Origin of the sequence: Loktanella sp. R86503 (genome assembly GCF_042466455.1) — a bacterium.
Lineage (GTDB): Bacteria > Pseudomonadota > Alphaproteobacteria > Rhodobacterales > Rhodobacteraceae > Loktanella.
In genome coordinates, this window is the sequence record NZ_JAXHCI010000002.1 from 1,010,745 (window position 1) to 1,064,912 (window position 54,168).

Annotated in this window: 61 protein-coding genes and 1 tRNA gene (2 of these 62 running past the window's edge); 34 read left to right on the forward strand and 28 right to left on the reverse strand. The window is 60.6% G+C overall.

Features of this window, described 5'->3' with window-relative positions:
• Positions 1-1,588 carry the 5' portion of a bifunctional proline dehydrogenase/L-glutamate gamma-semialdehyde dehydrogenase PutA gene (gene putA, locus SJY10_RS05870; RefSeq protein ID WP_386680452.1) on the reverse strand. It extends 1,877 nt beyond the left edge of the window, so 1,588 of the gene's 3,465 nt are visible here — the first part of the coding sequence; its start codon is at positions 1,586-1,588; its stop codon lies beyond the left edge, outside the window.
• Between the two features lie 112 nt (positions 1,589-1,700).
• On the opposite strand from putA, the gene SJY10_RS05875 reads away from it, so the two are divergent.
• A complete protein-coding gene (locus SJY10_RS05875) occupies positions 1,701-2,177 on the forward strand; it encodes an Lrp/AsnC family transcriptional regulator (RefSeq protein WP_386680454.1) in 477 nt (158 codons plus the stop codon).
• Between the two features lie 40 nt (positions 2,178-2,217).
• A tRNA-Leu gene (locus tag SJY10_RS05880) sits at positions 2,218-2,301 on the forward strand.
• A 56-nt stretch (positions 2,302-2,357) separates the two neighbouring features.
• Here the strand turns inward: SJY10_RS05880 and SJY10_RS05885 are convergent.
• Both SJY10_RS05885 and metG read right to left on the reverse strand, forming a co-directional pair.
• Entirely contained in the window at positions 2,358-3,149 is a 792-nt protein-coding gene (locus SJY10_RS05885; protein WP_386680456.1) for a lytic transglycosylase domain-containing protein, read from the reverse strand.
• A 103-nt stretch (positions 3,150-3,252) separates the two neighbouring features.
• The gene (gene metG / locus SJY10_RS05890; RefSeq protein ID WP_386680458.1) at positions 3,253-4,965 is read right to left on the reverse strand and encodes a methionine--tRNA ligase; all 1,713 of its coding nucleotides are present in this window, start codon (positions 4,963-4,965) and stop codon (positions 3,253-3,255) included.
• 155 nt (positions 4,966-5,120) lie between these two features.
• Here metG and SJY10_RS05895 point away from each other — a divergent pair, with 155 nt between their 5' ends.
• Complete coding sequence (locus tag SJY10_RS05895; RefSeq protein WP_386680460.1) at positions 5,121-6,164, forward strand: aldo/keto reductase; 1,044 nt, start codon at positions 5,121-5,123, stop codon at positions 6,162-6,164.
• 117 nt (positions 6,165-6,281) lie between these two features.
• Positions 6,282-6,824 (forward strand): lipocalin family protein, encoded by a 543-nt coding sequence (locus SJY10_RS05900; RefSeq protein ID WP_386680462.1) that lies wholly within the window; start codon positions 6,282-6,284, stop codon positions 6,822-6,824.
• Between the two features lie 15 nt (positions 6,825-6,839).
• On the opposite strand, the gene SJY10_RS05905 is transcribed toward SJY10_RS05900, so the two are convergent.
• Positions 6,840-7,526 carry an NUDIX domain-containing protein gene (locus SJY10_RS05905; RefSeq protein WP_386680464.1) on the reverse strand — a complete coding sequence of 229 codons (687 nt, stop codon included), beginning with the start codon at positions 7,524-7,526 and terminating at the stop codon, positions 6,840-6,842.
• On the reverse strand, positions 7,510-7,923 hold the full coding sequence (locus SJY10_RS05910; RefSeq protein ID WP_386680466.1) for a DUF983 domain-containing protein: 414 nt from the start codon (positions 7,921-7,923) through the stop codon (positions 7,510-7,512). The genes SJY10_RS05905 and SJY10_RS05910 overlap by 17 nt, the downstream gene beginning before the upstream one ends.
• A gap of 191 nt (positions 7,924-8,114) precedes the next feature.
• Between SJY10_RS05910 and SJY10_RS05915 the strand changes: the two genes are divergently transcribed.
• From SJY10_RS05915 to SJY10_RS05930, 4 genes are all read left to right on the forward strand, one after another.
• Positions 8,115-8,636, forward strand: a complete 522-nt coding sequence (locus tag SJY10_RS05915) for an EF-hand domain-containing protein (protein ID WP_386680468.1) — start codon at positions 8,115-8,117, stop codon at positions 8,634-8,636.
• Between the two features lie 70 nt (positions 8,637-8,706).
• Positions 8,707-9,306: an RNA polymerase sigma factor gene (locus SJY10_RS05920; protein WP_386680470.1), complete on the forward strand. Its 600-nt coding sequence runs from the start codon at positions 8,707-8,709 to the stop codon at positions 9,304-9,306.
• Positions 9,293-9,658: a dihydroorotate dehydrogenase gene (locus SJY10_RS05925; RefSeq protein WP_386680472.1), complete on the forward strand. Its 366-nt coding sequence runs from the start codon at positions 9,293-9,295 to the stop codon at positions 9,656-9,658. The genes SJY10_RS05920 and SJY10_RS05925 overlap by 14 nt, the downstream gene beginning before the upstream one ends.
• Complete coding sequence (locus SJY10_RS05930; protein ID WP_386680474.1) at positions 9,651-10,118, forward strand: periplasmic heavy metal sensor; 468 nt, start codon at positions 9,651-9,653, stop codon at positions 10,116-10,118. Before SJY10_RS05925 ends, SJY10_RS05930 begins: the two co-directional genes overlap by 8 nt.
• Before the next feature lie 75 nt (positions 10,119-10,193).
• Here the strand turns inward: SJY10_RS05930 and SJY10_RS05935 are convergent, their stop codons facing one another.
• On the reverse strand, positions 10,194-11,645 hold the full coding sequence (locus SJY10_RS05935; RefSeq protein ID WP_386680476.1) for a diguanylate cyclase: 1,452 nt from the start codon (positions 11,643-11,645) through the stop codon (positions 10,194-10,196).
• A 90-nt stretch (positions 11,646-11,735) separates the two neighbouring features.
• Here SJY10_RS05935 and SJY10_RS05940 point away from each other — a divergent pair, with 90 nt between their 5' ends.
• The 7 genes from SJY10_RS05940 to SJY10_RS05970 all read left to right on the forward strand — a co-directional run bounded on the left by SJY10_RS05940 (position 11,736) and on the right by SJY10_RS05970 (position 16,552).
• On the forward strand, positions 11,736-12,014 hold the full coding sequence (locus tag SJY10_RS05940; RefSeq protein ID WP_386680478.1) for a DUF3572 domain-containing protein: 279 nt from the start codon (positions 11,736-11,738) through the stop codon (positions 12,012-12,014).
• Complete coding sequence (locus SJY10_RS05945) at positions 12,005-12,748, forward strand: HAD family hydrolase (RefSeq protein ID WP_386680480.1); 744 nt, start codon at positions 12,005-12,007, stop codon at positions 12,746-12,748. The genes SJY10_RS05940 and SJY10_RS05945 overlap by 10 nt, the downstream gene beginning before the upstream one ends.
• Before the next feature lie 75 nt (positions 12,749-12,823).
• Entirely contained in the window at positions 12,824-13,411 is a 588-nt protein-coding gene (locus SJY10_RS05950) for a fasciclin domain-containing protein (protein WP_386680482.1), read from the forward strand.
• Between the two features lie 352 nt (positions 13,412-13,763).
• Positions 13,764-14,267, forward strand: a complete 504-nt coding sequence (locus SJY10_RS05955; RefSeq protein ID WP_386684539.1) for a YbjN domain-containing protein — start codon at positions 13,764-13,766, stop codon at positions 14,265-14,267.
• A 185-nt stretch (positions 14,268-14,452) separates the two neighbouring features.
• Positions 14,453-15,268 (forward strand): pyrroline-5-carboxylate reductase, encoded by an 816-nt coding sequence (gene proC / locus SJY10_RS05960; protein WP_386680484.1) that lies wholly within the window; start codon positions 14,453-14,455, stop codon positions 15,266-15,268.
• On the forward strand, positions 15,261-15,599 hold the full coding sequence (locus tag SJY10_RS05965) for a tRNA-binding protein (RefSeq protein ID WP_386680486.1): 339 nt from the start codon (positions 15,261-15,263) through the stop codon (positions 15,597-15,599). The genes proC and SJY10_RS05965 overlap by 8 nt, the downstream gene beginning before the upstream one ends.
• Positions 15,596-16,552 carry a 2-hydroxyacid dehydrogenase gene (locus tag SJY10_RS05970; RefSeq protein ID WP_386680488.1) on the forward strand — a complete coding sequence of 319 codons (957 nt, stop codon included), beginning with the start codon at positions 15,596-15,598 and terminating at the stop codon, positions 16,550-16,552. The genes SJY10_RS05965 and SJY10_RS05970 overlap by 4 nt, the downstream gene beginning before the upstream one ends.
• Here the strand turns inward: SJY10_RS05970 and SJY10_RS05975 are convergent.
• Together SJY10_RS05975 and SJY10_RS05980 are read right to left on the reverse strand one after the other, a co-directional pair.
• Entirely contained in the window at positions 16,549-17,037 is a 489-nt protein-coding gene (locus SJY10_RS05975; protein ID WP_386680490.1) for a cytochrome b, read from the reverse strand. The two genes, SJY10_RS05970 and SJY10_RS05975, sit on opposite strands and share 4 nt — an antisense overlap.
• 39 nt (positions 17,038-17,076) lie before the next feature.
• A complete protein-coding gene (locus SJY10_RS05980) occupies positions 17,077-17,676 on the reverse strand; it encodes a thymidine kinase (protein ID WP_386680492.1) in 600 nt (199 codons plus the stop codon).
• Positions 17,677-17,811: 135 nt separating this feature from the next.
• Here SJY10_RS05980 and SJY10_RS05985 point away from each other — a divergent pair, with 135 nt between their 5' ends.
• Positions 17,812-18,267, forward strand: coding sequence for a phage regulatory CII family protein (locus SJY10_RS05985; RefSeq protein ID WP_386680494.1), 456 nt, complete (start codon positions 17,812-17,814; stop codon positions 18,265-18,267).
• 18 nt (positions 18,268-18,285) lie between these two features.
• Here the strand turns inward: SJY10_RS05985 and SJY10_RS05990 are convergent, their stop codons facing one another.
• A complete protein-coding gene (locus tag SJY10_RS05990; RefSeq protein WP_386680496.1) occupies positions 18,286-19,404 on the reverse strand; it encodes a beta-ketoacyl-ACP synthase III in 1,119 nt (372 codons plus the stop codon).
• A gap of 145 nt (positions 19,405-19,549) precedes the next feature.
• Here SJY10_RS05990 and SJY10_RS05995 point away from each other — a divergent pair, with 145 nt between their 5' ends.
• Positions 19,550-20,152 (forward strand): DUF805 domain-containing protein, encoded by a 603-nt coding sequence (locus tag SJY10_RS05995; protein WP_386680498.1) that lies wholly within the window; start codon positions 19,550-19,552, stop codon positions 20,150-20,152.
• Between the two features lie 3 nt (positions 20,153-20,155).
• Here the strand turns inward: SJY10_RS05995 and carB are convergent, their stop codons facing one another.
• On the reverse strand, positions 20,156-23,488 hold the full coding sequence (gene carB, locus SJY10_RS06000; RefSeq protein WP_386680500.1) for a carbamoyl-phosphate synthase large subunit: 3,333 nt from the start codon (positions 23,486-23,488) through the stop codon (positions 20,156-20,158).
• 217 nt (positions 23,489-23,705) lie between these two features.
• Here carB and aspS point away from each other — a divergent pair, with 217 nt between their 5' ends.
• Complete coding sequence (gene aspS, locus SJY10_RS06005) at positions 23,706-25,484, forward strand: aspartate--tRNA ligase (protein WP_386680502.1); 1,779 nt, start codon at positions 23,706-23,708, stop codon at positions 25,482-25,484.
• Positions 25,485-25,582: 98 nt separating this feature from the next.
• Here aspS and SJY10_RS06010 read toward each other — a convergent pair whose 3' ends face one another.
• Entirely contained in the window at positions 25,583-26,203 is a 621-nt protein-coding gene (locus SJY10_RS06010; RefSeq protein WP_386680504.1) for a L,D-transpeptidase family protein, read from the reverse strand.
• 311 nt (positions 26,204-26,514) lie between these two features.
• On the opposite strand from SJY10_RS06010, the gene SJY10_RS06015 reads away from it, so the two are divergent.
• A complete protein-coding gene (locus SJY10_RS06015; RefSeq protein ID WP_386680506.1) occupies positions 26,515-27,888 on the forward strand; it encodes a DUF1800 family protein in 1,374 nt (457 codons plus the stop codon).
• A gap of 2 nt (positions 27,889-27,890) precedes the next feature.
• Positions 27,891-29,078: a DUF1501 domain-containing protein gene (locus tag SJY10_RS06020; RefSeq protein ID WP_386680508.1), complete on the forward strand. Its 1,188-nt coding sequence runs from the start codon at positions 27,891-27,893 to the stop codon at positions 29,076-29,078.
• Between the two features lie 58 nt (positions 29,079-29,136).
• Here SJY10_RS06020 and SJY10_RS06025 read toward each other — a convergent pair whose 3' ends face one another.
• A complete protein-coding gene (locus tag SJY10_RS06025) occupies positions 29,137-29,853 on the reverse strand; it encodes a response regulator (RefSeq protein ID WP_386680510.1) in 717 nt (238 codons plus the stop codon).
• A gap of 150 nt (positions 29,854-30,003) precedes the next feature.
• Here SJY10_RS06025 and mce point away from each other — a divergent pair, with 150 nt between their 5' ends.
• Positions 30,004-30,408: a methylmalonyl-CoA epimerase gene (gene mce, locus SJY10_RS06030; protein WP_386680511.1), complete on the forward strand. Its 405-nt coding sequence runs from the start codon at positions 30,004-30,006 to the stop codon at positions 30,406-30,408.
• Between the two features lie 90 nt (positions 30,409-30,498).
• Positions 30,499-30,792: a DUF1467 family protein gene (locus SJY10_RS06035; RefSeq protein WP_386680513.1), complete on the forward strand. Its 294-nt coding sequence runs from the start codon at positions 30,499-30,501 to the stop codon at positions 30,790-30,792.
• Here SJY10_RS06035 and SJY10_RS06040 read toward each other — a convergent pair.
• The 4 genes from SJY10_RS06040 to SJY10_RS06055 all read right to left on the reverse strand — a co-directional run bounded on the left by SJY10_RS06040 (position 30,749) and on the right by SJY10_RS06055 (position 32,779).
• The gene (locus SJY10_RS06040) at positions 30,749-31,468 is read right to left on the reverse strand and encodes an EI24 domain-containing protein (RefSeq protein WP_386680515.1); all 720 of its coding nucleotides are present in this window, start codon (positions 31,466-31,468) and stop codon (positions 30,749-30,751) included. The two genes, SJY10_RS06035 and SJY10_RS06040, sit on opposite strands and share 44 nt — an antisense overlap.
• The gene (locus tag SJY10_RS06045) at positions 31,465-32,043 is read right to left on the reverse strand and encodes a nitroreductase (RefSeq protein ID WP_386680517.1); all 579 of its coding nucleotides are present in this window, start codon (positions 32,041-32,043) and stop codon (positions 31,465-31,467) included. Before SJY10_RS06045 ends, SJY10_RS06040 begins: the two co-directional genes overlap by 4 nt.
• A 63-nt stretch (positions 32,044-32,106) precedes the next feature.
• A complete protein-coding gene (locus SJY10_RS06050) occupies positions 32,107-32,520 on the reverse strand; it encodes a GFA family protein (protein WP_386680519.1) in 414 nt (137 codons plus the stop codon).
• A gap of 19 nt (positions 32,521-32,539) precedes the next feature.
• Entirely contained in the window at positions 32,540-32,779 is a 240-nt protein-coding gene (locus tag SJY10_RS06055; protein ID WP_386680522.1) for a hypothetical protein, read from the reverse strand.
• A gap of 138 nt (positions 32,780-32,917) precedes the next feature.
• Here SJY10_RS06055 and SJY10_RS06060 point away from each other — a divergent pair, with 138 nt between their 5' ends.
• A complete protein-coding gene (locus SJY10_RS06060) occupies positions 32,918-33,670 on the forward strand; it encodes a M48 family metalloprotease (RefSeq protein ID WP_386680525.1) in 753 nt (250 codons plus the stop codon).
• Here SJY10_RS06060 and SJY10_RS06065 read toward each other — a convergent pair.
• Entirely contained in the window at positions 33,667-34,320 is a 654-nt protein-coding gene (locus SJY10_RS06065; protein WP_386680527.1) for a hemolysin III family protein, read from the reverse strand. The genes SJY10_RS06060 and SJY10_RS06065 overlap by 4 nt on opposite strands.
• A gap of 141 nt (positions 34,321-34,461) precedes the next feature.
• Here SJY10_RS06065 and SJY10_RS06070 point away from each other — a divergent pair, with 141 nt between their 5' ends.
• Both SJY10_RS06070 and SJY10_RS06075 read left to right on the forward strand, forming a co-directional pair.
• Positions 34,462-34,992 (forward strand): tetratricopeptide repeat protein, encoded by a 531-nt coding sequence (locus tag SJY10_RS06070; RefSeq protein WP_386680529.1) that lies wholly within the window; start codon positions 34,462-34,464, stop codon positions 34,990-34,992.
• A 48-nt stretch (positions 34,993-35,040) separates the two neighbouring features.
• The gene (locus SJY10_RS06075) at positions 35,041-35,388 is read left to right on the forward strand and encodes a YigZ family protein (RefSeq protein WP_386680532.1); all 348 of its coding nucleotides are present in this window, start codon (positions 35,041-35,043) and stop codon (positions 35,386-35,388) included.
• A 79-nt stretch (positions 35,389-35,467) separates the two neighbouring features.
• Here the strand turns inward: SJY10_RS06075 and SJY10_RS06080 are convergent, their stop codons facing one another.
• Positions 35,468-36,313 carry a DUF3800 domain-containing protein gene (locus tag SJY10_RS06080; RefSeq protein WP_386680535.1) on the reverse strand — a complete coding sequence of 282 codons (846 nt, stop codon included), beginning with the start codon at positions 36,311-36,313 and terminating at the stop codon, positions 35,468-35,470.
• Between the two features lie 9 nt (positions 36,314-36,322).
• A complete protein-coding gene (gene rimO, locus SJY10_RS06085; protein WP_386680538.1) occupies positions 36,323-37,717 on the reverse strand; it encodes a 30S ribosomal protein S12 methylthiotransferase RimO in 1,395 nt (464 codons plus the stop codon).
• Positions 37,718-37,846: 129 nt separating this feature from the next.
• Here rimO and SJY10_RS06090 point away from each other — a divergent pair, with 129 nt between their 5' ends.
• Positions 37,847-38,947: an endonuclease/exonuclease/phosphatase family protein gene (locus tag SJY10_RS06090; protein WP_386680541.1), complete on the forward strand. Its 1,101-nt coding sequence runs from the start codon at positions 37,847-37,849 to the stop codon at positions 38,945-38,947.
• An 8-nt stretch (positions 38,948-38,955) separates the two neighbouring features.
• Here the strand turns inward: SJY10_RS06090 and SJY10_RS06095 are convergent, their stop codons facing one another.
• Positions 38,956-39,729, reverse strand: coding sequence for an SDR family NAD(P)-dependent oxidoreductase (locus tag SJY10_RS06095; RefSeq protein ID WP_386680544.1), 774 nt, complete (start codon positions 39,727-39,729; stop codon positions 38,956-38,958).
• Between the two features lie 76 nt (positions 39,730-39,805).
• Positions 39,806-40,432, reverse strand: a complete 627-nt coding sequence (locus SJY10_RS06100) for a GcrA family cell cycle regulator (protein ID WP_386680547.1) — start codon at positions 40,430-40,432, stop codon at positions 39,806-39,808.
• A 122-nt stretch (positions 40,433-40,554) separates the two neighbouring features.
• On the opposite strand from SJY10_RS06100, the gene SJY10_RS06105 reads away from it, so the two are divergent.
• From SJY10_RS06105 to argF, 3 genes are all read left to right on the forward strand, one after another.
• Complete coding sequence (locus SJY10_RS06105; protein WP_386680549.1) at positions 40,555-41,382, forward strand: ABC transporter permease; 828 nt, start codon at positions 40,555-40,557, stop codon at positions 41,380-41,382.
• Positions 41,383-41,569: 187 nt separating this feature from the next.
• On the forward strand, positions 41,570-42,739 hold the full coding sequence (locus SJY10_RS06110) for an aspartate aminotransferase family protein (RefSeq protein WP_386680552.1): 1,170 nt from the start codon (positions 41,570-41,572) through the stop codon (positions 42,737-42,739).
• A gap of 78 nt (positions 42,740-42,817) precedes the next feature.
• Positions 42,818-43,720 carry an ornithine carbamoyltransferase gene (argF, locus tag SJY10_RS06115; protein ID WP_386680555.1) on the forward strand — a complete coding sequence of 301 codons (903 nt, stop codon included), beginning with the start codon at positions 42,818-42,820 and terminating at the stop codon, positions 43,718-43,720.
• 175 nt (positions 43,721-43,895) lie between these two features.
• On the opposite strand, the gene SJY10_RS06120 is transcribed toward argF, so the two are convergent.
• Positions 43,896-44,114 carry a hypothetical protein gene (locus SJY10_RS06120; protein ID WP_386684730.1) on the reverse strand — a complete coding sequence of 73 codons (219 nt, stop codon included), beginning with the start codon at positions 44,112-44,114 and terminating at the stop codon, positions 43,896-43,898.
• Here SJY10_RS06120 and SJY10_RS06125 point away from each other — a divergent pair.
• Positions 44,008-44,325 carry an isochorismatase family protein gene (locus SJY10_RS06125; RefSeq protein WP_386680558.1) on the forward strand — a complete coding sequence of 106 codons (318 nt, stop codon included), beginning with the start codon at positions 44,008-44,010 and terminating at the stop codon, positions 44,323-44,325. The genes SJY10_RS06120 and SJY10_RS06125 overlap by 107 nt on opposite strands.
• 12 nt (positions 44,326-44,337) lie before the next feature.
• Here the strand turns inward: SJY10_RS06125 and SJY10_RS06130 are convergent, their stop codons facing one another.
• From SJY10_RS06130 to SJY10_RS06155, 6 genes are all read right to left on the reverse strand, one after another.
• The gene (locus tag SJY10_RS06130; protein WP_386680561.1) at positions 44,338-44,781 is read right to left on the reverse strand and encodes an NUDIX hydrolase; all 444 of its coding nucleotides are present in this window, start codon (positions 44,779-44,781) and stop codon (positions 44,338-44,340) included.
• Positions 44,782-44,898: 117 nt separating this feature from the next.
• Complete coding sequence (gene hrpB, locus SJY10_RS06135) at positions 44,899-47,307, reverse strand: ATP-dependent helicase HrpB (RefSeq protein ID WP_386680564.1); 2,409 nt, start codon at positions 47,305-47,307, stop codon at positions 44,899-44,901.
• A gap of 155 nt (positions 47,308-47,462) precedes the next feature.
• Positions 47,463-47,759 carry a 50S ribosomal protein L28 gene (gene rpmB, locus SJY10_RS06140; protein WP_386680567.1) on the reverse strand — a complete coding sequence of 99 codons (297 nt, stop codon included), beginning with the start codon at positions 47,757-47,759 and terminating at the stop codon, positions 47,463-47,465.
• A gap of 127 nt (positions 47,760-47,886) precedes the next feature.
• Positions 47,887-48,723 (reverse strand): alpha/beta hydrolase, encoded by an 837-nt coding sequence (locus tag SJY10_RS06145; RefSeq protein ID WP_386680570.1) that lies wholly within the window; start codon positions 48,721-48,723, stop codon positions 47,887-47,889.
• Positions 48,720-49,703 (reverse strand): methylmalonyl Co-A mutase-associated GTPase MeaB, encoded by a 984-nt coding sequence (gene meaB, locus SJY10_RS06150; RefSeq protein ID WP_386680573.1) that lies wholly within the window; start codon positions 49,701-49,703, stop codon positions 48,720-48,722. Before meaB ends, SJY10_RS06145 begins: the two co-directional genes overlap by 4 nt.
• Positions 49,704-49,842: 139 nt before the next feature.
• Positions 49,843-50,145 (reverse strand): arginine transporter, encoded by a 303-nt coding sequence (locus tag SJY10_RS06155; protein ID WP_386680576.1) that lies wholly within the window; start codon positions 50,143-50,145, stop codon positions 49,843-49,845.
• Positions 50,146-50,397: 252 nt separating this feature from the next.
• Between SJY10_RS06155 and lepA the strand changes: the two genes are divergently transcribed.
• The 4 genes from lepA to SJY10_RS06175 all read left to right on the forward strand — a co-directional run.
• Entirely contained in the window at positions 50,398-52,197 is a 1,800-nt protein-coding gene (lepA, locus tag SJY10_RS06160; RefSeq protein WP_386680578.1) for a translation elongation factor 4, read from the forward strand.
• A 176-nt stretch (positions 52,198-52,373) separates the two neighbouring features.
• Entirely contained in the window at positions 52,374-53,243 is an 870-nt protein-coding gene (locus SJY10_RS06165) for a hypothetical protein (protein WP_386680580.1), read from the forward strand.
• Between the two features lie 320 nt (positions 53,244-53,563).
• Positions 53,564-54,073, forward strand: a complete 510-nt coding sequence (locus SJY10_RS06170) for an alkylphosphonate utilization protein (protein ID WP_386680583.1) — start codon at positions 53,564-53,566, stop codon at positions 54,071-54,073.
• 63 nt (positions 54,074-54,136) lie between these two features.
• Positions 54,137-54,168, forward strand: partial view of an NAD(P)-dependent oxidoreductase gene (locus tag SJY10_RS06175; protein WP_386680586.1) — the beginning only. Its footprint extends 835 nt past the window's final position; the window shows 32 of its 867 coding nt (coding positions 1-32); its start codon is at positions 54,137-54,139; its stop codon lies beyond the right edge, outside the window.

Here is a 54,168-nt window from a genome sequence, read left to right on the forward strand (position 1 = left end):
CGGCCAAGGTCGGTTCATGCGTCAGGTCGAACCCCATGGAGTTCACCCTTTCTGCGCCGAACAGTTCTGGCCCGCTTCTGATTGCATGACGCACGCCGATCTGATCGAACGGATCGGCGGCCACGGCCTCTGGCGTGACATCCTCGTCCACAATCTGGTTTACAAAACTGGAATTCGCGCCGTTTTCCAGCAGACGGCGCACAAGATAGGCCAGCAAGTCTTCGTGTGCGCCGACAGGTGCATAGATGCGGCAGCGGGTATGCTGATCGTTCAGCACGATGGTGTGCAGGGTTTCCCCCATGCCATGCAGACGCTGGAATTCATAATCAGAGGGGTTGCGATCCAGCTGCCCCGCAAGGTCCAGAATGGCCGCAACGGTATGCGCGTTATGCGTGGCAAATTGCGGATAGATGCGGTCTGTCATGCCCAGCAGCTTTTGCGCGTTCGCGATATAGCTGACGTCGGTATGGGCCTTTGCGGTGAAGACGGGAAAGCCGTCGATCCCCATGACCTGAGCCCGCTTAATTTCAGCGTCCCAATAGGCACCCTTGACCAGACGAACCATAATCTTGCGGTCCAGATCGGTGGCCAGCGCATGCAGGTAATCAATCACCATGCCCGCCCGTAAGCCGTAAGCCTGTACCACGACGCCAAAGCCGTCCCAGCCCGCCAAGGCCGGTTCGCGCAGCACGGCATCAATCACGTCCAGCGACAGGGACAGGCGGTCGGCTTCTTCTGCGTCGATGTTGAACCCCATGCCCGCCGCCTTGGCCAGGATCGCCAGCGCCGTCACGCGAGGCACCAGTTCGGCCATAACGCGGTCCGCCTGCGCGACTTCGTACCGCGGATGCAGGGCCGACAGCTTGACCGAAATACCGGGGTTTTCTGCGACGCTGTCGTGCACACAATGGGCGGCAATGGCGGAAATCGCGCGGGAATAGGCCAGCTGATAGGTGCGCGCGTCCTTGTCCGTGCGCGCGGCTTCACCCAGCATGTCGTAGGAATAGGTAAAGCCCTTGGCCTGCATCCCCTCGGCCCGTTTCATCGCCTTGTCGATTGTCTCGCCCAGTACGAACTGGCGGCCCATTTCGCGCATGGCGCGGCCAACAGCGGTGCGGATCACAGGTTCGCCCAAACGCTTGATCGCGCCTTTCAAATGCCGGGTGATACCGGGCTTTTCATCGTCCAGCACACGCCCTGTCAGCATCAAAGCCCAGGTCGAGGCATTGACGAGGGACGAGGCAGAGTGCCCCAGATGCTTGCCCCAATCGCTTGGCGCGATCTTATCCTCGATCAGGGCATCCATGGTGTCGGCATCAGGCACGCGCAGCAGCGCCTCTGCCAGACACATCAGGGCGATGCCTTCGTCCGTTGACAGGCCATATTCCGCAAGGAAAACCTCCATCAGGCCGGGCTCTGAACTAGCGCGGATGCGGCGCACCAGATCAGCCCCGGCCGCCGTGATGCGGGCGCGGTCAGCGGGCGACAGTCCCGCGCTGGCGGCCAGGTTCTGAACGACCGACATTTCCGGCGCATACATCTGCTGGTCGATGGCGGCACGCAGGGTTTCAAAAGGATCGTGAGGCATGACAGGCTCCTAAAGGTTGCGTCATTCTACCGCCTTGTTGAAAGTCAATCTGACCGCTAAACAGCGCATATCAGGCAAATACGTCTGCTTTTTACTGTGTTAGGTATCTGAAATGGCTGCAGCGCTCGACTCTTTCGATGCTAAAATACTTGACGTGTTGGCCGTCGATGGCCGTATCAGCGTCACCGCTTTGGCGGATCGAATCGGGCTTTCCAAGTCCCCTACGCAGGCCCGCCTACGCCGGCTGGAGGCGGACGGCATCATTCGCGGCTATCGTGCGCTGTTCGATCCAATCCGGTTGGGGCGCGATCACGTCGCCTTTGTCGAGGTGCGACTGACCGACACGCGTGAAATCGCGCTGCAAGCTTTTAACCGGGCCGTGCTGACCGTGCCGCAGATCGAACAGTGTCACATGATTGCAGGATCGTTCGATTATCTGCTGAAGGTGCGCACGAAGGGCATGACCGATTATCGGCAAGTGCTGGCCGATTTCATTTCAACGCTGCCGCATGTGGCGGGAACATCGACCTATGTGGCCATGCAAACCGTCAAGGAAGAGGGCACAGCCCCCGTCGCGCCCACAACCTGACCCTTGCCCCCGCCCGCGCACGGCGTTACGAAAACGCCGTGCCCCCGTGGTGGAATGGTAGACATCGGAGACTTAAAATCTCTTGGCTTAGGCCGTGCCGGTTCGAGTCCGGCCGGGGGCACCATGCAAAAGGGGCGCAGGTTTGATCCTGCGCCCCTTTTCACATTCAAAAGACTGCGATCAGCCGTCGATTTGGCCGGCCATCTGGGCGATTGCCTTTTGATAGACGCCCGCAGCGTTCCACTGCTGGATTACGGCAAAGTTTGGTTGGCCTTCTTGATAGCCCGCGCCGCGCTGCCAGCCTTTTTGCGCCAGAAAGTTCGCGGTGGACGCAAGGGCATCGGACTGGTTTGTCAGATCGACGACGCCATTGCCGTCTGCGTCCACGCCATAGCGGGACACGTTACCGGGCAGGAATTGCGTGTGGCCGACTTCGCCGTGCATCGCGCCGATGGTGCCCGACGACAGGCTGCCGCGGTCAACTAGTTGTAGTGCCGCCATCGCATGCGGGGTGAAAAAATCGCTGCGGCGGCAGTCATAGGCCAGGGTCGAAATTGCAGACAGGACATTGCTGTCGCCCATGAAGTTGCCAAAGCCGGTTTCCATGCCCCAGATCGTCACGACGATGGACGCGGGCACGCCATAACGGTCCTCTAGGCCGGAAAAGAAATTCGGATTGTTGGCGATCTTTTGGCGGCCCTGCGAAACGATCGTGTCTGCGCCGCGGATGCGCAGGAATTCATCAAGGCTGTATTTGAACGACTTCTGATTGCGGTCGGCGCTGATCGTGCGGGTCGCGTATTGGGTCGCTGCCAGCGCGGACAATCCACGATCACCGACGCCTTGGGCGGCGGCTTCGGTCGCGAATTGCTGCTTCCAAGTATCGAACCCGCCGGCGTCATTGCCGCAGGTGGCGGCTCCTGCGGTAGAGGCGGCGGTGATCAAGGCGGCGGCGATGGCAAAAGGGCGCATATCAGGCTTTCCAGCTGGGAATGATTTGGCCGCTACATAGCACGAATGCAGCGTTATCCAATATCACGCCCCTGATAGCGCCCTTTCGCGCGACAAATGGCGATCAGGTGCGCACCCCGGCAAAGCGTTCGGCCCAGTCGTCGCGCTCTGCTTCTGTGATCTTGCGGAACAGGTTTTCCGGCACGTCAAAGGCGTGACCGGCGGGCAGGGCGTGCAGGGCGGCGGCGATATCGGTCGGCCAATCCGCAGCGTCGGCGCGGACGGCCACCAGCATCGTTTTCGATGCATCAGGGATAAAGGGCGCGGACAGGATCGCATAAAGACGGATCAGGTTCAGGCCCATGCGGACTTGGGCTGCGGCCTGTGCGGGGTCGGTCTTGAACGTGGTCCAAGGCGCGGTCGCCTGCAGGTATTCGTTGCCCGCGACCCAGATCGCGCGCAGCTCTGCCGCCGCTTTGCGAACCTCGATTGCGTCCATATGCCCTTCATAGGCTTTCAGACGGTGGGTCAAATCATCGATCAGCGCCGCCTCTGCCGGGCCTTCGGTGCCGCCGTCAGGGACAGTGTCGCCGAACTTGGACCGGCAGAATTTGGTGATGCGGCTGACGAAGTTCCCCAGAACGTCGGCAAGGTCCTTGTTCACGTCCTGCGTGAAGGTGTCCCAAGTGAATTCAGCATCCGAGGATTCCGGCGCATGGGACAGCAGCCACCAGCGCCAGTAGTCGGCGGGCAAAATGTCTAGCGCCTGATCCATGAACACACCGCGCCCGCGCGATGTGCTGAACTGGCCGCCGTCATAGTTCAGATAGTTGAACGACTTGATGTAGTCGACCAGCTTCCAGTTGTCGTCCGCGCCCATGATGGTCGCCGGGAACGACAGGGTGTGAAAGGGCACGTTGTCCTTGCCCATGAACTGGGTATAGCGCACGTCGTCAGCGCCTTTGTCGGTGCGCCACCAGCTTTCCCAATCGCTGCCTTTGCCCGCATCGACCCATTCCTGCGCGCAGGCGATGTATTCGATCGGCGCGTCGAACCAGACGTAAAAGACCTTGCCTTCCATCCCCGGCCAATCCTTGTCGCCATCCTTGACGGGGATGCCCCAATCCAGATCGCGGGTGATCCCGCGATCCTGCAGGCCGTCGCCGTCGTTCAGCCACTTTTTCGCGATGGAGGTGGTCAGAATTGGCCAGTCACCCTTGCTGTCGATCCAGTCGGCCAGCTGACCCTTCAGCTTGGACTGTTCCAGATACAGGTGCTTGGTCGTGCGCACCTCTAGGTCGGTCGCGCCGGAAATGGTGGATCGGGGGTTAATCAGATCGGTCGGGTCCAGCTGTTTGGTGCAGTTGTCACACTGGTCGCCGCGCGCATCCTCGAACCCGCAGTTAGGGCAGGTGCCCTCAATATAGCGGTCGGGCAGAAAACGGCCGTCGGTGACGGAATAGACCTGCTCTTCAGTCACTTCGCGGATCAGGCCCTGATCGTGCAAGCGGCCGGCAAAGGCCTGCGTCAGCTTGTGGTTTTGCGGGCTGGAAGACCGGCCGAAGTGGTCAAACGACAGCCCGAAGCCGCTGGCGATCTTTGCCTGCACATCATGCATTTCCGCGCAATAATCCGCGACTGGCTTGCCTGCCTTGGCGGCGGCCAGTTCCGCCGGGGTGCCGTGTTCGTCTGTAGCACATAGAAACAGCACCTCGTGGCCGCGACCGCGCAGGTAGCGGGCAAACAGGTCGGCTGGCAGCTGGGACCCGACAAGGTTTCCCAAATGCTTGATGCCGTTGATGTAGGGAATGGCAGAAGTGATCAGGTGGCGGGCCATAGGGGGACTTTCTGTTGCTTGACCGTCCTTCTAGCGCCGGGGCCGCGGTATGGAAAGGGCAGGGTTGGGCGGACAGCAAAGCGTTTTATCAAAGGCGCTTTGCCTTTGGTGCGGCATCGGGCTAGGTCGAGCGCAACAGCGAAAGGACACGTTCGATGAAAACCCTGACCCTTGGCCGCACCGATATCACTGTCACCGACTGGTGCCTTGGTACGATGACCTTTGGCAACCAGACCCCGATGGATGACACCCACCGCCAGATCGATATGGCGCTGGATGCCGGTCTGAATTTCATGGACTGCGCCGAGATGTATCCCGTGAACCCCGTATCCAAGGAAACTGTGGGCCGGTCGGAAGAATACCTGGGCGCGTGGTTTGAAAAGTCGGGCCGCCGCAATGACTGGGTGCTGGCGACTAAGGTCGCTGGCCCGAACCCCGGCTGGGCCCGCGATGGCGCAGGCTATGATGGCGCGACGATCGAAGGCATCATCGATGCCTCGCTTGCGCGGCTGAAAACCGATGTGATCGACCTTTATCAGCTGCACTGGCCGGACCGGGGCACGTGGTCGTTCCGTCGTAACTGGGGTTATGATCCCTCGGGGCAGAACCGCGCGCAGACGCTGGACCACATGCATGACGTGCTGTCGGCGCTGGACCGCGCCGTCAAAGCCGGCAAGATCCGCGCTGTCGGCCTGTCGAATGAAACGGCATGGGGCACGACCAAATGGTGCGATCTGGCCGAACAGCACGGACTGCCGCGCATGGCAACACTTCAGAACGAATATTCGCTGCTGTGTCGTCACATCGACACCGACCTGTCGGAAACCATGGTGAACGAAGACGTGACGCTGTTGTCCTACTCTCCCCTTGCGGCGGGTCTGCTGACGGGCAAATATCAGAACGGCACCGTGCCAGAGGCAAGCCGCATGTCGTTGAACGGCGATCTGGGCGGGCGCAAGACAGATCAGGCCTTTGCCGCGACGCAGGCCTATCTGGATATTGCGGCCAAGCATGGGCTGGATCCCGTTCATATGGCGATGGCGTGGCAGTCGACGCGGCCTTTTGCGGTCAGCGCGATCTTTGGCGCGACCACAGCGGACCAGTTGGCCCATATCCTGTCCGGCCGCGATGTCATGCTGCCCGATGCCGTGCTTGACGATATTGCTGCGGCCTACAAGGCCCACCCAATTCCGTATTAACGGACAACAAACAGCCGTATCGCACGCGGCGCTTGCCCTTGATCTGTAAATCGCACACCGTTGCGGTTGCCGGATCAAGGGCGTTTTGCTTTGGTCAGCCTCAGGAAAGCAACCATCATGAAACGCCTTGCCCTATTGTTGTTGCTTGCCGCCTGCGCCAAGCCGCTGCCCGATGAACCCGTCGGCCAATTGTTCGAAGTTTACCGCGACCGCAACGTGCCCATCGGCTCTGCGTTAAATTTTAATGCGGACCGTTATGCGGGCACCTGGTACGAAGTCGCACGCTTTCCCGTCCCGTTCGAGGCAGGTTGCGCTGGGGTTACTGCTGAATACGCGGCCTTGCCCGATGGCGGGTTATCGGTGCTGAATACCTGCCGGGAACTTGATGGCATGGTGCGCAGCACGATCAAAGGCCGCGCCGATGTCACCGGGCCGGGGCGGCTGAAAGTCAGCTTTGACACCTTGCCCTTTGCTTCTGACTACTGGGTGCTCTGGATCGACGAAGGCTATCGGACCGCCGTTGTCGGCACGCCGAACGGGCGGGCGGGGTGGATCCTGAACCGCGACCCCAAGATTCCCGCCGACCGGTTGCAGGCCGCTCGGGACGTGCTGGCGTTCAACGGTTATGACCTGACGAAGCTGGTCAGGGTGCCGCAGTAACCAAAGGGCGGCGGTTCAGATCAGCCGCTTGCCCGCCAGCCGCGTCACCAGATGCGCCTCGTCATCGTTGCGAAAAAAGGGAACGGTCAGGGGCGCGTCTGGGTCAGCTAGATGGGCAACCAGTTCGGCTAGCACCACTTCGGTGATAAAGGGCAGATCAAAGGTCCGGGCCTGAGCTAGCGGCACCCATTGCAGCAAGGACAGCTCGTCCTCTGCCCGGGTGAAATCATCGGGATCGGTGATCAGATCATGTGCATCGGCCAGAAAGAAGCGTGCGTCAAAGCGGCGGGGCCGGCCTTGGGGCGTGACGGCGCGAAAGAAATAGCGCAAATTCGCCGCGTTAGGCAGATGACCTGTCGCCGCAAATCCGCGCCAGCCGCGGGGTGCATCCGGCCAGTCGCCGGGCGCGCCGATGATATGGCCGGTTTCTTCCCACAACTCTCTGATTGCGGCGGCCGCCAGCGCGGCGGGGGGAAGCCGGCTGTCGGCTTGTAGGGCGGCGCATTGATCTGCCGGCAGACCCTGCACCGGCACCGTGTGATCAACCAGATCCACCGCGCCGCCAGGAAACACAAACTTGCTGGGCATAAAGGCCGCGGCGGCCCCGCGTTGCCCCATCAGCACGGAAGGCTCATCCCCGCGGCGCACCACGATAATGGTGGCCGCGTCGCGCAGCGCCGATTTGTCAGTTTGAATTGCCAAAGCCATGCATCCGGTTGGCCCATTGAATCCCGACAACCAGACCCTTGAGGCGCGGCAGCAGGAACAGCGACAGCGCCACCGTGCCCACAGTAAAGATTGTCGCCAGCAGCAAAGGGTCCGGGCGGTATTCAACAAAGCTGTAGATCAGGATCGGGGCCAGCAAATGTCCGACAATCAGGATGGTCAGATAGGCCGGGCCATCATCGGCCCGGTGCCCCGACAGGTTTTCCTGACACACAGGGCAGCGGTCCACCACCTTAAGGAATCCGGTAAACATGTGACCTTCACCGCAGTTGGGGCAGCGCCGGCAAAAGCCGCGCCACATTGCGTTTTTCGTTTCACGCTCTGTTGCGGCATGGTTTGGCGCAGAACGGGTTGGATCGGTGTTGGACATCATGACTCCTTCGCTGTCTTGGTCGCACTGAACGGCAGAAAATGAAAGAGCCGCGGTGCCCTTTGTGTCCAATGGTCGCGGGGGCCGGGAAAAACTTTGCCAGCCCGGCGACGGAAGTTTCAACGCGCTGCGTATTACCTGCATCGACGGCCAGACAAGGTCGTCGCTAATTAGAAAATACAAGGACGATGCAAATGAAAACGACCATGATCATGACGGCCCTGTTGGCCAGCCTGGCACTTTCCGGTGTTGCAGGGGCGCAGACAGCCGATGCAAATGACACGCAAACGACTGCCCCCGCAGACCGCCCCGACCGGCCGGAACGCCCTGACTTTGCTACGCTGGATGCGGATGGCAACGGCGCACTGACGCTGGAAGAACTGCAGGCGCAGGGCGCGGCACGTTTCGCCGAAGCCGATACAAACGGTGATGGCGGCCTGTCCGCAGAAGAGCTGACAGCACAGGCCGATCAACGCCGGGCAGAGCGTACCGCCAAGATGATCGAAGAGCACGACGAAAACGGTGACGGCCTTCTGCAAGCCGAAGAAATGGGCCCGAAGGGCGACCGGATGGAAAAGATGTTCGAGCGCATGGATGCCAATGACGACGGCACCGTGGACGCGGACGAATTCGCCGCCGCCGGTGACCGCATGGGTCACGGTGACCGCAAGGGTCATGGCGAGCGTGGCGGCAAAGGCCCCAAGCAGCGCGGCTAAACTGAACGACAACGGCCGGGGTGGTGCATCGCCCCCGGCCGTTGCGACCCCTTCGTGAACGGCGTAAGTTATGCGGGATATGATCGACTTGCCATTAGACGCGGACCAAATCCCGGACTCAGCCTTGCTGGTGGCCTATGCTAATGGTGATCCTGCCGCGGCACGCGATCTGTCGGCGCGCCTGTTGCCCCGCGTTATGGGGCAGGCTGTGCGGATGTTGCAGGACCGGACCGAGGCCGAGGATGTCGCGCAAGAAGCAATGATGCGCCTGTGGAAGATTGCGCCGGACTGGCGTCAGGGCGAAGCGCAGGTCAGCACATGGCTGTACCGTGTGGTCGCCAACCTGTGCACAGACCGCTTGCGGCGGCGCAAACGCAGCGGCGTCGGTTTGGACCAGATCGCAGAACCCGCTGATACCGCACCAGGTGCGGCGGCAGTCATTCAGGACGAAACACGGCTAAAGGCCTTGTCCGATGCTTTGGCGCAATTGCCGGACCGGCAGGCACAAGCGGTGGCACTGCGGCATCTGGAGGGGCTGTCAAACCCTGAAATTGCCGTGATTATGGATATTTCGCCGCGGGCTGTCGAAAGCCTGACGGCACGCGGAAAAAGGGCGCTGTCAGCCGCTTTGGCAGATCAACGTGAAGCTTTGGGGTATGATGATGACTGAACGGGACATGAATAATCTGGACCAACTGCTGAATACTGCACGGCGCAGGGCGGTACCCGCAAGCGACGACTTGATGGCGCGGGTTCTGGCAGATGCGGTTGCCCTTCAGCCGGCCGCCGGTACAGTGCGGCCGCAACAAACGGCCTCGCGCACGGGCTGGCTGCGCGATCTGATTGGCGGTTGGCCTGCGCTAAGCGGTGTTCTGGCGGCAGGTCTGACCGGCCTGTGGGTCGGTGTGGCACCGCCTACCGGCGTTGAAAGTCTGGCTGCCACGATGATCGGCACCACGCAAACCGTGACATTCCTACCTGAAACCGATTTTTCCCTGTTCGAGGATCCTTCCGATGGCTGATCCGTTTCCACCTTCGCGCCGCACCCGTATCATGCGGATTGCTTTGGCGATTTCTTTGGCCGTCAATCTGGCGGTTGCCGGTCTTGCGCTTGGCTTTGCCTTGCGGGGCCATGATGGCAAGCCGCCGCGCGATTTCGATATGAGCCTTGGTCCGGTCGCCCGCGCCCTGTTGCCAGAAGACAGGCTTGCGATCCGCAATGCGTTAAAGACTAATCCGGACATGCCCCAGCGCAGGCCGCGGGCTGATGACATTGCCGATCTTGTCGCGGCCTTGTCTGCTGACCCTTACGATTCGCAATCTTTGCGCGCCACCTTGGCACAGCCAGTGGGACGGGCGGCGAAGGTTCAGGATATTGCAGCAACGGTACTGGCGGACCGGATCGATGCCATGTCGCCGGCGGACCGGCTGGCGCTGGCGGGCCGCCTGCAGCAAAGCGACGACAAGCGGTCTGAAAGGTAACGGTCACGATCGCCGCATGGGCGATCCGGACCGGTTTTCATTCTACGCCGGTGCAGAGGCATCAAATGGCGCACCCTAGTTCAAAGGTGCGCCATTTTGACGTTTAAGCGGCAAAGCCAGAGCCTCGCGGCAATGTCTCGCTGCGGTCTGACTGACGGAAATTGCATCGCGCCCATTTGCTTTTGCCACGTAAAGCGCGGCGTCGGCCCGCTTGAATAGATCACCTAGGCTGGTCAGTTCGTCCGGCTTTTGCGAATCGACCGCAACTCCGACGGAAATTGTGACATGCAGGTCATTGTTGCCATCGCCGATGGGAAAGGGCCGAATGTTCACAAGGCGGCGCAAACGCTGTGCGGCGGCTTTCACCTCCTCCAGGGTGGTGCGGGGCATGGCGATCAGGAACTCCTCTCCTCCAATGCGGGCAACGAGGTCTTCGGGGCGGAAGTTCTGAAGCAGACGATCGGCCAGACCGCAAAGAACCCGGTCGCCCGCCGTATGGCCAAAGCCGTCATTGATCCGTTTGAAATGGTCGATGTCGATCATCATCAACCCGTAGTGGCATCCCGATGCATGCGCTTTTTCCGCGATCTGGCGCAGGTGGGTTTCGGCGTACCGGCGATTGTAAAGTCCTGTCAGCGGATCCGTCATGGCGGCATGGAACCCATCGCGCAGCGTGTCCCGCAGGCGATCCTGATTGAACTTGTGCCGTAGCAGGGACCGGACACGCAGCATCAGTTCGTCCGGGGTGACATCACCAAGGATTAGATCGTCCGCCCCCAGATCAAGCAACATCGCGGCTGTTTCCGTATGTTGCCGTGGCAGGAGGATAAGCTGGGCGGAAAGGCGCGTCGATTCACGCGCACGCAAATCGGCGACAAGCCGGAAAAGCTGACCCGCTGACAAATGCGCGGTGCTGCCGTCGATGATAAAAAGGTCGGTCTTTCCCGCGCGGTCGTCGTCGATCAGGGCGCAGTCAGATGTGCTGACGCGGATCCGCTGGTTCATGCCGGTTTGCAACTGCATCGTTCGGGCTGCCGCGGCATTGGGACAATCAGACAACAGGGTGATGGCGGCCGGTGCAATTCTGGGGGCGCGCGTTTCTTCCAGACCGAAATTTCGATTGGTGCCGTCGCGCATTTGCAGTTCCCGTGACAGGTTGCGGCGGCGCATCAGGCTGCGCACCCGGGCCAGCAACAAGCTATCACTAATCGGACGCGGCAAAACATCGTCTGCCCCGGCATCAAGTGCGCCAAAGCGGGACATGGTGGAATTGGTCGCGCCGACTGAAATGATGGCGATATGTCCGGTGTCCGGATCGCTGCGCAGGGTGCGGCAAAAACTGTGGCCGTCTTCGGACGGATCAGTCAGATTGATCAGGATAAGGTCAGGCAAATCGGTTGCAATCCGTGCAGCCGCTTCCGCGCAGGTCGCAACAGCCTCTACATCATATTTCGCGGCAAGCATCTTGACCCGCAGGACAATTCGGTTGGTCGAGACTTTGTCGACGATCAATATTTTGCCGGACATCTTGCAATCCTTATCTGACGGTTTCACCATCGCCCCATCAATGTGACTCTGATTGATTAAAAAAGTGTTCACCCTCTCAAAGGATTACGGATGACCCCCGAATATGCAGAAGTCCTTGCGCTGCAAGCACTTGGCCATGTCGCGGCCGATGACGAACTGTCAGGAGCCTTCATGGGGGCAAGCGGATTATCGCCTGACGACATGCGCCGGGGCGCGACAGATCCTGCGTTTCTGGCTTCGGTATTGGACTTCCTGACGCAGCGTGATGATTGGGTCGTGGCGTTTTGCGAGGCGCGCGCGCTGCCTTATGATGCCCCCTTGCAGGCTCGCTATGCCCTGCCTGGTGCAGAGCAGATCCATTGGACCTAGGCGCGCCGGCGAAAAGCCAGATCAAGGGGCTTGTTTTCGACAAGGACGGAACCCTGTTCGATTTTAATGCGACCTGGGGCGCGGTGGTCCGCCAGCTTTTGGTGGCCGAAGCAGGCGGCGATCGTGATCTTGTCGACCGCCTTGCGCAGGCGCTGGGCTATGATCTGGCGCAGAACCGGTTTCACCCCGGCAGTGTTGTCATCGCAGAGCCGACATATGTCGTGGCAGAGGTGATTGCAGAGCTGACCCACCAGACCGACTTGCAAGCCCTGACGGACCGGATGAATGACTTATCCGCAGGCGTGCCGCAGGTGCACGCGGCGGATCTGCCTGCGCTGATGACGCAGTTGCGCGCGCAGGGGCATACGCTTGGCGTTGTCACGAATGACGCGGTAACCCCCGCTATCCGGCATTTGAAAGATGCGCTGATCAAGGACAAGATGGCCTTTGTCGCGGGCTATGACAGCGGTTTCGGGGCAAAGCCTGCACCCGGTCAATTGCTGGCCTTCTGCACGGCAACGGGGCTCGACCCCGCGCAGTGTGCGATGATCGGTGACAGCACCCATGACCTTGTGGCGGGGCAGGCGGCGGGCATGGTGTGCATTGGCGTGCTGACGGGGCCTGCGTGTCGTGAAGAGCTGACACCGCATGCGGACGCGGTGCTGGGCAGCATTGCCGAACTGCCGCGATGGCTGGATTCCCGGCGGATGGGAACAAAGTTTCCGGCGGTGTGAAACTATTGCGGTGGCGGGCTCGTTACTTTGACATCGCAGGCCACAACGGGCTGCACTGTTTAGAAAGAGCTACGCATGTCGATGAAATCCAAGATGATGACCGCCGCCGCCGTGTTCGCCCTGTCCTCGGGCGCTGCAATTGCAGAATCCCACATGAGCGCCGACGGCAACCCGATGGTCGGCGGTGCAGAGATGCTGCCAGACATGACGATCGTCGAAAACGCATCCAACGCCGAAAACCTGACAACGCTTGTTGCAGCCGTACAGGCCGCAGGTCTGGTTGATACGCTGTCCGGCGAAGGCCCCTTTACCGTTTTCGCGCCGACCAATGACGCATTTGCAAAGCTGGACCAGGATCAGGTCGCAGAATTGCTGAAGCCTGAAAACCAGGCTGCGCTGGCTGAAATCCTGTCCTGCCATGTTGTCGCGGCGGATGCGAATTCGACCGCCATCATGGGTATGATCGAAAACGACGGCGGTATGCATCCGGTGACGACCGTTGGCGGCTGTGTGCTGAACGTTGAAATGTCCGGCCAGGGCGATGACACCGTTATCACGCTGACAGACGAGCGCGGTCAGGTTGCGACCGTGACACAGGCCGATGTGTTCCAGTCGAACGGCGTCGTCCACGTCATCGACACCGTTGTGCTGCCCGCTGAATAAGCAGGATAGATCTGCGCTTTGCAGGTCTCGTGTATTGCCCCCCGTGCCGTTGGCGCGGGGGGCTTTCGTTTTGGCCGGCCATGCCTATGGGCGGAGCCTTGCCGGTCGGCGCGCACATTGCGGTGAAGCGCATCAAGACCAGTAGATTTGACGCTGAAATCGCGATAATCTGCAAATAACAGCGCGAAAAAGCGTGAAACAGGTAGTTATCCCCAAAAACCGTCTTTACAGGGCTTCGCCTTGGTCGCACCATATGTCGTAGGGGACAAACAAGAACCATACCGTCACTAGAGCAGTGACATAGTGCTGGGGACACGCGTTCACCTTGGCACATGAGAGTGAGGCAGAGACGATGGCGCTGACAGAGCATTATTTCGAGACCGAAGATCTGCACCCGATTGATCTGGTGGAGTCGCTGGCAGAACACCATGCATGGGAATTTGACCGGCTTGCGGATAACCAGATTGCGATGCAGGTCGAAGGGCAGTGGCGCACCTATGCGATCACCCTGTCGTGGTCCGACCGCGACGAGACGCTGCGCCTGATCTGCACGTTCGAAATGGAACCGCCAGCGCACCGCACGCAGGCGCTGTACGAGGCGTTGAACACGATCAATGACGACAGCTGGGCCGGCACTTTTAGTTGGTGGCCAGAGCAAAAGATGATGGTCTATCGCTATGGGCTGGTACTGGCGGGCGAGCAGGTCGCAAGCCCCGAGCAGATCGACACCATGATCCATACGGCAGTCAGCAGCTGCGAGCGCTATTACCCTGCCTTGCAGCTCGTTACCTGGGCCGAGCGCACACCTGCAGAGGCGATCCGTATCGCCATTGGCGAAGCTTTCGGTCGCGCCTGAAGCGCCGAAGAGCGGGGGCCAGCCCCCGCACCCCCGGGATATTTCTGACCAGAAGAAGGGGACCGCGCTTTGGCGTGGATCGCGGCCTTTTTGCAATTAAAGCAAAAGGCCGTGCCTGGTGCCTGCAAGTTGTTGTGCCCGCTTGTTCGGCTGCCTAGTCTGGCGAAAAGTCGAGGGAATTTGCAATGGACATGAAAGATGTGGCGCGCCGCGGGCTGGTGCTGCTGGGCTGCGGCAAGATGGGATCTGCCTTGCTTGATGGTTGGCTGAAAGGCGGATTGCCTGCCGCTTCGGTTTGGGTGCTTGATCCGGCACCAAGCGCATGGCTGCAAGGCACCGGGGTGCATATTAATGCGGGCCTGCCTGACGATCCAGCGGTCGCCTTGGTTGCGGTCAAGCCGCAAATGATGGGAGATGCACTGCCGTCGATGCAGGCGCTGGGCGGTGGTGGCACCTTGTTTGTATCCGTTGCCGCTGGCACCCCGCTGGCCCGGTTCGAGGCGGCCTTTGGTGCGGGCACACCTATCGTGCGTACGATGCCGAATACACCGGCTGCCATCGGGCGTGGCATTTCGGCCTTGATTGGCAATGCCGCGGCAAGTGCTGACCACATCGCCCTGGCCGAGGCGTTGATGGGCGCGGTGGGGCAGACCGTGCGCCTAGAGCATGAGGCGCAGATGGATGCGGTGACGGCCGTCAGCGGATCGGGGCCGGCCTATGTCTTTCATCTGATCGAGACGCTGGCCGCTGCAGGCGTGGCGCAGGGTCTTGCGCCGGATCTGGCTATGGCGCTGGCCAAGGCAACCGTTGGCGGGGCAGGGCAGCTGGCTGAAGACAGCGCCGATGATCCGGCCCAGTTGCGGCGCAATGTCACCAGCCCGAACGGCACGACGCAGGCCGCGCTGGAGGTATTGATGGATGCGCAAACCGGGTTGCCAAAGCTGATGGCAAAGGCGGTTGCGGCGGCGGCGGCGCGCAGCGAGGCGTTATCACATGGCTGATATTACCTATGACGACTTTGCCGCTGTTGATATCCGCGTCGGCCGTGTGACGCAGGCAGAGCCTTATCCGGAGGCGCGCAAGCCTGCGATCAAGCTATGGATCGACTTTGGTGAAACTATTGGCATTCGCAAGACCAGCGCGCAGCTGACCGTGCATTACACGCCAGAGCAACTGATGGGCCGCATGGTCTGCGCAGTCGTGAATTTCCCGCCGCGCCAGATTGGCAAGTTCATGTCCGAGGTGCTGGTGCTTGGCATGCCGGATGCGCAGGGGGCTGATGTTCTGGTCGCGCCGGATCAAGATGTGCCATTGGGGGGGCGCCTGCATTGAAAACACTTCTTTTGACACGGGTATTTCCTGCCGCGACGATTGCGGCCGCGCAGGCCCGGTTCGACGTGACCGTGCTGGACCGCACCGACGGTCTGAGCATCGCAGAGGCCGGCGCTGCGCTGCAAAACTACGATGCAATTCTGTGCACGCTTGGCGATTGTTTCAGTGACATGGCGTTTGCGGTGCCGGACAAGCGTTGCGGCATGATCGGCAGCTTTGGTGTCGGTTTCAATCACATAGATATCGCAGCGGCGCAGGCCGCCGACATTCAGGTGTCCAACACGCCGGACGTGGTGACCGATGCGACAGCGGATATTGCCTTGACGCTGATGCTGATGGCCAGCAGGCGGGCCGGAGAAGGCGAGCGGCTGGTGCGGGCCGGTGCATGGACCGGCTGGCATCCAACGCAAATGTTGGGGGCCCATGTAACGGGTAAACGGCTTGGCATCATCGGCATGGGCCGGATCGGACAGGCCGTCGCGCGGCGCGGTCACTATGGCTTTGACATGCCTGTGATTTATTTCAACCGCTCGCCTAAAGAGGTCGACGTGCCGTCGCGGCAGGTCGGCGACCTTCACAGCGTTATGAGTCAGGCAGATATCATCGTCGTCACAGTACCGGGGGGCGGCGGTAATGCGCATCTGATCGATGCCGAGGCATTGGCGCAGATGAATGACGGTGCTGTTTTCGTCAACGTGGCACGGGGCGATGTGGTGGATCAGAACGCCTTGATCGCAGAGTTGCAGTCTGGGCGCATCCGGGCCGGGCTGGATGTTTATGACAGCGAACCGGCTGTGCCGGCCAGCCTGCGCGCGCTGGACAATGCGGTGCTGCTGCCGCACCTCGGCACGGCCGCGCTGGAAGTGCGCGAGGCGATGGGCCAGATGGCGCTGGATAACATCATGGCCTGGGCTGACGGGCGGCCGCTGCCGCAGGCGCTTTGGACGGCTTAACGGGTCAGCATGCGACGAAGCACAGATGTGTCACCGGCAATGAAATGGTGATAGGCCGCGCCCGCCAGATGTAGGGCAATCAGGGCAATCAGCAGCTTGCTGGCACCCGCATGGACTGCGCCAAGCGGGGCCGAGGGTATGAACCATGCGGCCGCCCCGAAAAGTGGCATGCCGATCAAAAGCGCGTAGAACAGCAGATGCGTCATGCGGGCGATGGCCTGAATGGCACCGGGGGCCGCAGGGGGCGGCGGAATGCGGGTCGTCTGGCGCAGGCCGAGACGCCAGATCATCAAGATGCCGATGCTGGTCCCCAAGATCGCGTGAAAAATAGCGCCGCTGGTCCAGCCAAGGCTGACATCGATGCCTTCGAATTTGGCGTCAAAGGTCGCCTGCATCCCGCCCGCAAGGGCGATCTGGACGACAACGAGGGCTGCGATGACCCAGTGCAGCAGCATATGGGGCGCGGTGTATTTCGAGTCGGACATAACGCTGATGATTGCCGCCTGTTGGGTCACAGGCCAACGTCATAGCAGCAGGTCTGGTTCCACATCTTCCATTGCGGCCCGCCAGTGCCGGCGGCACAGCGACACATAGCGGTCGTTGCCGCCAACCTGCACCTGATCACCGGCGCGCACCACATTACCCGCTGCATCCTTACGCACCACCATCGTAGCCTTGCGGCCGCAGTGACAGATCGTGCGCACTTCGCGCATGTCATCCGCTAAAGCCAGAAGCGTGGCAGAGCCGGGGAACAACTCGCCCTGAAAGTCGACGCGCAGGCCAAAGCACATGATCGGCACATTCAGATCGTCCACCGCGCGGGCCAGCTGCCAGACCTGTGCGGGTTCGAGAAACTGCGCCTCGTCGATGAAAACGCAGGCGCAGGGGCCTTGCGCCAGACGGCGTTGCACCATGTCGAACAGGTTGTCGCCGGGGGCGAAGGTTTCCGCCGCCTGACCGATACCGATCCGGCTGGCGATGCGGCCCTGGCCGGCGCGGGTGTCCAGCTGGGCCGTCAGTAGGAACACCTGCATCCCGCGTTCGATATAGTTGTGACTGGCCTGAAGGAGCACGGTCGATTTGCCCGCGTTCATGGTCGAGTAGTTGAAATAAAGCTTTGCCATGGGTGCCCTGATACGCGGACGGCACATTCGGGCGCAAGACGATCTTGCCTGTCAAAAGGCCATGACATTGCGCAAACTTGGGCTTATGCACTTTCGCAACGCTGCGAAAATGCGGTGGACCTTAAGGGATTTCAGATGACGCGTTTCCAGACTTACCTCAAGCGGCACACCGAAGCCTTGGTCAAGGACGTCGGCATCACGGCGGCGTGCGAGTTGACAGGCAAGTCAAAGGCGACATTGGGGCGTTATTATTCAGAAGATGACGAGCATAGCGGCCGCTTCATGCCCGTCGATGCTGTTGCCGCGCTGGAAGCGGCGGCAAGCCATCCACATGTCACAGCAGCGCTGGCGGAACTGCGCGGTGCTACGTTTTCGTTGGGACAAGAAGACGGCAGCGGGTCCGGCAACGTAAATTCGGATGTCGTCCAGTTAAGTCAGCGGTTCGCACAGCTGATGGCCGAATATCATGAAAGCATTCAGGATGGCACGATCAGCGCAAACGAGGCGCGGCGCCTGCTGGCTGAAACCACCCAGCTGCAAAAGGTGCTGATGCGCATGAAGCTGCATCTGGAAGGCGACGTCACCTACTGACGCCGCCCAGGGCGCGGGTTACGCCTTTTGCACCACCACGGATCCGACAGAGTAGCCTGCGCCAAAAGAGCAGATAATACCTAGATCGCCGGACTTCAGGTCACCGGAGTGTTGCGCAAAGGCGATAATCGATCCGGCAGATGACGTGTTTGCGTAGTCTTGCAGGATGTTCGGCTGCTCGCCCGGTGCGGGATCGCGGCCAAGCACCTTTTTCCCAATATAATCGTTCATCGACTTGTTGGCCTGATGCAGCCAAAGCCGCTTTAGATCATCGGCGACGATCCCTTCATCCGCCATATGTTCGGCCATGTGCTGACTGACCAGTGGCAGCACCTCTTTGAACACTTTGCGTCCGTTTTGCATGAATTGCATGTCGCGGCGGTCATCCATCTGGTCGCGGGCCATGCGCATGAAGCCAGCGTTGTTGCGGATGTTGTTGCTGAATACTGTGGCACAGCGGGTGGACCGGACGATGAAATGATCGCCTTTCGCGTCGTCTTCGCGTTGCAGAACAGTCGCCGTGGCCACATCGCCAAAGATGAAATGACAGTCCCGGTCGCGCCATTCCAGATGGGCGCTGGTGATTTCCGGGTTCACGACAACAGCGGTGCGCACGCTGCCGGTGCGGATCATATCGGCGGCGGTCTGGATACCAAAGGTGGCAGATGAACAGGCGACATTCATGTCAAAGGCAAAGCCGCCCGCACCGATCAGTTGCTGGATTTCCACCGCAACGGCGGGGTAGGCGCGTTCGATGTTGGACGCGGCGCAGATGACCAGATCAACCTGTTCGGCGCTGATACCGGCCTGCGCCAGCGCGGTGTTGATCGCATCAACGCCAATTTCCGCCATCAGGCTCGGCTCTTCATCCGTGCGGGCGCGCAGGTGGGGATACATACGGTCCGGGTCCAGCACGCCTGTTTTGTCGATCACATGGCGCTGTTCGATCCCGGATGCAGCGACGATGAAATCGACAGATGAATGGGCCTTGGCCGGCAGATCGCCCGCCTCGATTTCTGCGGCATGGGCGGCGTTATACTTGTCGGCATAAGCGTTGAACGCCGCGACGAGTTCTGCGTTGGTGATAACCTCGGACGGGGTGAACACCCCGGTTCCGGTAATTGCTGCGCGATACATGAAAAGGCCCCCGTTTGATCCGGCAGATTGTGACGTGACGGCACACAGAAGTCCATCTTTGCCGTGCTTTGCGCCTTTACGTCACTTTACACCAATACGCGATCTAAGGCAGCCTGCGCGCATGATCGCATGAAGGAATTTGCCAATGGCACAATGGTATTACGCAAACGAAGGCACGGAAGCCGGGCCAATCGAGAAAGAAGAATTTGTTGCTTTAGTCAGGGACGGCACGGTCGGACCCGAAACACTGGTCTGGACGAACACACTGGAAAATTGGGAACCGGCACACCGCCACATCGACGGGGTCGGCGCGCCGCGTCCTGCGGTTCCGGTGCATCCGGCCCTTGCTGGCACCCATGCCGGACAAGCCGCGATGGGCGCGCGCGATTATCGCCGCCAATCTGGGCTTAGTGACGCGTTCAAGCAGTTCTTTAACCGCTATGTGCAGTTCAGTGGCCGCAGCAACCGGGGTGAGTTCTGGTTCTGGCAGCTGGACAACATTCTGGTGGCGATTGTGCTTGGTATCCTTGACGGAATCATCTTTGGGACGTCTAGCGCAGGTGTGCTTGGCGGCTTATGGGCGCTAGCGACCATTATCCCGTCCTTCGCGCTCAGCGCGCGCAGGCTGCATGATATCGATAAATCAGGCTGGTGGATCTTGCTGAGTCTGATCCCGCTTGTCGGGTGGATCATCCTGCTGGTCTGGTACTGCAGACAGCCGGATACCCACCCGAACCGGTTTGGCTAGGCCTTAACCCTGAAGCGAGCGGACATCGATTGCGCCGCTCGCGCGTTCCTGCATCGCCATCACAGCAGCCTGTGCGGCGGCTGCGGTGGTGAAATAGGGGATCTTGTCGTTCAAGGCGACAGCGCGGATTTCGCGGCTATCCTCAACGGCTTGCGATCCTTCTGTGGTGTTCAGTACCAGTGCGATATGTCCGTCCTTCAGACGGTCCACGATGGTCAGGCCACCTTCGTAGATCTTGTTCACGATCTCGCAGGGGATGTCGTTTTCCTTCAGCCAGCCAGCGGTGCCGCGCGTGGCGGCGATGGTCAGGCCCAGTTCGATCAATCCGCGTGACGCGGTTGCCATGGCGTCCGTCTTGTCGTCATCGCGGATCGACACAAACACGCAGCCTTCTTCGGGCAAGATTGTGCCTGCGCCCATCTGTGCCTTTAGAAAAGCGCGGGCAAAGTTGCGATCCCAGCCCATGACTTCACCGGTGGACCGCATTTCCGGTCCCAGGATCGTGTCGACGCCGGGAAAGCGCGCGAAGGGCAGAACGGCCTCTTTCACGCTGAACCAAGGCGTTTTGGGGTCAGCCAGCGTGAACGCATCGCCCAGCGGCAGCACGTCCATCGGGTTTTCCGAATGGGGGTAGGGCGGACGCAGCGGGAAGTTCGACAGCGGCTCGCCCGCCATCAGACGCGCAGCGATAGAGGCAATCGCCGAGTCCGTTGCTTTTGCGACGAAAGGCACGGTGCGGGATGCGCGGGGGTTCACCTCAATCAGGTAGACTTCCTCGTTCTTGACCGCGAATTGCACGTTCATCAGGCCGACGACATGCAGCGCCTTGGCCAGCTTTTCGGTCTGGTCGCGGATTTCGGCAATCATTGCATCCGACAGCGAATAGGGCGGCAGCGAACAGGCGCTGTCGCCAGAGTGCACGCCAGCTTCTTCGATGTGCTGCATGATACCGGCGACATGGGTGTTTTCGCCGTCGCACAGGCAGTCCACGTCCACCTCGACCGCGCCGGCCAGATAGCTGTCCAGCAACACCGGGCTTTTGCCCGACACGACCACGGCGTCAGAGATATAGCGTTCCAGCTGGGCCTGATCGCGCACGATTTCCATCGCGCGGCCGCCAAGAACGTAGGACGGGCGAATCACAAGCGGAAAGCCGATGTCAGCGGCAATATCAAACGCTTGCTGATCGGTGGACGCGATGCCGTTGACGGGCTGCTTCAGCCCCAGACGATTCACAAGATCCTGAAAACGCTCGCGGTCTTCTGCTAGATCGATGGCGTCCGGCGTGGTGCCCAGGATCGGGATGCCCGCATCGTTCAGCGCATTCGCCAGCTTAAGCGGGGTCTGCCCCCCGAACTGGACGATAACGCCGTGCAATGTGCCGTTGTCCTGTTCGACACGCAGAATTTCCATGACATGTTCAAAGGTCAGCGGTTCGAAATACAACCGATCCGATGTGTCATAGTCGGTCGACACGGTTTCGGGGTTGCAGTTGATCATGATGGTTTCATAGCCCTGATCGGACAGGGCATAGCAGGCGTGGCAGCAGCAGTAATCGAACTCGATGCCTTGGCCGATCCGGTTCGGACCGCCGCCCAAAATCACGACCTTTTTGCGGTCAGAGGGGCGCGCCTCGCATTCCACATCGCCCATGACCGGGGATTCGTAGGTGGAATACATGTAAGGTGTCTGCGCCTCGAACTCGGCACCGCAAGTGTCGATGCGCTTGAACACGGCTGTTACGCCCTGCTTGATCCGGGCGTTACGAACCTCGGCCTCTGTCATATCTGTCAGGGTCGCCAGACGCGCATCGGTAAAGCCCATCATCTTCAGCTTGCGCAGGCCGGTATCGCTTGTTGGCAGGCCACTTGCGCGGACCGCAGCTTCGGCGTCGATGATTTCGCGGATACGGGCCAGAAACCAGGGGTCGAACATGGTGACAGCGTGAATGTCGTCATCGGTCAGACCGTGGCGCATCGCCTGCGCGATGACGCGAATTCGGTCGGGGGTCTGCTTGGCCAGCGCCTTGGTGATCGCGGCGGCGTCCGGTGCGCCGGGGATCGCGATTTCGTCAAAGCCGGTCAGGCCGGTTTCCAGCGAGGCCAGCGCCTTTTGCATGGATTCGTGGATCGTGCGGCCAATCGCCATCGCCTCGCCCACGGATTTCATCGCCGTGGTCAGATGCGGCTCGGAGCCTGCGAATTTTTCAAAGGCAAAGCGCGGAATCTTTGTGACAACATAGTCGATGGTCGGCTCGAAGGACGCGGGGGTCACGCCGGTAATGTCGTTATCCAGCTCGTCCAGCGTGTAGCCGACAGCCAGTTTCGCCGCGATCTTGGCAATGGGAAAACCCGTGGCTTTGGATGCCAGCGCAGAGGAGCGGGATACGCGGGGGTTCATTTCAATTACGACCATGCGGCCATCGGCAGGGTTGATCGCCCACTGCACGTTGGACCCGCCGGTTTCCACACCAATTTCGCGCAGCACCGCGATGGAGTGGTTGCGCATGACCTGATATTCTTTGTCGGTCAGCGTCAGGGCGGGGGCGACGGTGATCGAATCGCCTGTGTGAACACCCATGGGATCGACGTTTTCAATGGCGCAAACGATGATCGCGTTATCCGCCTTGTCGCGCACGACTTCCATCTCGAACTCTTTCCAGCCGAGCAGGGATTCGTCGACAAGGATTTGCGCCATGGGGGAGGCTTCCATGCCGGTACGGCAGTAGTGTTCGTATTGTTCGCGGTTGTACGCCACGCCGCCGCCGGTGCCGCCAAGGGTAAAGGCGGGGCGGATGATGGCGGGCAGGCCCACGTATTCAATCGCTTCGATCGCCAGTTGCAGGCCAGCCTTGATGTCGAACTTGCCGTTTTCTTTCTTGGGAGCGGTGATGATCGTCGCTTTGGGGTTTTCGATGCCAAGCCGGTCCATCGCTTCGCGGAACAACCCGCGATCTTCGGCCATTTCAATGGCTTCGCGCTTGGCACCGATCATTTCGACGCCAAACTTTTCCAGCACGCCCATATCGGCCAGCGCCAGTGACGTGTTCAGACCGGTCTGGCCACCCATCGTTGGCAGCAGGGCATCGGGACGCTCTTTTTCGATGATTTTGGCGACGACTTCGGGGGTGATGGGTTCGATGTAGGTCGCATCGGCCAGACCCGGGTCGGTCATGATCGTGGCAGGGTTGGAGTTGACGAGAATGACCCGGTAGCCTTCCTCGCGCAGCGCCTTGCATGCCTGGGCACCGGAATAGTCAAACTCGCAGGCCTGTCCAATTACGATTGGCCCCGCACCGATAATCATGATCGACTTGATATCATCACGTTTTGGCATGGCAGGCCCCCAAGATTTTGCAAATTCTCCGCCTTATAGAAGCGCAGGGACGGGGTGCAAGGGGCGAGTGCGGCTTTGTTGCAAAAGTAAGAGCCTCCGGCGGGAGTTTACCCGGCCAGATGAATGGGCGCCGATAAACAAAGGGCGTGCTGCGCTTGACTTATTCAGGGCAAAGGGGTGTATCGGGGCGACCCGTTTTGGACCGAAGGAACCGCCCATGCATGCCTATCGCACACAGACCTGCGCTGATCTGACCGCCGCCGACGTTGGCAAAACGGTGCGTCTGTCCGGCTGGGTTCACCGCATCCGCGACCACGGCGGTATCCTTTTCATGGACCTGCGCGATACTTACGGCGTCACGCAGGTGTTGTGCGATCCTGATTCTGCAGCCTTTGCTGCGGTCGAAAAGGTGCGGGCCGAATACTGCATCCGTATCGACGGTGAAGTGAAGGCGCGCAGCCCCGAGTTGGTGAACCCCAAGTTGCCGACCGGCGAAGTCGAAGTATTCGTGCGCGACATCGAAGTTTTGGGGGCTGCGAAAGAGCTGCCGTTGCAGGTCTTTGGCGATCAGGAATACCCCGAGGAAACGCGGCTGAAGTATCGCTACCTTGATCTGCGCCGCGAGGCGATGCAGAAGAATATGACGCTGCGGTCCAATGTGGTGCGGTCCATGCGCCAGCGGATGTGGGACAAGGGGTTCCGCGAATTCCAGACGCCGATCATCACGGCGTCCAGCCCCGAAGGCGCGCGCGATTTTCTGGTGCCGTCGCGTCTGCATCCGGGCAAGTTCTATGCCTTGCCGCAGGCCCCGCAGCAGTTCAAGCAGCTGATCATGGTGTCGGGCTATGACAAGTATTTCCAGATCGCGCCGTGTTTCCGCGACGAAGACCCGCGCGCCGACCGTTCGCCCACCGATTTCTACCAGCTTGACCTAGAGATGAGCTTTGTCGAGCAGCAGGACGTGTTTGACACGATCCAGCCAGTCATCGGCGGCATTTTCGAAGAGTTCGGCGGCGGCCGTAAGGTTGACCAGACATGGGAGCAGATCAGCTATCGTGATGCGGCCCTGTGGTATGGCACCGACAAGCCGGACCTGCGCAACCCGATCAAGATGCAGGTTGTGTCAGAGCATTTCGCAGGCTCCGGCTTTGCGATCTTTTCCAAGTTGCTGGAACAGGACGGCACCCAAATCCGTGCAATTCCCGCGCCGACGGGCGGGTCACGCAAGTTCTGTGACCGCATGAACGCCTTTGCGCAGCAGCAGGGTCTGCCGGGCATGGGTTACATTTTCTGGCGCGATCAGGGCGAAGGCATGGAAGCCGCAGGTCCGTTGGCCAAAAACATCGGCCCAGAACGGACCGAGGCGATCCGCCAGCAGCTGGGTCTTGGCGTTGGCGATGCGGCGTTTTTCCTTGGCGGCAAGCCAGAGGCGTTTGAGGGCGTTGCAGGCCGTGCCCGCACCGTTATCGGTGAGGAGCTGGGCCTGGTGGACAAGGACCGCTTTGCCTTTGCCTGGATCGTCGATTTTCCGATCTATGCCCGCGACGAAGAAACCGGCAAGATCGACTTTGAACACAACCCGTTTTCGATGCCGCAAGGCGGCATGGAGGCGCTGTCCGGCGATCCGCTGGATGTGCTTGGTTTTCAATACGATCTGGCCTGCAACGGCTATGAGCTGGTGTCCGGCGCGATCCGGAACCACCGCCCAGAGATCATGTTCAAGGCGTTCGAAATTGCAGGCTACGGCGCGGACGAGGTTGAAAAGCGCTTTGGCGGCATGGTCAACGCCTTCCAATACGGTGCCCCACCTCATGGTGGTTGCGCCGCTGGTATCGACCGGATCGTGATGCTGCTGGCGGACGAGGCGAACATCCGCGAAGTCATCATGTTTCCGATGAACCAGCGCGCCGAAGACTTGATGATGGGCGCGCCGAGCGAGCCGATGAATGAACAGCTGCGCGAATTGCGCCTACGCGTTCTGCCGCCAGAGAGCTGAAAAGTGATTGTTAAGCCTTCGGGCTTAGCGATGCCGCATACATAAAAAGACCGCGCCGGATTACTCTGGCGCGGTCTTTTTCGTTATAAGCCAGTCCCTTAGGTTGCGCGCGGCAGGAGGCCCTTTTCGTATAGATACACCGTCGTTCCCATCGGCACGCGGTCATAAAGGTCAATTGCCTGATCATTCACCAGCCGGGCACAGCCGTTCGACACATCCGTGCGGATCGTGTCGGGCTTGTTCGTGCCGTGGATGCGCAGGAATGTGTCGCCTACCTCTGGCTGGAACAGATAGAGCGCGCGGGCACCAAGGGGATTGTCGGGACCGCCGGGCATACCATCGGCGTATTTGGCATAGCTGTCCGGGTCACGTTCGATCATGTCTTTGGTGGGTGTCCAGCTGGGCCATTCCTTTTTGGCCCCGATGGTAAAGGTGCCGGAAATATACAGCGCATCGCGGCCGACACCGACATAATAGCGCAGCGCCTCTCCATTCGGGAGGGTCCAGTAGAGGGAATAAACGTCAGGGACGACGTGGATTTCGCCCGGCGGCATCGGATTGTCCAACCGCACCAGCTTGGGTGAAAAATCGAACGGCGGCGGCACATCCTCGACCGGGGTATCGGGGTTTGCGACGTCTTGCGCTGACAGCAAGGTCGGAAGCGCAAAGCCGCCAGCCCCCAAAAGCGAGGTTGTTAGAAAACGGCGGCGGTCAATCATGGCATACTCCAGTCGGTCGTATCATTGCGTGTAAAATGGCGATCAGGGGGCGGTCTTGCAAGCAAAACAGCGTCACAACTGCGCGTCCGGTTGTTGCAAAAGCATCGGCAGCCCGGATCGCAAAGGATCCGTTTGGGGGCAGTCGTAAAATGTTGGCCCTGTCGTCATTTTACGTGGCGCAACGTGCAAAAGCGTTCCAAAGTTCCAAGGACTTATGTGCTGCAGTCTTCGAAAGTGTGATGCGGTGGGGGATGGGCCAAGGCGCACGGACCGTGATAGGCTAAGGCGTCGCAGCCAGGGCTTTGTTCATCATGTTCGATCCAATTATCGCCGCAACCCGGTTCGGTACTGGCCTGTCGCCTGTGATCGAACCACCTTGGGACGCTGAAAGCATGCTGGGCAAGCTGGGCGGGCCGGATCAGGCAGCCGCCTTGCTGCCGATTGCCGGCTTTGACGCAACGGTGCCAACGCTTGTTTTTATCGCCGAGGTGCAAAAGGCTGCCCGAGAAGCGCGGGGCACCGACCAAGAGGATGCGGCAAAAGAAGCAGTGCGTCAGAAAAACCGCGAAGTCGCCGATGTGATCCGTCACAATACGCTGTCCACGCTGGCGCGCTGCGTCATGGCGCAGGACGGTCTGCGCGAACGGCTGACTTTGTTTTGGGCTGACCATTTCACAGTGATCGCCCGCAGTTTGAACCATCGCCACTTGGTCACGCCCTATATCGCCGATGCCATTCGCCCCCATGTCGCCGGCCGCTTTGCCGATATGGTAAAGGCCGTGGTCATGCATCCGATGATGCTGCTTTATCTTGAACAGACCCGCTCGCTTGGGCCGACCTCTGTGCAGGGGATCAAAAGCGGGCGGGGTCTGAACGAAAACCTTGCGCGCGAACTGCTGGAACTGCACCTGATCGGGGTGGGGGGCGGATATGACCAGACCGACGTCACCCAGATGGCTGAATTGCTGACCGGGCTTAGCTTTCATCCGACGCAAGGGGTGACCTATAAGCCGCAACAGGCAGAGCCAGGGGCAGAGGTGGTGATGGGCCGCCGCTATAGCGCCGATTCGGAGCTTGCGACGATCACCAGCGCGCTGGAGGATCTTGCGATCCGGCCAGAGACGGCCACCCATATCTGTCGCAAGCTTGCTGTGCACTTCGTGTCTGATACGCCGGACCCGGATCTGGTGGCCAGCATGTCGCGGGCTTTTATGGACAGTGGCGGCGATCTGCTGGCTGTGACCGGGGCGATGTTGCAGCATCCTGCGGCATGGGTGCAGACGCGCGCAAAGGTGCGGCAGCCGTTTACCTATGTCGCGGCCGGACTGCGGGCGCTGGGGGTGCGGGCTGACCGGATCATGCCGCTGGATGCCAAACAGTTCCGGCGTCATGTGACCGACCCTTTGCGCCTGATGGGGCAGCCCGTCGAACAGCCCGTCGGTCCGGACGGCTGGCCAGAGGATCCCGCCGCTTGGATTACACCGCAGGGCCTTGCCGGACGGATCAGTTGGGCCGTGGCAAGCCCGGCAGATTTTGTCGACACGCTGCCCGATCCGCGCAGGTTCGTGCAAACGGCAGTCGGTTCGACCGCTCCGGCGGACTTGATTTTTGCAGCCGAAGCTGCCGAAAGTTTGGCTGACGGGGTGGCGCTTGTTCTTACCTCGCCAGCGTTTCAAAGGATTTAGGCATGGATCGTCGTGGTTTCCTGTTGAGGGGTGCGGCCTTGGGTTGCTCGCTGGCTGCCAGCCCGTTCATGACGCCCGTGGCGCTGGCGTCCGGCCCCTGGGACAATCGCCTTGTGATTATCGTGCTACGGGGCGCGATGGACGGGCTTGATGCGGTGCGCCCGCTGGGCGATCCTGACTATGCGGCGCTGCGGCCGACGTTAAATGACGGCAAGGCCTTGGCGCTGGGCGATTTCTGGGGGCTGCACCCGGCGCTGTCTGACCTAATGCCGATGTGGAAGGCCGGGCAGATGGGAGTGATGCACGCCGTATCGACCCCTTATCGCGACGGGCGCAGCCATTTTGACGGGCAAGACATTTTAGAGGCCGGAAGCCTGCAGATCGATGGCGGTGCAGGTGGCTGGCTGAACCGGATGATGTCCGTCGTGCCGGGGATGACGGCCGAAACCGCTTATGCCTTGGGTCAGGAAAATATGGCCATCCTGCAAGGACCGGCACCCCACCTGCGCTGGGCACCAGAGGCAAAGTTCGATCTGTCACCGCAGATGCGCCGCCTGCTGGAACTGACCTTGCACGATGACGCCATGTTTCGCGATGCTGCGTTGCAGGCGGTGTCGATTGCGGATTCGCTGGCGACAGAGGCTGCGATGACCGAAGCCGGCGATTCCGACATGATGGCAACACCGGCAAAACCGGGGTCAGAGCTGGATCTGGCCCAGTTTGCCGCTGCCCGGCTGCGGGAAGAGACGCGAATCGCCAGCTTTTCCGTTAACGGATGGGATACGCATCAGACGCAGGCCAATTCCTTGCCAAAGGCGTTGAAGCGGTTGTCGCAAACGATTCTGACCCTGCGTAACGGGCTTGGTCCGGAATGGGACAAGACTGCGGTATTGTGCATGACGGAATTTGGCCGCACCGCGCGTGAAAACGGCACCCGTGGCACCGACCATGGTACGGGCGGCGCGATGATCTATGCCGGCGGTGCGCTGCGCGGCGGGCAGGTAGTGGGCCGCTGGCCGGGCCTGGCCGAGGCGGACCTGTTTGAACGCCGCGACCTGATGCCAACCGGGGATGTCCGCGCCGCTGCAGGTTGGGTCATGCAGGGACTATTCGGTCTGACCGCAACGCAGGTTCAGCAGATTGTTTTCCCAGGGCTTGACCTTGGCGATGCGCCGGGATTTTTGCTGTAAAGCGGCAGGGGCAGGGACGACCGTTGATGCCTTTGGCAGGGTCTGCCGCATGTGGGGGCTAAAAGCCGGATGCTGCGGATAGTCGGGTCTGCACCATATCGTTCAGGTCCTGTAACCCGTGCCGCGCATTGGCATCTGCCTGGCGTTCCGCAATCAGGCGGCGCACAACGTCCAGCATGTCGCGATCATGGGCGCTGTTAGCAACGCCTGACAGAAATTGTGTCACATAATCCAGTGTTTGCGGGCTCTCATCGTGCTGCAGAACATCGGCCACATGCGACAGGTCATCACGGTAGGCCACCATATCCGGTTCCACCTGATCAGCGTTCACCAAGCGGGGGCCCGGTGGTTGGCGATCTGGCGGCAGGTGGATCAGGATTGCGGCCTGAAATTGCGCCAGGCTGGCGATGGGTTTGGCGATAAAGCCGTCTGCCCCGGCGGCGATGACATTCGCCTCGCTCACGTGATTGCCAGAGGTTGCAAGAATCACATCGATTCGCGGCTGCGCATGTGACAGCTGTTCGATCAGTGCCAGACCTGATCCGTCAGGCAGGCCCAGATCCACGATCACCACAGTCGGGCGGTAGACCGACAGGTGTTTGCGGGCGCTGGCCAATGTGTCCGCCCGGCGAATACGCGCGCCAGAGCGCAGGCAGAGCATCCGCATGGCTTCGCAGGCGAAACGGCTGTCTTCGACAACCAATACAGTCAGGCCCAGTAAAGGCCGTTGCGCCGTTGGTGCGCGCGTGGTCATAAAGTCGTCAATGTTGTCCATCGGTCGGCGGCCCCCGTGCGTGTTTCAATTGCCCCTAGAACACCACCGCAACGTAAAGACCGGGTTAATACGCCTGCGACCAAGTGCCTTTATTGGCATTTGCATGGGCGCGCGTCATAAGTTGTCAAACTCAGGGGGAGGGGAAACATCATGATCGGACGCTTGAACCACGTCGCCATCGCTGTGCCGGATCTGGAAGCGGCGGCCGCACAGTATCGCGGCGCGCTTGGGGCAGATGTTGGCCCGGCGCTGGACCAGCCGGACCACGGGGTCACCGTGATCTTTATCACGCTGCCCAATACCAAGATCGAATTGTTGTATCCGCTGGGGGACGCATCCCCCATTGCGAAGTTTCTGGAAAAGAACCCCGCAGGCGGTATTCACCACATCTGCTATGAGGTGGACGATCTGCTGGCCGCCCGCGATCGCCTGACCGCCAGCGGTGCAAGGGTGCTTGGGGACGGTACGCCCAAGTTCGGCGCCCACGGCAAGCCGGTGCTGTTCCTGCACCCCAAGGATTTCAACGGCACGCTGGTCGAGCTGGAGGAAGTCTGAGGTTTCGGCTTTTCAAGAAAAGCCGATGCCTCCGGCGGGGATATTTGAAACCAGAAGAAGGCAGGCACGTCCTGCGAAAGGGTTAAGACTATGGGTATCACGTCAGCCATTGTGATGTTTGCCGTGATCTGGTGGATGATCTTTTTTATCGTCCTGCCTCTGCGCATGGTAACGCAGGGAGAGGATGGCGCGGTGGTGCCGGGCACGCATAAGTCGGCGCCTGCGAACCCTCAGCTAAAGCGCAAGGCCAAGGTGACGACGGTTTGGGCCGTGGGGGTCTGGATCGTCTTTGCCACGATTATCCTGTCGGGCGTGATTAGCGTACGCGATCTGGATTGGTTCAACCGGATGCCGTCCGCGCAGCAACCTTTGGCCGGGAATTAAGCCGGTGATACAGGTGCGTGAAGGTCGCCGCGCCCAGGATCGGCACGAAGAGGTTCAGTAACGGCACCGACAGGGGCAGCGCCATCAGGACGCCTGCGAGCCAGATCGTGGTGCCATGTCTGCGGCGCAGCGCCTTGGCCCCAGCGCGGCCTTCACGGCGCATGGCGGCGACCTGAAAGTATTCGCGGCCCAGTAAAAAACCGTTCATTGCGTAAAAGATCAGCGGCGCGAAGGGCGGAAACATTGCATAGGCGATAAAGGCAGCCAGGTTTGCAATCAGCATCAGCCCAAGAAAGCTGAAGGTATCGCGCAGCGCATCCGCGAGGGATGTACGCGGGGCAGGCGGCAGGGCGGGGTAATGTTTTGCTTCGACCGCGTCGGCCACATCGTCCAGAAAGAAGGACGTTATCGCCGAAGCCACGGGGATCATGAGGAACACCGACAGCACCAGCATCAGGCCAAGCGACCCCCAGCCTAGCAGATCGCCGATCCACGTGACTTCGCCAATCCAAGGCAGGGTCAGGGGGCCAGAGGCGGCGGCGTCAATCAGCAGCAGCACCCCCGCATAGATCGCCACCAACAGCGCGATCGTCAGGCCAATCCCGAGCCATAGCACGCGGCGAAAACGCGGGTCAGGCATCTGGCCCAGCGCCTTGGCAAAGTCTGTCAGAATCACAAGACAGACCAATCGGTGATCGCGTCGATGTCAGGGCGTGGCCGGTCCGACGGGATCGCGTCGCAGCTGCCGATATGCACGATGCCGGCAATAGTTTCATGGTCCGCCAGGTTAAAATGATCGCGGATAAAGTCGCGGTTATGGCTGAACCACCCTGACAACCATGTTGCGCCAAAGCCGCTTGCCAGCGCTGCGTTCACGAGGCCAAGGCAGACGCCGCCGACGGCAAAGACCTGTTCCGACTGGGGCACCTTGTCTGAGTCTTTGGGCGAGCAGACCACAACGACCGCTAGTTGCGCCCCGCTGTAGGTCATGACCGGCTTGTCGATCTTGTCCTGCGGGATGCCAATGCGCTTTCCTTCGGCGGGCAGGGCATCGGCGACTGCCTGCAGCGCATCGCGGCCCAGAACAATGAAACGCCACGGTTCCAGCTTGCCGTGATCGGGGCTGCGCGATGCGGCAGTCAGGATCGTCTGTAGCTGATCCCGGTTGGGCACCGGTGCCTTCAGCGCCTGCGCCGGATAGGACCGGCGGGTCAGCATGAAGTCGAGAGCAGCTTGGTTGGTCTGAGACATTTCGGCGTCCTTTGTGCAGGGGTTGACCAGCAGATAGGCGTGCGCGCCCCGCAGGGCAACGCGTCAGCGCAGGTTCTGCGGTAGCCCGTCGCCGATTTCATAATAATCGCCTTTGTCCGCAACGAAAATATGTAGGGCGAGCTGGGTCTGGGTCGGTTGATCAAAAGCCCCCATCGCCACGGCAGTCTTGTCGCCCTGCATCGGGTCCCAAAACAGGAACGCCCCGCAGGTGCCGCAAAAGCCGCGCCGTACCTTTTCCGATGACGCATACCAGTGCGGCGCACCGGTCAGGTGGAGCGCGCTGCGATCTACGTCGACAGAGGCCCAGTAGTGCCCAGATTGCTTGCGGCATTGTGTGCAGTGGCACGCATTGGGCGCAGGCAGCGGGCCTGCCACGGTAAAGCGCACCGCGCCGCAGTTGCAGCCACCAGAGTGGGTCATCTCGGATCCCGCCATGTCATCCAGGTGATAATGCATTTGTTCACGTTCACCCGCCTTACGCCTTGGCTGGCCCCAGCTGATAGGCCCCCTCTGGCAGATCCAGCGCAGCCCCAAGGTCGCGTAATTGCGCCAGCGACAGTGTAATCGTGTGCACTGCATTCAGTCGCGGATCGAACTGACTGACAGTGACGCAATCGTCAAAGGCGTTAATTGTCACGTCTTGCTGGCGGTGTGCGGCTGCATCGTCGATCAAGGTGACGACTGTCGCGTCGAATTCGTGTTCAATTGTAAACATAACGTCAGCCTAGCGCGGCAAATCCGCCGCGAAAAGGGCTGCTCTCTCGGAATCGTGCGCGGTTATGAGGGTGCGGGGCTGGCGCGGGCGGGCTGGGCTGTTAGATAGGGGTGCAACCATTCGCAATCAGGGCCGCCCATGTATCGCCTGACCTTCGGTATCATCGTTGCGGCCAGTCTTGCGGGATGCGCCGTATCGCCCGATGCGCGCCTGCCGCAGGTAGCCCCCGCCGCCGCGCCGCAGATGCCGGACACCATGCCCGCCGCCGTCGCCGCGGCAGAGCCTGATGCGAGGTCCTCTGTTCGCAGTCTGATTGCGGCTGTCGATGCGATAGAGCCGGTGGCAGAGGCCATGTGCCGTGACCGCTCTCCTGCTTTGAATTGCGATTTCGAATTCGCGATCGACATGAATCCGAATGCGCAGCCCAATGCGTTTCAGACGCTTGATGCATCGGGGCGCCCGCTGATTGCCATGACCGTTGCCTTGCTGGCCGAGACGCGCAATGCGGATGAAATCGCCTTTATCCTGTCGCACGAAGCTGCCCACCATATCGAAGGCCACCTTGACCGTCAGCGCCGCAATGCCACCATTGGTGCGGCGATCATGGGCCAGCTTGTCGGCCTGTCCGATGATCCTGACGTGGGGCGCCGGGCGGCAGAGTTCGGCGCGGCCATCGGCGCGCGCACCTATTCCAAGGATTTCGAGCTGGAGGCCGACACGCTTGGCACCATCATTGCCGCCCAAGCGGGCTATAACCCATTGCGCGGTGCAGAATTCTTTTTCCGTATTCCCGATCCGGGCAACACGTTCCTTGGCACACACCCTGCCAACGCCGACCGGGTGCGCGTGGTGACGCGCACTGCCGCGCAGCTGGGGTATACGAATTCCTAGGACAGTGCCGCGACGCTGAACCAGATCCCACTAAAGAAACACACGGCCGCCGCCAGAACAAATCCGTGCCAGATTGCGGTGGAAAACTTCAGCCCGTCCCACGTATAAAACACGACGCCGACCGTATACAGCAGCCCGCCGCTGGCCAGCAGGGCCAGCGCCGGCACGGGAAAGGTGCGGATCATCGCCGGGATCAGCAAGACGGCCAGCCAGCCCATCACCAGATAAAGCGCCGGGCCGAACCGCCCCGGTTCTTGCCAGAAAAACAGCTTGCGGGTTATGCCCCAGGCCGCCAGCGCCCAGACCAGCCCCAGAATGGCATAAGCAAAGGGCGTGGCGATCATTGCCGCCAGCGGCGTAAAGGTGCCCGCAATTTTCAGATAAATCGCCGCGTGATCGATCCGGCGCAGGGTGGGGCGCAGCGCCTCCCACGGGGTCAGGTGATAGAACGCCGATGCGGTAAAGGTGGCGATCATGGCCGCGCCATAGATTGCCAGCGCCGGAATATCACCCGCGCCGCGCATGACGGCCCAGACCAGCAGGGCCGCTGCACCCAGCAGGGCAAAGGCGACACCTAGCGTATGCATGGTGCCATCGGCGATCCGTTCGGACCGGGCGTAGACGGGATAGGCGGTTTTCGATCTGCTCATGCATGCACCATACCCGACCGGTGCCGCCGCGCATCCGTGACCTGCGGTCACATCGGCGTGAAACTTTTTTCGCGCCCGGCCCGTGGTTCACACTACATTCGCAGTTCACCCTGAACGACAGACCTTGATCGGAGACTTCTCATGCGCCTTGCCGTCCTTGCCCTGACCCTTGCCCCCACCTTTGCTTTTGCCGCCGGATCGGCCGACACCGTCCCGCCAAAGCCCACCGCCACGACGCAGCAATGCAGCGAAGGGCTGGTCTATGATTTGGCCACCAAGACCTGCATGACGCCAGAGCAGTCCACCAACGACGACAGCGCCCGCATGAACGACGTGCGCGAACTGGCCTATGACGGTCGCTATGCAGACGCGCTGGACGTGCTGGACACGATGCAGGACCAGTCCGGTGATATGGTCGCCACCTACCGCGGCTTCGCCACACGCAAATCGGGCGATATGGCAGGTGGTATGGCGTTTTATGAAACCGCCCTTGCGGTGAACCCCGACAACCTGTTGGCGCGGTCCTATATGGGGCAGGCGCTGGTGGAACAGGGGCAGGTCGATCTGGCCCTTGCGCAGCTGACGGAAATCCGCATGCGCGGCGGACGTGGCACCTGGGCAGAGGCTTCGCTGGCCAGCGCCGTCGCCACCGGCGTCACCTACAGCCACTAAGGCCGGACGCGACTTGCGGCAGGCCCCGGTCTGCCGCATCAAGGGGACATGAAGATTATCCCCAACGCCCTAACCGACCGCGGGTCGAAATACGCCGTCTCCGGAGGGCCAGTGGCGTCCGTGGAAGAGGCGAAAGCCTTTGTCAAAACCTTGTGCCGCAATAAGAAATTCGCCAAAGCCACCCATAACACTTGGGCGGTTTTGCTACCCGATGGCCCCGTCAAAAACGACGACGGAGAGGCCGGTGCCGGCCTCGTCATCCTGCGCATGCTGGAACGCGAAGGGCTGCAAGGCCACATCATCGTCGTCACGCGCTGGTTCGGCGGCGTTCATCTGGGTGGCGACCGGTTCCGCAGGGTGCAGGACGCTGTGCGGATTTATTTGGAGGATGTTTAGCGGCTAATGGGGGGCTCTGGTGGACTGAAAATGCATCAGATGAGTTGCCTTATCTTAAGCTAATTAGCCCTGCCTCGAGTTAGCTAAGAAATCGGTAACCGTATTCTTGGAATATTTTTTTCTGCTCGTCAGAGAGCCGTGCCGTTTCAATAGGTGTGGGTTGCAAAACAACGCCGTAGTCAGCGATTTTGCCTTCGGATTTCGCAATTACTGATAATAGGTTTTTTGCAGGTTCTACGTCGTAATTCGGACCGCTGGTGTCAACAGCGCGATAAAACGCACTTGCGACGACATCAGCAAACTGAAGTCCGGTGTTCATGTAATGGGGTAGATACTCGACAAGGTCGAACCGAAGGATTTGGTGTCGTATCTGCCTTTTTTTTAGGTACGTGGTATTGCCGATGGATTGCGCCTTAAGCTTTTCCCAATAAGCCTTCGTCTGACCATACGAGTGGCCGCCCCGTTGACTGAATATCACCTTTAGGTTTGTTGTTTTGCCAAACTTTTGATTGCTGTTGGTGAAGCAGTAGTCGGTGACTCTCTCCATGAGTAGTCGAACGCAGAAATTGTAGAACCATTGTGTACTACCAGCTTTTGCTGCCCGATCATTTTTGTGGTTCTTCATGTTTTTCTTATTCGAAACTACAACGAAGGCGCGGCATTCTAGCTTCGATAGCAAATCGCAAGCGCGTTTAGCTTTCGTAGCGCTAAGCTTTTTGAAGTGCATGACCGGACTTTGCGTAGAATTGATATCTTTTCGGATGGCATCCATCCAAGTATCAAGGCTTCCCTCATCCTGTCTGCGAATTAAGAAGCCGCTTATTACCAGCCATTCGCTAGAGCCGTTTGGGTCTGAAGGCCTGACAGAGCCGAGTCCATCGTCTCCTGCTTCATCAATGAAAAGGACGTATTCATAATCAGACAAAGAGAAATTTTACCTTGGAACTATTGCACCCCATAAATCGTACTCACTTGCTTCTTCAACTTCAACACGAACAATATCGCCAACGGACAACCCTTCGGTGCCCTCGTCGATGAATAGGTTGCCGTCGATCTCCGGCGCGTCGGCCCAAGTGCGGCAGGTGGCGATGCCGTCTTCGTCGATGTCGTCGACAAGGACTTCCAGCGTGCGGCCGACCTTGGCCTCTAGCTTGGCGGCGGAAATGGCTTGGGCCTTTTCCATAAAGCGGTCCCAGCGGTCCTGTTTGACTTCGGGCGCGACGTGATCGGGCAGCGCGTTTGACCGCGCGCCTGCAACGTTTTCATATTGGAAACAGCCGACGCGGTCCAATTGCGCCTCGTCCAGCCAGTCCAGCAGGTGTTGGAATTCGGCCTCCGTCTCTCCTGGGTAGCCGACGATAAAGGTCGACCGCAGGGTGATGTCGGGACAGATCGCGCGCCACGCGGCGATCTCTTCCAGCGTTTTCGATCCGGCGGCAGGGCGCGCCATGCGGCGCAGCACGTCGGGGTGCGAATGCTGGAACGGGATATCCAGATAGGGCAGCACGCCGTTCGACGCATCCGCCATCAGCGGGATCAGATCGCGTACATGGGGGTAGGGATAGACGTAGTGCAGCCGCACCCAAGCGCCCAGCTGGCCAAGTTCCCGTGTCAGATCAAGGATATGGCTACGCACCTCGCCATCTTTCCACGGGTTCAGGTCATACTTGCGATCAAGGCCATAGGCGCTGGTATCCTGAGAGATCACGAGCAGTTCCTTGACCCCCGCCTGCACCAGCTTTTCCGCCTCGCGCAGGACCGCATGGGCAGGGCGCGACGCCAGTTTGCCGCGCATGTCGGGGATGATGCAGAACTTGCACTTGTGGTTGCAGCCTTCGGAAATCTTCAGATAGCTGTAATGCCGCGGTGTCAGGCTGACGCCGCGGGCGGGCAGCAAGTCGATGAACGGATCGGGGCTGGGCGGCACCGCCAGATGCACGGCATCCAGCACCTGTTCGTATTGCTGCGGACCGGTGACGGCCAAAATCTTGGGGTGATGCTCGCGGATATAATCCGGCTCTGCGCCTAGACAGCCGGTCACGATGACCTTGCCGTTTTCCTGTAGCGCCTCGCCAATCGCATCAAGGCTTTCGGCCTTGGCGCTGTCCAGAAAGCCGCAGGTGTTCACGATCACAGCCTCTGCACCGTGGTAATCGGCACTGATGGCGTAGCCTTCGGCACGCAGGCGCGTCAGGATGCGTTCGCTATCCACAAGTGCCTTGGGGCAGCCAAGGGAAACCATGCCGATGGTCGGCTGGCCGGGGCGGGGGGCGTCCACAACGCGGGCGCGGGCAAGGTCGGGGCGAAGATCTGGCGGGTTCTGGGTCATCCGCCCTTCTAGCGCGGGGCGCGCCGCGCGGAAAGGGGTCGCGCATCACATAAAAGCAGCGCAGGATGGACCGAAACGCGCCCCTGTGCGTTCTATCGTCGCAACTTGGATGAAAGGGCGCCGCGCCACATGATGACATTTTCACTGATCACGATGTGGCTTGTTGCGGCAGTGATCGTCCTGGCAACGGTTATCCCTTTTTCCACAGTATCGCACGGCATGGTCCGCGGCGCGGATTTTCCACGGCAGCAGGTGCTGGCCTTTGCCATCGTGCTAATTGTGGTTGCGGCTGTGATGATGCCGCCGGGCTGGATGTGGGTGATCGGCCTGATGATCCCCTGTGTTCTGGCGCAGGGGTTTTATATCGGCCGCTACCTGCCGGTCTGGCACAAACAGTCCCTGCGTCCCCGCAAGGATGAACAGGTCGCGGACGACCGCAGTGTCAGCTTTCTGGCGGCGAATGTGAAAAAGTCGAACCGCGATTACACCCGCCTGATCGATGTCAGCCGCCGCGTGCAGCCCGATATTCTGATGGCGCTCGAGGTGGATCAGGACTGGGTCGACGCGCTGGACGTGCTGACCGACATCTATCCGCATCGTTATGCCCACCCGCTGGATACCGGTTACGGCATGGCGATCTATAGCAAGATCGCGTTTGAAGAGGCGGCGTTCAGAGAAAAGGTTGTCGACGGCGTGCCCTCCCTGCGGGCGCGGGTGCCGCTAGCGGACGGTCTGGCGTTTCGGCTTTATGTCGTGCACCCCGAACCTCCCGTGCCGCAACAGGACACCGAAGGGCGCGATGCCGAACTTTCCTCGACCGCGATCGAGGCGCGGGACGATCCGCTGCCGGCCATCGTGACCGGTGATCTGAACGACGTGGCCTGGTCCATCACCACCCGCCGTTTTCAAGAAGTGTCCGGCCTGCTGGACCCCCGCGTCGGGCGCGGGTTCTACAATACCTTCAGCGCCACAATGCCCTGGATGCGCTGGCCGCTGGACCACCTGTTTCACGACGCACAGTTCCGCCTGCTGGATATGCGCAGAGAGGCGCACATCGGATCGGACCATTTTCCGATGTATTTCAAACTGCTTCTGACCCCGATCGAGGCGGCCGAAGCCCGCCCTGACGCGGCGACGAAAGAAGAACTGGATGACGCAAAAGATATGATTGCGCGGGAAAAAGCCAACGACCGCGAAGCGATTGGCAGCGACTGGGAAGACGAGCATTAAGGCCTGCGTCAGGCCTTGGTTTGCATCCGTCGCGCAAGACCCAAGACCATGCGATGCGGCAGCACCGGAATGACCCAGTTCACTGCAAAGCTCAGCATGCTTTCGTTTACGACATGCAGCTTGCCTGCCATCATGCTGTCATAGCCAAAAGCTGCAACGCTTTGCGGAGTCTTGCCGCCACCTTTGACCAGCGCCGTGCCGCGCAGGTCCGCAGTGTCGGCAAACTCCGTCTCGACATAGCCGGGGGCCAGCACCGTCACCGTCACGCCGCGCGCGCGCAGCTCTTCGGCCAAAGCCAGCGAATAGCTACGCACAAAGGCTTTGGTCGCAAAATAAACGTTCTGCATGGGCCCGGGCATCATGCCGGCCGTCGATCCGACATTCAAGATCCGCCCGGTTCCGCGCTTGGCCATCTGGCCGCCGATGTCGTGGCACAGGGTGACCAAGGCTTTGACGTTCAGGTCGATCATCGCCATTTCTTTACCCAGATTGCGATCAACGTGGCTACCCTGACCACCAAATCCTGCGTTGTTGATCAACACCTCGATCGGTTGCCCGCGCAATTCATCGCATAGGGTTTGGACCGCCGCCGCATCAATCAGATCGGCAGCGACGACCTGTACGCTGATGCCGTGCGCGGCCTCAAGCTCTGCCTTCAGCGCATCCAGCGCGTCCTTGCGGCGGGCGACGACAATCAGATCACCGCCGCGCTGCGCATGAATGCGCGCAAACTCGCGCCCAATGCCAGAGGACGCGCCCGTAATCAAAGCCAGATTGGTCATACGTGGCGCATCCGATCATGTGGGGGGCAGGGGCCCGGTGCGCCGCCAACAGGCGCGCACCGGGATCATCGTTCGTTTACCGGCGACGGTCGCGGCGCGACGACATCGGCTGGAACGCCACGCCGACATGCGCTTCGCAATAGGGTTTGCCTTGCTGGCTGGGCAGGCCGCAGAACCAGAAATCCGGTGTTGCCGGATCGCCCACAGGCCATTTGCAGGTCTTTTCGGTCAATTCCATCAAGCCGATGCGCTTGGCGGATTTTTCCACCTCATTCACCTTGGCCAGTGCCTCTGGCGAAATTTCGTTCGCGCTGGGCTGCGGCGGCAGGGGCTGGCCGGCGGGGATGATCGCCCGGCGCGCCGCGCTGATCGGAATACCGTTTTCGTCCAGCTCCTCGACCTCGGCCGCGTCGGGATCAGGCTTGGGCTTGCGGGTCGGCGTCGCCGATTCCGTGCGCATGTGCGGCTTGTCTTCGACCACAGGTGCCTGCGTTTCGACCGGTGCGGGCGCGGCCTCGGCGGCAGGGGCCGCTGCGGGCTCTGCGCTCGCTGAACCAGCACGGTTTGACAGGCCCAGACGGTGGACCTTGCCGATGACGGCATTGCGGGTGACGCCGCCCAGTTCCTTGGCGATCTGGCTCGCCGACTGGCCTTCGCCCCACATCCGCTTCAGGGTCTCGACGCGTTCGTCTGTCCAGGACATATGGCTTCCTTCGCTCTGACCTCTTTCCAAGAAGAGGCCTTGTCTAATCTCTTGATCCCCTATTCTAAGCATTGGGGCACCAGAAGTGAAGGACCGCCCCGCTAAAGATAAGGAAAGCCGCAATGTCCGACCAATCAGCCACACACCCAGCGTCAAAGCCAGCCATGGGCGTGCGCCGTTTTGGCCGCGTGAACTGGGAAGGTACCCGCACGCTGGCCCTGCGTGAGGTGCGCCGCTTTATGAACGTCTGGTCGCAGACCGTCATGGCCCCCCTGATTAACGCAGGCCTGCTGCTGATGATCTTTACCATCGCCATCGGCCCGCAACGCGGCGATGTGATGGGTGTGCCGTTCATGACCTTCCTCGCGCCCGGCATCCTGATCATGACCGTGATCCAGAACGCCTTTGCCAATACTTCCTCCAGCCTCGCCTCTGCCAAGGTCGGCGGTAACATCGTTGACACCCTGATGCCGCCTTTGTCCGCGGCAGAGCTGCTGTTCGGCTATCTGTTCGGTGCCGTCGCCCGCGGCCTTATCGTCGCCGCAGTGATTGCCCTGGGGTCGTGGATATTCCTTGGCGTGCAGATCCAGAATATCGGCTGGGTTCTGACCTTTGTGCTGCTGGGGTCGATGTTCATGGGCGGGCTTGGCATGATCGCCGGCATTTTCGCGAATAAATTCGACCAGTTGTCCGCGATTTCGAACTTCCTCGTCACGCCGCTGTCGTTCCTGTCGGGCACCTTCTACAGCATCGACGCCCTGCCAGAGCCGCTGCGCATCGCGTCTCACGCCAACCCGTTCTTCTACATCATCGACGGTGTGCGCCGGGGCATGATCGGCGTCTCCGACAGCTCGCCTTGGCTCGGGCTGATCGTCGTGCTGGCCGCCAATGTCGTCGTGCTCTCGGTCGTCTGGCGCTGGCTGGACAAGGGCTACCGGCTCAAGGCGTAAACAGACTTCCCTAAAGTCACATCATCAGCTAACAGAGGCGCATGGATAACCGTGCGCCTTTTTTCGTTCGACGCCGACGCTAACAGCGTCCGTCCCTGCACGTTCCATTCTTCCCGCCATTATCGTTGACCCGGCGTCCCCTTGCGGGCATCAATCGGGCTTCACGTTTGCCATAAGGGCCGATCCTATGATCCCGACCGTTCTGCCGACCTATAACCGCGCACCACTTGCCTTCGAAACAGGGGCGGGCGCCTGGCTCACCACGACAGACGGCCGCCGCTTCCTGGACTTCGGCGCAGGTATCGCTGTGAACAGCCTTGGCCATGCGCACCCCGCGCTGATTAAGGCGCTGACGGATCAGGCAGGCGCCGTCTGGCACGTATCCAACCTGTACCAGATCCCGGCGCAGCAGGCGCTGGCTGACAAGCTGGTGGAACACACCTTCGCTGACACGGTCTTTTTCACCAACTCCGGCACGGAAGCCTGCGAGCTTGCGGTCAAAATGGCGCGCAAGCATTTTTATGACGCAGGCCAACCGGACCGCACCGACATCATCACCTTCTCCGGCAGCTTCCACGGTCGCTCTTCCGCGGGCATCGCCGCCGCCGGTTCGGAAAAGATGACCAAAGGCTTCGGCCCTTTGCTGCCCGGCTTTGTGCATCTGGACTTCGGCGATCATGACGCCCTGCGCGAGGCCGCAAAGTCCCCCACCGTGGCCGCCATCATGATCGAACCGGTCCAAGGCGAAGGCGGCATCCGCCCCGTGCCCGACCAGTGCCTGAAAGGTCTGCGCGATCTGGCGGACGAACACGGCATCCTGCTGATTTTTGACGAGGTGCAATGCGGCGTGGGCCGCACCGGCAAGCTTTTCGCCCATGAATGGTCGGGCATCACGCCGGACATCATGATGGTCGCCAAAGGTATCGGCGGCGGCTTCCCTCTGGGTGCCGTCCTGGCCACCGAAACCGCGGCAAGCGGCATGACCGCCGGCACCCACGGCTCGACCTATGGCGGCAACCCGCTGGGCTGTGCTGTCGGAAACGCGGTCATGGACATCATCGCCGACCCCGCCTTTCTGGCCGAAGTCAACCGCAAGGCCGCGCTCCTGCGCCAGAAACTCGAAGGCCTCACCGCTGCCCACCCGGATGTTTTCAACGGCGTGCGCGGCTCTGGCCTGATGCTGGGCCTGATGTGCAAGGCGAACAACACCGATATCGTCAAGGCCGGCTATGACGCCGGTATCCTGACCGTCCCTGCCGCCGACAACGTAATCCGTCTGCTGCCGCCCCTCAACCTGACCGATGACGATATCGCGGCCACAACCGATCTACTTGATCAGGCCGCATCATCCCTTTGACCTTCTTCTGGTCGAAAATATCCCACGGGGGTCTGGGGGTGTGAAACCCCCAGTCCAACGCCTGAACGAAAGACTGACATGACGCATTTCCTCGACATCCACACCACGCCCACCGCCGATCTGCGCGCCATCATCGACGATGCGCGCCGCATGAAAGACGCCCGCGCCGGCCTGCCCAAAGGCACCCCCGATACAGAACAGCCCTTGGCGAACCACATGGTCGCGCTGATTTTCGAAAAGCCGTCGACCCGGACCCGCGTCAGCTTTGACGTCGGTGTGCGCCAGATGGGCGGGCAGACGATGGTGCTGTCGGGGGCTGACATGCAACTGGGCCACGGCGAGACGATCGCCGACACGGCCCGCGTGCTGTCGCGCTATGTCGACATGATCATGATCCGCACATTCGAAGAAGCTACCCTGCACGAAATGGCCGAACACGCCACCGTGCCGGTGATTAACGGGCTGACCAACCGCACCCACCCCTGCCAGATCATGGCAGATATCATGACATTCGAAGAACATCGCGGCCCTATCAAAGGACGCAAGGTCGTCTGGTCCGGCGACGGCAACAACGTCTTTGCCAGCTTTGCCCATGCGGCGAAACAGTTCGACTTCGACCTTGTATTTTCCGGCCCGGAACCGCTTGATCCCGAACGCGCCCTCGACGGGCTCTATACGATCGAACGCGACCCGCAAAAGGCTGTGCAAGGCGCCGATCTTGTGGTGACCGATACCTGGGTCAGCATGCACGATCCGCAGTCCGCGCGGGAACGGCGGCACAACCAGCTGCGCGGCTATCAGGTGACCGAAGCCCTGATGGCGCAGGCAAACAAGGATGCCTTGTTCATGCATTGCTTGCCGGCGCACCGGGATGACGAAGTGACCAGCGCCGTGATGGACGGCCCGCATTCCGTCATTTTCGACGAGGCTGAAAACCGTTTGCATGCGCAAAAGGCAGTTATGCGGTATTGCCTGAAGTAACCGTAGCGTTTCGGTTCGTGCCGCGCGTAGTGGCGCGCGGCGCAGACTGTTCCTGCGATGCGCATAGCCTTGCCGCATTCGCGCGCATTGCAACCAGGCGGGCCAAACTGGCCCATGGATCCGAGACGGCTTCAAGGTCTCAGCCATCTAGTCCGTTACACATAACGCGGGCTGGTCAAAGGTGACCCTCTCCGGCCAAAACGATGACCCCAATCCCGCCTCCGCCATTCGTGCGGACCAGCTGGGCGGTCAGCCGCTGCCCTGCGCCGCGCCCTTGCCGGGGGCCAGTGATTTTCAAAGACAGTTCATCAGGTTTCAGCGATGCTGGGCTATCCATCGCAATGCAGGACACGGGGACCACGCGGCTGATCGTGGCAAGGGCCGCGATTGACAATTGCGTGCTATCAACCGTGCGCGCGGCGTCCGATCTGGGATTTGCCGTTGATCTGGTAACAGGCGCGGTGTTCAGCTGTTCCGCCACAGGGCCAGACGGCGCTGTGCTAGACCGAGGCATCGTGCTGTCAGTCACGCTTGCCGCATCCGGCGCTGACTTCGCGCGCCATGTCCCCGCCGACACAGTGGTCTGGCCTGCGGCACCACCGTGACGCGCAGCGCGATCAGATGGCGCGCAGCGCCTTCACATAGCCCTTTTCCGTCAACAACTTGGCAGCCTTGGCAAGGCTGACCCAGCGCCGCTCGCGCCGCTTATGTTCGGGAAATTTGCGCACTAGCTGGCGCACTTTAACACCATATACGCGCACACGGGCCGGAATTTCCTCGCCGCTGTCGAAACGCTTGACCCCGACAAATTTGGCAATCGGTTTTGCGGTCACACGACCATCGCGCACGCCAGCCTCTTCCCATGCTTCTTGCAGCGCGGCATCGCCATCGCTCAGCCCATCAATCGGCCAGCCCTTCGGCAGGATCCATCGCCCCCGCGAACTGGTGACAAGCAGAACTTCGCGCCCTTTTGCACCTTTACGATGGCAAAGAGCGGCGACCTGAACCCGCGGTTCGGGCGAAACGGCGACGTGATCGCCAAATTTCTCAGTTATCGACATACTCGGAACTCAATACGTAAATCGTTTCTTTTCTATGAATAACATAGGTCAATGCTGCGAAATCGCAACACAATGTGCTTTTATCAGCTCACTGGGCTTGCAGCTGCGTGATATTTGTCAGGTTCCGCGCGGTTTTGCCCGCAATGTGGGATCGGCCTTTGTCGGATCCTCTGGCCAAGGGTGCCGCGGATAGCGACCGCGCATGTCACGCCGCACGTCGGCATAACTGGTGGCCCAGAAACCGGGAATATCCTGCGTCACCTGCACCGGTTTTTGGCCCGGCGACAGCAATACAACGCGCAGCGGCGTATCGCCCACCATCGGATGCACGGTCTGGCCAAACATTTCCTGCAAACGCAACGTGATTTGCGGCGCATCACCGCTGTAATCAATGGCAATCCGCCGCCCCAAAGGCGTCGTGAAATGCCCCGGTGCCATGCGGTCCAATTGCTGCATCTGGTTCCAATCCAACATGCCACGCAGCGCGTCCAGCACATCGAACCGCCCCCAGTCCGCGGCAGAGCGGACGCCCTCCAGATGCGGTAACAGCCAGTCTTCCAGTGTGTTCATCAGCGCCTCTTCGCGCATATCCGGCAGACCCGGCACCAGGGCAACGCGAGCCAGAAACAACTGTGCAGCCTTGCCGGGACGCAGGCCAAGCTGGCGCACGCCGTCCAGCATCGCTAGTGCCACATCCTCTGGCGGCGCATCGGTCCAGCGCCGTGCGTCCAGCACCAGCGCGCCAAAGCGTTCCTGCCGTTCGGTCACGACACGCCCATCGCGCCGGTCCCAGCGACACACATTATGCCATACAATGGCGTCTTCATGCACGGCCCGCAGGTCCGCCAGCCCGATCACAGCGGCCTGCCTGATCCTGGCTTCGCGCGGGTTGCCGTCCGTATCGGTCACCACCAACAAGCGTTGATTTGCCAGCGGATCAGCCGCATCCAGCATCGCCCCCTTGCCACCCGACAGCAAATAACGCGGATCGTCTCCTGCCCGCCGCTGCGCGATACGGTCGGGATAGGCCAGTGCCGCCATCTGCCCAAGGCTGAACACAGGCCCTTGCGGCAGCCCTTTGGCCAGCCGCTTCGCCTCTGCGCGGATCTGCGCAAGGGCAGGGGCGTGCAAGGTGGCCGCCGTTGCCTCGCCGTTCAGCGCCGCCAGTCGCAACGCCAGGTCGCTGCCCGCCCCGCGCAGAGGATCACGCGCCTCCAGCAGCGCGGCCAAGGGGGCGGCCTGCGCGCCGGCGCGCGCCAGCATATGCCCAAGCCTCGGGTGCACCGGTAACAGCGCCAGCTTGCGCCCATGCGCCGTGATGCCGCCCCGGGCGTCAAGGGCACCTAGATCGCAAAGCAAAACGCGGGCCTCGGCCAGCGCCACCTCCGGCGGGGGCGTCAGGAACGCCAGATCATCACTGCCCCAAAGCGCCAGTTCCAGCGCAAGCGCGGTCAGATCGGCGCTTACGATCTCTGGCGGCGCAAAGGCGGGCAAGGCCCCGTCCTCGCCCTTGGTCCACATGCGATAGGCCGTGCCGGGGGCGACGCGGCCCGCGCGGCCAGCGCGTTGGTCGGCCTCTGCGCGGCTGACCCGTTCCGTGACCAGCCGCGTCATGCCGCTGCCCGGATCGAACCGCGCCCGCCGCGCGCGGCCTGCATCCACAACCACCCGCACATCCTGAATCGTCAGCGCCGTTTCGGCAATCGCTGTCGACAAAACGATTTTTCGCCCCTGCGTTACAGGCGCAATCGCGGCGCGCTGCGCGGCAATGGGCAGGGCACCATAAAGAGGCCTGATGGCGCAGTCATCCGGCACGCGGCCCTTCAGGGCCCCTTCGACCGCGCGGATTTCACCCTCTCCGGGCAGGAAAACAAGCACACCGCCCGTTGTCTGCGGTACGATTCGTACCAGCTGATCCGCCACAGCCTCCGCCAGACGCACGCGCGGCGGCAATGCGCGTTCCAGATAGTGCACCGCGACCGGAAAAGCGCGGCCCTCGGAAGTGACGATCGGGGCGTTGGCCAGCATCTCGGCTACGGGTGCCGCGTCCAGCGTGGCCGACATGACGATCAGGGCCAGATCAGGACGCAGCGCCGCGCGCGCCTCCCAGACAAGGGCAAGGCCCAGATCGGCATGCAGGGACCGTTCGTGGAATTCGTCAAAGATGACGGTCCCGATGCCCTGCAACTCCGGATCCGTCTGGACCATACGAGTCAAAATACCTTCGGTCACAACCAAAATGCGGCACTCTGGTCCCACCTGCGAATCGCCGCGCATCCGGTATCCAACCCGGCCCCCGACCGCCTCGCCCAGCTGCTGCGCAAGCCGCTCTGCTGCGGCCCGCACCGCCAGCCGGCGCGGCTCCAGCATGACAATCTGGCCCGCAAAGCCTGCCTCCAGCAGGGCCAGCGGCACCTTGCTGGTTTTGCCTGCCCCCGGCGGTGCCTGCAACACGGCGCGCCCATGACTGTGCAAGGCGGACACGACATCCCCAAGCACCTCGTCAATCGGCAGCATGTCCGTCATCAGGCAACCCTTTCATCTGGCCCGGTAAACTCCCGCCGGAGGCCTCATGCCGCAGGCATGACAAACACCGCCGCCGCAGGCGTGGATCATCCGGCAATGCAAAAGGCCCGGCGCTTGCGCGACCGGGCCTTTCGTCAACTTTTCAAAGCAAGTGCTTACGCAGTCGCGGCAGCAGCGGTTGCCTTGGCGATATCTTTCTTGACCTTCAGGGCCTCGGGGGACAGCTCGGCGTCCTTGGCTTTCTTCATGAAGGCGTCCAGACCACCGCGGTGATCGACAGTCCGCAGCGCCGCGTTCGAGATGCGGAACTTGAACGAGCGACCCAGCAGGTCGGACATCAGTGTGACGTCCTGCAGGTTCGGCAGGAACCGGCGGCGGGTGTGGTTTTTGGCGTGGGACACGTTGTTGCCCGACATCGGGCCTTTTCCGGTCAGATCGCAGCGGCGCGACATGGGCATCATCCTTCGTGGCTTGGCGGGGACCATGATGGTCCTGGCCGTCTTGGGGGACAGGTCTGAAAGAGCTGTCCGATTGGTTGAAAGCCCCTACATCAGAGGCCGTGAATTCAGTTAGCAGCGCCTACGCAGAATCCCCGCCCTCGTCAACCCCGTCCTGTGCGGCATCCGCCATATTCGCAGCACTTTGCCGTGCAATGCTGGACCAAAGCGGGTGCCGGGTGGCGGCGGCGTGCTGCAATCCGCGCCAATAGGCGGGGTGATTGGCGCGGGCGGCGCGGTGCGCGGATTGCAAGGCCGTTGGCCCGCGGGACGGGGTCATCGCCAGCGCCTGGATCAGGCCGGCACGCCGCACGTCGCGCAGAATCCGGGTGCACGGATGGCCGCCGCCGGGCAAGCGTACCAGCGCCACGCGGGGATACAGAACATGCAGCATCTGCGCATGGGTCAGATCAGAAAGGTTGAACGGGTCAAACAGGATATGACCCTGCAGGCCTGCATCGAAGTTGGCCGTCAAATCACCAAGCGCCGGATCAAAGCGGCGTGCTTCGCAGGTATATCGTGTTTCGAACGGAACCAGCTGCGGCGCTATCGACACCTGCGGCGATACGGCGACCACATGCGACAGCCCCAGGGCGCGCGAAAAACGAAACGCACCGAAACCGCCCATGGAATACCCCAAGGCCTGTGCGGTGCTGTACCGCCTGCGCAGATCGCGGCAGACAGACTCCAGCGCCGGCGTGTCAGAATTGATAAACCAGTCGTTATCCCGCGTGGCAATCATCAGCTGATCGAACCCGGCCTCGGCAAACTGCTCTGACGGCACAAAGGGTCCAAAACCGTCCCTGTCCAGCCGCCGGTAATCAAAGGTGACCATCAAACGGTCCGCGCCGCGCTGCGCCAGATCCGCGCGCAGGTGCGCACCGTCCAGCAGGCGCGTAATATTGACGGCTGCTGTCATGCGCCGCGCAAGGGGGCAAGGGCCGCGCGGGCGGCGACAGCGGGCGTCATCTCTCCGCGGGCGACGGCGTCTTCAAGCGTGGTCATGCGGGCCTTCAGGCCCGGATCGCTTGTCAGCAGGGCCATGACTTCCGCCCGCAAATCTTCGGTGAACCAGTGGCGGGCCTGATCGGCGCGGGTGCTGGCAAAGATGCCCGTTTGCCGGCGCCAACGCGCCAGCGCCTCCATCCGGTCCCAGGCATCTTGCAGCCCCGTATTGTCCAATGCCGAGACGGTCATGGCCAGCGGATAGCCATCCATGTCCTGAGGCCGCTTGCGCAGCAGGCGCAGGGCCCCCGCGTAGTCGGCGCAGGTGCGCAGGGCTTGCGGCTTGAGCGCGCCATCCGCCTTGTTCACAAGGATTATATCGGCCATTTCCATGATCCCGCGCTTGACGCCTTGCAACTCGTCCCCGCCAGCCGGCGCAAGCAGCAGCACGAACAGATCCGCCATCTGGGCGACGACCGTCTCCGACTGCCCGACGCCCACGGTTTCGATTAGCACCACGTCAAAGCCCGCCGCCTCGCACAGGCGCACCGCATCGCGGGTCCGGCGCGCCACGCCGCCAAGCTGCGTCTGGCTGGGGGAGGGGCGGATAAAGGCTTTCGGATCACGGCTTAGCTGTTCCATACGGGTTTTGTCGCCCAGGATGGACCCGCCGGACCGGGCGGAGGAGGGATCCACCGCCAGCACCGCAACCCGTTTGCCTTGCGCTGTCAGCATCAGGCCAAAGGTTTCGATAAACGTCGATTTGCCCACCCCAGGCGTTCCGGAGAGGCCAATCCGTAAGGCTTGCCGGTCGGTGCCAAGCTGGTCCAGCAAATCCAGAGCAAGGCTGCGGTGATCGTCCCGCCCGCTTTCGACCAACGTGATCGCACGGGCAAGGGCGCGCCGGTCGCCGGCGCGGATCTGTTTCGCCAAAGAAGGAATATCGAACCGCATGCCCTCTACATATCGGGCCTGATGCCTGTGTCCAGCATGTGTCTTGCCAAGGCGTGCCGGAATGCTTGCCCCTGCGGGTCAAGGTGGAGGCGCTGCCTCCACACCTCCGGGATATTTTTGACCAGAAGAAGGGGGGGCTTCAGCGGCAGCTGCGTTCGGCCTGGCCGGTAAATTGGCGGTAGCGGGTCCAGAAGGCTTCGTGTGTGCTCGAATCCGACTGGCGGATGTCCTGCGCCTTTTGCGGGTCTTCAAAGAACGTGGCGGCCAGCTTTTGGTCGCGGTTGGTCAGGGTTCCGTTTGCGGTTTTCTGGACACAGGAGCACAAGGCAGAGTTTGCCGCCGACCGGCCCGAGGCCATGCAGGCCTTGCCCATCTCGCCGCGCACGCCGGCGCCGCAGGAATTGAGGATCGCGAGGGCGAGGCCCAGAAAAATGATACGCATGAAATGTGCCTGTCTTACCTGACGCGCCCAGTTTACCCGGCGTCATCGTCCTTACTGCCGTGGCAACATCTTGCCAGAAAATGGTGCGCGCCGCAATTCCCGATTGCCTTTTTTCACAACCCGGCGTTCACGATTGCGTCCCCTGGTGCGGCGGATTGCACGGTATAAGGCGCAGATGTGCGATGCCCCTTGCAAAATCGCCCCCTTCGGGCGATGGACGGGTGTTGATTTCAGACCTTTTGGGGCCCCGCCATGACCGATCTTTCGCACATCCGCAATTTCTCGATCGTGGCGCATATCGACCACGGAAAATCGACACTCGCCGATCGTCTGATCCAGTCCACCGGCACCGTTGCCGACCGTGACATGAAGGCACAGATGCTGGATTCCATGGATATCGAGCGTGAGCGCGGCATCACCATCAAAGCGCAGACCGTGCGTATTGATTATGTCGCCGAGAATGGCGAGAAATATGTGTTGAACCTGATCGACACCCCCGGTCACGTCGATTTCGCCTACGAGGTATCCCGTTCCATGCGTGCGGTCGAAGGGTCGCTTCTGGTGGTGGACAGCACTCAGGGCGTCGAGGCGCAGACGCTGGCCAACGTCTATCATGCGATCGAGGCCGATCATGAAATCGTGCCGGTGCTGAACAAGATCGACCTGCCCGCGTCCGAATGTGACCGCGTCGCCGCCCAGATCGAAGATGTCATCGGTATCGACGCGTCCCAAGCGATCCGCGTCAGCGCCAAAACCGGCGTTGGTATCCGCGAAACGCTAGAGGCCGTGGTCCACCGTCTGCCCGCCCCCAAGGGTGACCGCGATGCGCCGCTGAAAGCGATGCTGGTGGATTCATGGTATGACGCCTACCTTGGTGTTGTCGTCTTGGTGCGGATCATCGACGGCGTGCTAAAGCTGAAAGACCGCGTCAAGTTCATGTCGAACGACACCGTCCACCTGATCGACCGCCTTGGCGTGTTTAAACCCGGCATGTTGCCGATGGACCAGCTTGGCCCCGGCGAAATCGGCTTCTTTACTGCCCAGATCAAAGAGGTCCGCGACACCCGCGTCGGCGACACGATCACCAGCGAACGCAAAGGCGCGACGCAGGCGCTGCCGGGCTTCAAGCCGGCCCAGCCTGTCGTGTTCTGCGGCCTGTTTCCCGTCGATTCGTCCGAGTTCGAGGACCTGCGCAACGCCATTGACAAGCTGGCGCTGAACGACGCCTCTTTCAGCTTCGAGATGGAAACATCCGCCGCCCTTGGCTTTGGCTTTCGTTGCGGCTTCCTTGGTTTGCTACACCTTGAAGTCATCCGCGACCGGATCGAGCGTGAATACAATATCGAGCTGATCACCACTGCGCCTTCTGTGGTTTACCACATATATATGAAGGACGGCACGCAGCAGGATCTGCACAACCCCGCCGACATGCCCGACCTGACCCATGTCGATCATATCGAAGAGCCGCGGATCAAGGCGACGATCCTTGTGCCCGATGAATACCTTGGCGACGTGCTGAAGCTGTGCCAAGACCGCCGCGGCGTGCAGCTGGACCTGACCTATGCGGGCAGCCGCGCCATGGTCGTCTATGACCTGCCCCTGAACGAGGTGGTGTTCGACTTCTACGACCGCCTGAAATCCGTGACCAAGGGCTATGCGTCCTTTGACTACAACCTGACCGGTTACCAAGAGGATAACCTGGTCAAGATGTCCGTGCTGGTGAACGACGAACCGGTCGACGCGCTGTCGATGATGGTCCACCGCGACCGGGCCGAGATGCGCGGCCGCGCCATGGTTGAGAAGCTGAAGGACCTGATCCCCCGCCACATGTTCAAAATCCCGATTCAGGCGGCCATCGGCGGCAAAGTCATCGCCCGCGAAACCCTGTCTGCCCTGCGCAAAGACGTGACCGCCAAATGCTACGGCGGCGACGCCACGCGCAAACGCAAGCTGCTGGACAAGCAGAAGGCAGGTAAGAAGAAGATGCGCCAGTTCGGTAAGGTGGATATTCCGCAGGAGGCCTTTATCAGTGCACTGAAAATGGACAGCTAAGCTGTTCATTTTTGGCGCTGATAAAGGCTGGTGCGGGGAAACGTTTGGCGCAGCCAAATGTGGCCGCACTCGGTTGCGTTTGAAGTCCTGCAACTTTAGCGTGACTTGAAATAACAAGGTGCTAGCTTGGGGCATAATCGAATGTCGAAATGAGTGCCAATTGTTGACGTCGTCATTTGGACTATATTCGTTGGGTTCGAAATAATAACGAAGCAAAATTTTTAGAAAGCTTATATGTAATGGATACATCTAAAAAGCCTCGGCGACTTCGTACCGTCAAGAATTTCCCTGCATCTACATTTTCTGACGCGGAAGAGTTTGCGCGTTCTGTTTTCGACGTTGGGGGCGGAAGTTCAGTCAAAAGGCTTACGCTTTTTGATCAAATTGGCAAAAGTCCTGATAGCAGCACGAGTCGTACGCTCGTGACAAATTCTGGTAAATATGGCCTGACCACAGGGGGGTATCAAGCCGAAGAAATTACCCTAACCGATGCCGGGCTTAAAGTTGCGTCAGATCAAATTAGTCGGCGGGAAAAGGAAAAAGCGAGGATCGAGCTGGCAATTTTAAATATTGCCCCATTCAGAGGTGTGTATGAGGCCTTAGTAGGCAACAAACTGCCAGCCACAGCAGTTTTAGAAGACCGAATTAAGGAATTTGACGTCAGTGCCGAAGGCGCCAAAGAAGCCATTGCAACTTTTATAGTTAATTTGAGAGATGTTGGCCTCCTTCAAACTCTATCTGGTGCCGAACGCGTAATTTCAGTTGATGCTCGGCTCGGCGAGTTGCCGGCTAGTGGTATTATTTTGGGCGATACCAGCAAAGATCACATTGCCACCAGTCTAAAGACTTCACCGATCATTACATCGCTTCATGCAAGTTTTGAGACAAGTTGTTTTTATATTACTCCAATTGGTCATCCAGGATCGCCTGAGCGTCGGCACGCTGATATGTTTGCAGCTTCTATTGTGGAGCCCGCAATAGAATTTTCACAACTTAAGCTCGTAAGAGCTAATGAGATTGAATCACCTGGATTAATTACCAAGTAGATTATTGAGTATTTAGTTCATGCGCGGCTTGTTGTGGCGGATTTGTCATTTCACAATCCAAATGTTTTTTATGAACTTGCCGTTAGGCATATGCTTCGGAAGCCAACCGTCCAGATTATGAGAAAGGTTGACAGGATACCCTTTGACGTGGCCCAGAACAGGACTGTGATAATTGATGAAGAAGATAAATACGATCTGATTGCAAAAATGCCGACTTTCATCGCTGATCTTAGCGCGCAAGCGAGACGCGCGCTAGAATCGGAAACGTCGGATAATCCGATTTCCGTGTTTGTTCCAGGTTTGCAGTCCGCGATCGTGCCATGACCTGCTCCCTCTGCGCCACCCCATCCACCCCGCTCATCCCCACACCCGTCCCCGGCGGCCCTGAAAACGCGAGCGTGGACCTCTGCGGGATTTGTATCGACCAGCATGACAGCCCGACGAACCCGGATCACTTCCGCAGCCTTGCCACCACCATGTGGTCCGAAGACCCGGCCGTGCAGGTCCTCGCTTTTCGCACGCTCCAGAAAATCGACGCGCCTTGGGCGGATGATCTGCTGGGGCAGCTATACCTTGACGACGACACCCGCGCTTGGGCCGAAAACGTCGCCGCTGACAGCCAGCACAAGGACGCGAATGGCGTCACGCTGAACACCGGCGATACGGTCACGCTGATCAAGGACCTGACTGTCAAAGGCGCGGGCTTTACCGCCAAGCGCGGCACGGCGGTGCGGCGGATCTCTTTGGTGCCTGACAATCCTGCCCAGATTGAAGGCCGCGTCGAAGGCCAGCGCATCGTGATCCTCACTGAATTCGTCAAGAAGTCCTGACACCGCTTCACATCCGCGCCAAACCCGTCATTCTGCCGCCAAAGCATCAACGGGAGAGACGACATGAAACTGGCATTCCTTGGGCTTGGCGTGAT

What these genes read in the sequence shown, in the direction of transcription:
- SJY10_RS06090 (WP_386680541.1), top strand. Translation starts at nt 37,847, where the DNA reads ATGATGACATTTTCACTGATCACGATGTGGCTTGTTGCGGCAGTGATC.
- SJY10_RS06050 (WP_386680519.1), bottom strand. Translation starts at nt 32,520, where the DNA reads ATGCATTATCACCTGGATGACATGGCGGGATCCGAGATGACCCACTCT.
- rimO (WP_386680538.1), bottom strand. Translation starts at nt 37,717, where the DNA reads ATGACCCAGAACCCGCCAGATCTTCGCCCCGACCTTGCCCGCGCCCGC.
- SJY10_RS05980 (WP_386680492.1), bottom strand. Translation starts at nt 17,676, where the DNA reads ATGGCAAAGCTTTATTTCAACTACTCGACCATGAACGCGGGCAAATCG.
- SJY10_RS05940 (WP_386680478.1), top strand. Translation starts at nt 11,736, where the DNA reads ATGACCCCCGAATATGCAGAAGTCCTTGCGCTGCAAGCACTTGGCCAT.
- SJY10_RS06065 (WP_386680527.1), bottom strand. Translation starts at nt 34,320, where the DNA reads ATGAGCAGATCGAAAACCGCCTATCCCGTCTACGCCCGGTCCGAACGG.
- SJY10_RS05900 (WP_386680462.1), top strand. Translation starts at nt 6,282, where the DNA reads ATGAAACGCCTTGCCCTATTGTTGTTGCTTGCCGCCTGCGCCAAGCCG.
- SJY10_RS05965 (WP_386680486.1), top strand. Translation starts at nt 15,261, where the DNA reads ATGGCTGATATTACCTATGACGACTTTGCCGCTGTTGATATCCGCGTC.
- hrpB (WP_386680564.1), bottom strand. Translation starts at nt 47,307, where the DNA reads ATGACGGACATGCTGCCGATTGACGAGGTGCTTGGGGATGTCGTGTCC.
- SJY10_RS06170 (WP_386680583.1), top strand. Translation starts at nt 53,564, where the DNA reads ATGACCTGCTCCCTCTGCGCCACCCCATCCACCCCGCTCATCCCCACA.
- SJY10_RS05920 (WP_386680470.1), top strand. Translation starts at nt 8,707, where the DNA reads ATGCGGGATATGATCGACTTGCCATTAGACGCGGACCAAATCCCGGAC.
- SJY10_RS05995 (WP_386680498.1), top strand. Translation starts at nt 19,550, where the DNA reads ATGGCACAATGGTATTACGCAAACGAAGGCACGGAAGCCGGGCCAATC.
- SJY10_RS06015 (WP_386680506.1), top strand. Translation starts at nt 26,515, where the DNA reads ATGTTCGATCCAATTATCGCCGCAACCCGGTTCGGTACTGGCCTGTCG.
- aspS (WP_386680502.1), top strand. Translation starts at nt 23,706, where the DNA reads ATGCATGCCTATCGCACACAGACCTGCGCTGATCTGACCGCCGCCGAC.
- SJY10_RS06075 (WP_386680532.1), top strand. Translation starts at nt 35,041, where the DNA reads ATGAAGATTATCCCCAACGCCCTAACCGACCGCGGGTCGAAATACGCC.
- lepA (WP_386680578.1), top strand. Translation starts at nt 50,398, where the DNA reads ATGACCGATCTTTCGCACATCCGCAATTTCTCGATCGTGGCGCATATC.
- SJY10_RS06045 (WP_386680517.1), bottom strand. Translation starts at nt 32,043, where the DNA reads ATGTCTCAGACCAACCAAGCTGCTCTCGACTTCATGCTGACCCGCCGG.
- SJY10_RS05950 (WP_386680482.1), top strand. Translation starts at nt 12,824, where the DNA reads ATGTCGATGAAATCCAAGATGATGACCGCCGCCGCCGTGTTCGCCCTG.
- SJY10_RS05915 (WP_386680468.1), top strand. Translation starts at nt 8,115, where the DNA reads ATGAAAACGACCATGATCATGACGGCCCTGTTGGCCAGCCTGGCACTT.
- SJY10_RS06035 (WP_386680513.1), top strand. Translation starts at nt 30,499, where the DNA reads ATGGGTATCACGTCAGCCATTGTGATGTTTGCCGTGATCTGGTGGATG.
- meaB (WP_386680573.1), bottom strand. Translation starts at nt 49,703, where the DNA reads ATGCGGTTCGATATTCCTTCTTTGGCGAAACAGATCCGCGCCGGCGAC.
- SJY10_RS05985 (WP_386680494.1), top strand. Translation starts at nt 17,812, where the DNA reads ATGACGCGTTTCCAGACTTACCTCAAGCGGCACACCGAAGCCTTGGTC.
- SJY10_RS06055 (WP_386680522.1), bottom strand. Translation starts at nt 32,779, where the DNA reads ATGTTTACAATTGAACACGAATTCGACGCGACAGTCGTCACCTTGATC.
- SJY10_RS05930 (WP_386680474.1), top strand. Translation starts at nt 9,651, where the DNA reads ATGGCTGATCCGTTTCCACCTTCGCGCCGCACCCGTATCATGCGGATT.
- SJY10_RS06095 (WP_386680544.1), bottom strand. Translation starts at nt 39,729, where the DNA reads ATGACCAATCTGGCTTTGATTACGGGCGCGTCCTCTGGCATTGGGCGC.
- carB (WP_386680500.1), bottom strand. Translation starts at nt 23,488, where the DNA reads ATGCCAAAACGTGATGATATCAAGTCGATCATGATTATCGGTGCGGGG.
- SJY10_RS05910 (WP_386680466.1), bottom strand. Translation starts at nt 7,923, where the DNA reads ATGATGTCCAACACCGATCCAACCCGTTCTGCGCCAAACCATGCCGCA.
- SJY10_RS05895 (WP_386680460.1), top strand. Translation starts at nt 5,121, where the DNA reads ATGAAAACCCTGACCCTTGGCCGCACCGATATCACTGTCACCGACTGG.
- rpmB (WP_386680567.1), bottom strand. Translation starts at nt 47,759, where the DNA reads ATGTCGCGCCGCTGCGATCTGACCGGAAAAGGCCCGATGTCGGGCAAC.
- SJY10_RS05990 (WP_386680496.1), bottom strand. Translation starts at nt 19,404, where the DNA reads ATGTATCGCGCAGCAATTACCGGAACCGGGGTGTTCACCCCGTCCGAG.
- SJY10_RS06100 (WP_386680547.1), bottom strand. Translation starts at nt 40,432, where the DNA reads ATGTCCTGGACAGACGAACGCGTCGAGACCCTGAAGCGGATGTGGGGC.
- SJY10_RS06070 (WP_386680529.1), top strand. Translation starts at nt 34,462, where the DNA reads ATGCGCCTTGCCGTCCTTGCCCTGACCCTTGCCCCCACCTTTGCTTTT.
- SJY10_RS06130 (WP_386680561.1), bottom strand. Translation starts at nt 44,781, where the DNA reads ATGTCGATAACTGAGAAATTTGGCGATCACGTCGCCGTTTCGCCCGAA.
- SJY10_RS05885 (WP_386680456.1), bottom strand. Translation starts at nt 3,149, where the DNA reads ATGCGCCCTTTTGCCATCGCCGCCGCCTTGATCACCGCCGCCTCTACC.
- metG (WP_386680458.1), bottom strand. Translation starts at nt 4,965, where the DNA reads ATGGCCCGCCACCTGATCACTTCTGCCATTCCCTACATCAACGGCATC.
- SJY10_RS06145 (WP_386680570.1), bottom strand. Translation starts at nt 48,723, where the DNA reads ATGACAGCAGCCGTCAATATTACGCGCCTGCTGGACGGTGCGCACCTG.
- proC (WP_386680484.1), top strand. Translation starts at nt 14,453, where the DNA reads ATGGACATGAAAGATGTGGCGCGCCGCGGGCTGGTGCTGCTGGGCTGC.
- SJY10_RS06010 (WP_386680504.1), bottom strand. Translation starts at nt 26,203, where the DNA reads ATGATTGACCGCCGCCGTTTTCTAACAACCTCGCTTTTGGGGGCTGGC.
- SJY10_RS05925 (WP_386680472.1), top strand. Translation starts at nt 9,293, where the DNA reads ATGATGATGACTGAACGGGACATGAATAATCTGGACCAACTGCTGAAT.
- mce (WP_386680511.1), top strand. Translation starts at nt 30,004, where the DNA reads ATGATCGGACGCTTGAACCACGTCGCCATCGCTGTGCCGGATCTGGAA.
- SJY10_RS06020 (WP_386680508.1), top strand. Translation starts at nt 27,891, where the DNA reads ATGGATCGTCGTGGTTTCCTGTTGAGGGGTGCGGCCTTGGGTTGCTCG.
- SJY10_RS06110 (WP_386680552.1), top strand. Translation starts at nt 41,570, where the DNA reads ATGATCCCGACCGTTCTGCCGACCTATAACCGCGCACCACTTGCCTTC.
- SJY10_RS06105 (WP_386680549.1), top strand. Translation starts at nt 40,555, where the DNA reads ATGTCCGACCAATCAGCCACACACCCAGCGTCAAAGCCAGCCATGGGC.
- SJY10_RS05935 (WP_386680476.1), bottom strand. Translation starts at nt 11,645, where the DNA reads ATGTCCGGCAAAATATTGATCGTCGACAAAGTCTCGACCAACCGAATT.
- SJY10_RS05955 (WP_386684539.1), top strand. Translation starts at nt 13,764, where the DNA reads ATGGCGCTGACAGAGCATTATTTCGAGACCGAAGATCTGCACCCGATT.
- SJY10_RS06155 (WP_386680576.1), bottom strand. Translation starts at nt 50,145, where the DNA reads ATGCGTATCATTTTTCTGGGCCTCGCCCTCGCGATCCTCAATTCCTGC.
- argF (WP_386680555.1), top strand. Translation starts at nt 42,818, where the DNA reads ATGACGCATTTCCTCGACATCCACACCACGCCCACCGCCGATCTGCGC.
- SJY10_RS05975 (WP_386680490.1), bottom strand. Translation starts at nt 17,037, where the DNA reads ATGTCCGACTCGAAATACACCGCGCCCCATATGCTGCTGCACTGGGTC.
- SJY10_RS06025 (WP_386680510.1), bottom strand. Translation starts at nt 29,853, where the DNA reads ATGGACAACATTGACGACTTTATGACCACGCGCGCACCAACGGCGCAA.
- SJY10_RS05875 (WP_386680454.1), top strand. Translation starts at nt 1,701, where the DNA reads ATGGCTGCAGCGCTCGACTCTTTCGATGCTAAAATACTTGACGTGTTG.
- SJY10_RS06060 (WP_386680525.1), top strand. Translation starts at nt 32,918, where the DNA reads ATGTATCGCCTGACCTTCGGTATCATCGTTGCGGCCAGTCTTGCGGGA.